Genomic DNA, 57,671 nt, shown 5'->3' with positions numbered 1-57,671 from the left:
CCACCTATGATTGTTCCAACCACAAAGAAAAACAATAGTCCATTGTAAACTTCCATAACTTAATATTTTAAAATTCGATTAGCAATGCCCGCAAAAATGAAGGTCATTACTATACCAAATATAATTACTACATAATTTTTAACTCCAAACTCTCCTTGCAGAATTGGAGCAATACCACCAACCCCAGTTCCAGTAAACGTTAACTGAGATAAATTAAAGAAATAGCCTGCCAGCTTTTCCTTCCTTACTTTCGTTTTATCTTTTTCATCTCTACTACCCATAAAGAGCCTCACTTTCTAAAGATTCATCGAATATTTCTGCAAAAATAGAAAGAATATTCGAGATTACCATCATTTTTTGGGAAAATTGTTTGTTATGTCCATAATTTAGATTACTTTTGCACCCAAAATAACAGTTATAGACTATGGATATTTCAGAACTCTATCAGATTTACCAAGCGCACCCAGTGATTACCACTGACAGCCGCGACTGCCCAGAGGGCAGCATCTTCCTGGCTTTGAAGGGCGCATCGTTTGATGGCAACAAGTTTGCCGACATGGCTTTGGAGAAAGGCTGTGCCTATGTGATTGTTGATGAAAAAGAGTATGCCAAGGAAGGCGACGAGCGCTACATCCTCGTAGAGGACTGCCTCACCACCTTCAAGGAATTAGCCCGTGAGCATCGCCGCCACTTCGATATTCCTGTAGTAGGAATCACTGGAACCAACGGCAAGACCACCACCAAGGAACTCGTCTCTGCTGTTCTCGGCGAGAAGTTCAACGTGATGTTCACCCAGGGTAACTTCAATAATGATGTAGGCGTACCAAAGACGCTCTTCCGTCTCTCTCCGGAAAACGAGATTGCCGTTGTAGAGATGGGCGCTTCCCATCCTGGTGACATCCGAAAACTCGTGGAATACGTGGAGCCAACCTGCGGTATGATTACCAACGTAGGCCGTGCCCACCTGCAGGGATTCGGCAGTTTCGAAGGCGTGAAGAAGACCAAGGGAGAACTCTATGATTACCTCGCAGCCAACGATGCCCTCGTCTTCATCAATGCAGACAACGAGCATCTGATGCAGATGGCCGAGCAGCGCAACATCAACCGCCTCATCACCTACGGCAAGGACGAAAACTGCGATGTATGGGGAGAAGTCATCTCCTGCGCTCCTTTCCTGAAGTTCCGCTGGCGCACCGAGAGTTTCGACTGGCATGAAGTCCAGACTCATCTCATCGGCTCTTACAATATCGACAACATGCTTGCCGCCATCACCATCGGTCTTCATTTCGATGTGAAGCCTCAGCAGATAGATCATGCCCTGGAGAACTACATCCCAAGCAACAACCGTTCGCAGTTGGAAGAGACGGCGCACAACAAGCTGGTGGTAGATGCCTACAATGCCAACCCATCGAGCATGGCAGCCGCCATCGAGAACTTCCGCGTAATGGATGTTCCTCATAAGATGGCAATTCTCGGACAGATGGGCGAGCTCGGCGAAGTGAGCCACGAGGAGCATCAGAAGGTAGTAGACCAGTTGCAGGCAGCCGGTCTGGAGAATGTATGGCTGGTAGGCGATGAATTCAAGGATATTCCATGCAGCTACCGCAAGTTCCAGAATGTAGAGGAAGTGAAGGACGCACTCAAGGCGAACCAGCCTCACGACCATTACATCCTCATCAAGGGCAGCAACAGCGTGAAGCTCTTCCAGCTTCCGGAGTTGTTATAAACGGTTATTATCGTACAACTAAAAGGTGTGTGGTTGTACGATTATAGGGTGTTGCCACTAGGCTCGGCAGATGTGCTGACTGCAGTCGGCAGACCTGCTGACTAGGCTCAGCAGAGCTGCTGAGCCTAGTGGGAATCTCTTAGAAACAGCCTCCTTGAACCTGATATTCCGACTTCTTGAACCTGAGCAAACGTATTCTTTCACTTACTCAGTCATATCCTTGTGCTTGCTCAGTCATATCTGTAGGCTTATTCAGATATATCAGTAGGGCCACTCTGCCGCATCATTTCGCTTACTCAGACGTATCTTTTACTCAACCAGCTCGCAGGCTCAACTCCAAAAACTTGTCACATAATTGATAAACGCCTTCATCTTGCGTGATAAAATCTCTGTCCAGTAAGGTCTTGACAGCTCCTTGCACGGTACTTGCACCAAGATGATACTTCTGCAAAAACTCTTGCGACATCAGGGAAGAAGGCTTACTTTCCTGAGCAATGGCTATGAGAAGCTGTTTCTGCTTGGCTGTAAGCTGAAACAGCAAGGCCTGATAGGCAAAACGCTGCTGGGAAAGGATGCTATCTATCGCCATCCTGACATCATCCTCCTGCAACAAAGACCTATCAGAAATTGAAGTATAGAGCATATTGAGTACATACTGAATATACCAGGTAATGCCATCGAAATGATGATATAAATAGGTAAAAGCCGCTGCACTTATCTCTTTATTGTTCCTGGCAAGATGGTGATTGGCAAATTCCAGGTAAGTCTGCTCATTGATTGCCTCCAACCCCATGATACTCGAACTATGATAGAACGGGCGTGACTGGGAAGTAAACATCAATGCCATCATGTGGCGCTTGGAGCCAGAAAAGACAAAATTTGCATTGTGGCAATTCTGTATTCGCTTACGCAAGGTTGCCTCAACGGTTTTCTCTGGATAGTTTGCAACTGTCTGAAACTCATCTATCGCCACCAGACAAGGTTTATCTGCCTGTTCGAGATAAGCGAAGATCTCATCTAGCGTAATATCCGGAGCCTGAATATCTCCCAAACCAACACTCCACTCCGGATTTCCATTGATGTCAAAAGAGATAGTTGACTTCAGAGACTGGAGCATATTCAGGAAAAATTCCCATACTTTCCTGCCCTTTGGCTTGAGTGCCGTCAGGATTCCCTTGCCCAGCGCATAGACGAATTCGTTCAAATTCTTCGTATCATAAATATCAATATAGATGCAATGATACTGCTCACGGATGTTCTCCTGCTGAAAACAATTATAAATCAGTCCCGACTTACCCAGACGTCTTGGCGCAATCAACGCGACATTGCACCGATTGGTCAAATGGCGGGTAAGAAGAGCAGTTTCCTCTACCCTATCACAGAAATATTCCGGCGAAAGATAGCCTTCAATAATAAAAGGATTTAACTGTACCATAAGCATTTACATCATTATGAATTTTACGTAACGAAGATTTCATAATGCAAAGATACGATGAATATTTGTAAACGGCAAACATTTATCGGAAAAAAGTATCAGACATTCAATAAAAAAGTATCTTAGGATGAAGCCTACTTGCTGCACATCCCCAGAAAATACTTATGAATCTCCAGACTTTCGTTCAGTTCAGGATGGAAGGCAGTAACCAGCTGGTTACCCTGGCGGGCTGCCACAATCTTGCCATCTACCTCAGCCAAAACCTCAGCATCTCCCCACACCTCTTTAATATAAGGAGCACGGATGAAAGTCATTGGGATATTGCCCTCGATGCCCTTCATCGGAGCCTCGATGTAGAAACTGCCCAACTGGCGACCGTAGGCATTTCTCAAAGCCGTGATGTCCATGGAAGCTATACGCTGACTAGGCTCGCCCTCAATCTTCTTGGCAAGAAGAATCAAACCGGCACAGGTACCATAAACTGGCAAGCCGGCAGCAATCGCCTCCTTCACAGGCTCCATCAATCCCAGTTCATTCAAGAGTTTCGCCTGAGTGGTACTCTCACCGCCCGGAATAATCAAGCCATCCTTAGGCTGGTCCCAATCCTTCAACTGGCGAACCTCGAAACTATCCACGCCCAACTGAGCCAACTTCTGTCTGTGCTCAGCAAAAGCGCCTTGTAAAGCTAATACTGCTATTCTCATAACATACTTATCTAATATAAAAGCCCCTTCTTTTGCAGGAAGGGCTTTTATCCGTTATCTCATTTATTATTATTTACCTCTTTCAGCCATGAGCAAAGCAATCTCCTGCTCATTGATACCTACCATTGCCTCGCCGAGGTCCTCGCTCAACTCAGCCAACATCTTAGGGTCGTTGTAGTTGGTAACAGCCTTCACGATAGCCTGTGCACGCTTAGCAGGGTTACCGCTCTTGAAGATACCAGAGCCTACGAATACACCCTCGGCACCGAGCTGCATCATCAGGGCAGCATCAGCTGGAGTAGCCACACCACCGGCAGCGAAGTTAACCACTGGCAACTTGCCGTTCTCGTGAACATACTTCACCAGGTCGTAAGGAGCCTGCAACTGCTTGGCTGCCTCGTAAAGTTCATCCTCGCTCATAGAAACCAGGCGGCGGATTTCGCTCTGCATCATACGCATGTGGGTAACAGCCTGAACCACATCACCTGTTCCTGGCTCACCCTTGGTACGGATCATCGTAGCACCCTCAGCAATACGGCGGAGTGCCTCGCCCAGGTTCTTGGCACCACAAACGAATGGCACGTCGAACTGAGTCTTGTCGATGTGATAAACATTATCAGCTGGAGAGAGCACCTCGCTCTCGTCGATATAGTCGATTTCGATAGCCTGAAGAATCTGAGCCTCAGCGAAGTGACCGATGCGGCACTTAGCCATTACAGGGATAGAAACAGCCTCCTGGATACCCTTGATCATCTTAGGGTCGCTCATACGTGAAACACCACCTGCTGCACGGATATCAGCTGGAATACGTTCCAGAGCCATTACTGCGCATGCACCTGCTGCCTCTGCGATTTTTGCCTGTTCTGGAGTTGTTACGTCCATAATCACACCACCCTTGAGCATCTGAGCCAAGTTGCGGTTCAATTCTTGTCTATTTTCTGCCATAATTCTTATATTTTTATTCAATTACGGCTGCAAAGGAAACATTTTTCGGTGAAACAGCAGAAAAAAGTTCCATTTTCTGCAAACATTGAGTCATTTTGTATAAAGAGAGATTCGCAAATATATAAGAGATATTCCTGAATATATAAAGAGGAGGAAAGATGTCAAAAATACTAACTCGCTCTAAATTGGACTTTGATTGAAAATCAAGAAGTTGGGCGTTTGCCTATATTATACAGGTAACAATATGGAAACGAGCGGACTTCTGCTCGTTTCTGTATTTTGCAATATGCAAAGAACGCCTTAATTCGGGGACAAAGATACGATATTTTTCTTAATATCCCATAATTTACAAGAAGAGAAATATGGAAATTAGGACTTTTTTACATAGAAATTTAACTTCATTTTTTCGTAAAAGCAACCAAACATAATCACTCAGTGATAGCTACATACATAATAGTTTTGCTTTTTCCACTACATATTCAAAATAGCATCAACAGAAAGGTGTTGTATATTGCTAATTGCTGTTGTGTTTTAATTTAATATCCCGTAAGGAAATTCGGTAGAATCAACATTAAAATAGTAAACGTTATTTGTGTCTAAATCAAAAGCAGTCATAACGACAGGTGATACATCTCGTGCATTAGTAGTTGTAAGACCTTCATTCGTCCATAAAAACTTTAAATAAGTAGGAATGGCTCCCCATAAAAAATCATGTGAACTGTTTGAAATATTATAAAAACAAACCTTATCTGAAAAGACTAAAGAAAGAAAAAAATTTGAGTTTTTCACAAACAGTTTGTAATTGCCAGTAGCTTTTAAATTAAAAGATTTATCATATAAATAAAATGATTTACTTTTATTATTTACTAAATAAAGCCTGTCATCTTCGTTATAAACAGAATAGTTCGGAATTGGGTGGCCTAATTGCAAACCTAAGTAACTATCCACGACCTTAACCCTAATAGTAACGCTAGTATTCTCCGTCTTATCCTTTACAACAAGATAAACAATCCCATTCTTTTTTGTCTTTATTTTTATTTTTCCAGCACCAATAGTGGCTTCCAAAACATTATCATCTGACACTTCGACTGAAAGATTGTTGCTTCCACCACTAAACATAATTTCCGATGGGTTTTCTAATAATGGCTTTTCGTAATACTCTTTTTCAAAACACAATGATGAAACATCAGTACCATTACTACAGCCATATACTATAGAAAACAATAAAAAAAGAAAAAAGGATTGAATTATTTTCATATTTGCCAATAGAATAAAGCATTTGATGTACATAACTTTGTACACCAAATGCAATTAAAACTAATTATTTCTTATGAATTTCTGTTATTTCCCAAAAATTTATATTATAAGTGCCTAATGTTGTCTCAAAATCAGTCGAAGCATCTGCATTTACCTTATAAAAGCCATTGTCAGTTCCATCCCATCCCATATTAGCATGAAAGTACAAATCGTTATTTCGTAAAATTTCTCTGCTTGTCTTAGTGCAAATTGCATATCCATCTATAACCCAAGCATGAGAACCTTTTTCAGCCTGTTCATTTGCAGTATGTGTTCCACCCATTATTGCAACGCAAGGCATCTGGCGGTTTGCATTTATCGTATTTAACAGTGGATCTGGGGCATATTTATTATAATAAGTGCCACAAGAAACATACTTCTTTAAATAATTCAATAAATTAGAAACTGAAGTTGTACTACTTTTTACACAAGGTATATTCGGATCATCATAAGGCCCATACTTAAAATCCTCATCAATATTTGGTGTTGTATTTGTTCCTTCATACATATGCTTAACTACTTTGGAAATCATCATAGCCTCCTCATAATCTCCGCCAAAATACGAATTATAGTTCAATTTCGGTTTTTTAGTAACAAATGCCCAGTCTATGACTGTTCCATCAATCGTCATGCTCGGAGCGATAGCTGCTAAAGTTTGAACTCCTGCTGTAATAGCACACCCCATAGGGTAATTTGTTTCCGTATGATACTTTGCATTATAAGATTTAGGCAACAACAAGTTATAAGGATTGTTTTGGCCCCACTCGGTCTTTAAAACAGCTCCACCATTTTGAGGCATTAACGATATAATCTGGCTCAAAGGTTTGTCATAAGCTGTAGAACGGGAAGTTGTTTCATGGCTTTTTACACCATTAACCTCAATCAAATCTTTTATTTCTTCATATGTTACTGTAGATTTACCCAAACAAGAAGCCACTTTCTTCAAGGTTTTCTCTCGTAACTCAACTTTGAGCCTTTCTATTTTATTTATCTCTGAAACAGTTGAAGCTTCTGCCAATTTTAACATCAAACATGCCCCAGTACTATCTTTTTTCTCAAAATTACCATTTTCTATATATGCCAAAACACCAGCACTTCGAGAGTCGGCAGAAACTAAAGCATACCCACTCTTTTCTCCAGACTGTAAACACACCTCATAAACAGGAATACTATCAGTCGTAGTCCCTCTTGTTGTCTTGCTTGATATAATTCCGCCAATGCGATATGAGCCCACAATAGACATTCTTGGATTGGCAGCACTTCTTGTTTTTGAGCCCAACGAAGAGGAAAAATCATTTACCATTGCCAGAATCTCATCCTCTGATAAATTTGTAGGATTATCATTTGCTATACTCATTGCCTCATCCATAGACAAATTAACATTCACGTTCTCAATAACAGGATTACTGTCATTAAGAATTTCATCTTGGCACGATGATACAATCACTGCCAATAATATTAAAACTAAATACTTTTTCATATTTATACTGTACTACTGGTTAAATGATGCAAATTTACGAAATTTATTTTAAATCGATATATAACGAATGTATTATTTATGCATTATTAACAATTTTTGTTGTTAAGGCGTTAAAATATATTGCATTTGGGCATTTTTTACTTTATTAATATATAAGAACTAACATCCTTTGCTTTTGGTTCATTACCAAATGAGTCTATCAAAATAATGCTGCTGTCATTCTTTACCTTACAAAATATATTGTCACCGCTTTGCGGATGTTCAAGCATCAGAATGCAGCCGTCAAGCACTTTGAAAAAAACATTCAATACTTTGCAATCATCCGAATCCGTTTGGAGATTTCTGCTTCAAACGATAGGTGCCATAAGCATTTAGCGTGAGTTTGTTTCTACATTAGTCGGTAACACACCAAAATATGCCCTTGTTATGGAATCCAAGTTAATACTGTTTTCTAAAACTGCCGTATATTCTTCGGCTTTAACAGAGTCAATACCTACATCGTTTTGTCCTGTGCCGCATAATATATAGGAAGCAACAAATGAGATAACCAAAACTGCTATAATTACCAATTTCTTCTTCATAACCATCATAAAAGAAAAAGTGTCCGCAATGTCAAGCAAGTGGCATCACGGACGCGAATGAACAGTTGAGAGTTAATGAAAAGTCAGTATTCTGCTATGTTGCTGATGCATGGACAAGTTCTTGCACTATCAAACACGATACGGAGACCGTTCGTCTTTACTTTATCGAAGCGAAGGATGCGCTTGTAGCCGATGACCGTTGTCTATTATCTCTTATTAATTTTCTTTTTAATTTCATTTGCCTCTTTAAATAGGCTATTAGCAATGCTATCTTTAATTGCTGCCATCTGTATCATTTCGATATGGTAGCGAATTGAGTCCTCGTAAGTATTTACATGAGCTCTCACATTCTCAATAACTTCTTTATTTGGGCATACAGAAAAGTTCTTTTCGATGTATCGAACATTGGGGTCATCGGATGGAAGCACCATCTTCAAAGCCCGATACTTCAAATCTGCCTCCTCCCAATCTTGATGCTCTCGCCATTGGGTGAGATTGCCCCAAATGGAGAGAACAAGAGATAGAGCCAAGCCACCAATGAAAAGAAGAACACACTTTGAAGTAGGCTCAAAGCGATGGGTTACAACTTTCTTTTGAGGTGAATTGTTCAACACTTCAAGTTTGTCCTGCAATGCCTTCGAGGAAATATCATTCCCTTGTCTCATCTGCTTGACTGCATCAACCAAGAACTTGCTTCGCTGCTCATTTTTGCCAAGTTCAACCTTAATAAGGTCTGCAAAAACGACAATGGCATCTCTTAATTTGGATATTTTACCTCTGACTTCCTCTTCTTTGATAAACATCGCATTGATTGACTTATCCAACTTGGTTATGTCATTACTTGCAGGAACGGTTTCCGCTCCTGCGTTCTTTGTGGAGACAGAAAGTTCATCAACTTTCTGCTCCAATCTTTCAACTGTGCCGTAGATGGCTTCCAATAGTTCTTCTTTCATGTTCGATTCTAATTTTAAGTTTGTAACTTGCATCAAAGGCTGAAGCCCTTTCTGCGTTTCCTTTTTTTCTTCTTGGCGGATTCTTCCTCTGGGAATGGCTCATAAGTTTGGGCATTAGACGGAGCGAACAAGCCGATGGAAGAAATACCACTCCAAGGGTCTTGGGTATGTTCTGCCGTTGGTTGAGTCTGTTCTACTTGGTGACAACTTGGTTGTCCTCCCTGCATAGATTCGGCTCTTGGCGATACACGATTATACTCTGTGCCAAGTCTTGCATCCAACTTGCCAAAGCTGCATTCTCTGCAAATCTGCGTACCCTTGAAACTATATCCGTCCTTGCAGAATCGGATGCCTTGCACCTTGGTTCGCTCCTTGTCCTTATAGACTAACTCCAAGAGAACACCTCACTTTGCAAGTTCATTCTTGAACTTCTGCCAACTATCAGCGCCTTTCAAGGCATCCTTGACGGCATTGTGAATCTCGTATTTGGCACGCTCAGCATTGCGTAACTTGCGAGTATTAGTATTGCTCTTGTCCGTTCCGTAGGTCAGTCCATACTTGGATTTTAGAGCCTTGGTCACTTGCTCATTATGCCTGTAATCATTCCTGTCTGATATGAGTTTGCCCTTGTTATTGATGCGGTTGTACACGATATGACAATGTGGATTGTCTGTGTTGTGATGCCTTACGATGATGAATTGGGTATCGGTGATGCCCATCATCTGCATATATTCAAGGGCTATCTTAGCCATGAACTCATCCGTCAAACGTGGCTTGTCATCGGGCTTGAAACTGAGTGCAATGTGTCCCACAGGCTTCTTAATCCTTGGATTTAGCTGTCTTTGCAGCTCAAAACTTTGTACTATCTCGGCATTCGTGCCGAGTAACACTCCATCGGATGCAAGGATTTTCGCCTCGTCCTTGCCTGTAACATAGCGGATGCAACCACCAAATGAGCTGCCCTTCTTTAGCTTGCCTATCATGTGGTATCCTCCTTTCTGCCCATACTGCTTGGCTTCGGTTTATAACTTGCTTGGCGATACTCGCCAAGGATTTCTTTCAATCTTCTCAACAAGTCCACCACATATACATGGGTTTCATGGAAACCTCTCTGATGCGACAGCTTGGTAAGTTGGTTGAGATTGTTCGCCATGCCAATGAGGTTCTTGGCGATGGCTACCGTCTCTGCGTTGTGTCCGCTGACCACCTCGCCGTTCAAGGCGGACTCACGGATGTACTCTGCCAACTTGCGGTTGGCTTTTCTCGCCCTCAGTCTCAAAGCCTCGTAGCTTGGCTTCGAGAACTTCACCGTGACAGACTTCGACAGCTTGTGAATCCTGCCTGTGGGCAGTCTTCCACCCTTTTTTCTGTCCTGTTTCTGTATGCTTGTCATTCGATATACTGTTTACTGTTGGTACACTCACTTTCTGCGACCGTCGGGAGCAAAATTCCTCCGCCCTCATGACGGAGCGAGGCGTTTTGGGGTTCCCAAAACATAACCTCGCTCCCTCTCAGAACACGTTAGTTGGAACTACAGCCTTTCAGCTATCCACGTCCAAGGTCGCAGACCTTAATTCTCACAATTTGCGCCAAGCCTCGAAGTCCTCTTCATAAAGGCTTAGGTGATGGCGCACGATGTTCTCGATGATGCCCGATACGCTCATGCGCCTTCCTCCGAGGATGCGGACGACACGGTCAAGACGGTCTCGTACATCGGAACTGACGAAGACTGGCTTGCGGTCGTCAATCCTTGGAGCCTGGAGGAAGGTCTGCTGATACTCCTCCAATGTCGCCTTGCGCTGCTTGCCGCTGATGCGTTTCTGCGGATTCGGTGGCGATTGAGCCTCGTTCGTTGTTGTTTCCTCTCTATAGGGAGTTGTTGCAGCAACTTTCTCTACAATTGCTCTCAACTCTGGGTTCTCTACATCATCATAGAGAGAATTACAACTACTTGGATTGGCTTTGTTGCCATACGTAGATGGTTTAACAAAATCCAAATACTCTTTTTCCATCAGCTCCTTTTGCCCAGGAGCCAAGACTGCATCTTTTGTTCTTGCCATAGCTTATGCTGTTTTATTTGTTAGTATAGTGGTCACGGTTTGCACCATTGACCGATTGTCGGGTGCAAAGTAAGTGTACTGAGTGCAGCCATGCAACTGATTGGGTGTAACGTGGCAATTTAGTTGTGGCTTACTTATTTGCATACCGAGATAGTTGTGAGAACTTCAACGTATTTCTCAACTCATCATTGTTCATGTATTCGTTGCAGTCGTGCAAGTTTTTCTTGTTGTTTTTGGCGTTATCCCGTATATCCAGCTTGGCGGAAAGATACTCTACCGCGAGTCCGACATTCAGAAGATTCTGATGGCTAACTATCGTGAGGCGTACAGAATGAAGGGCTTGTAGGAGAAATACATGTCCTTGATGAGTGGAGTGAAATGAACAAGGCGACAACGTATAACTTACCGAGCGTGGTTGTTATAGGTTGTCGCCTCATTTTATTGGCTATACCGAGTTGTTCGTGTTTGCCGGGTATCATTTGTGTTACCTGTATAAATCTAATACCATGCTAAAACACACTGCGGTGGTTCGCCCAAGTGGCTGGAGGCGCAAAGCCTCCAAGGAACGTTGCTTTATGGCAGGTCTATGCCATTGGATTTTTGTTCCTTTCCCGCTTGGCAATAAGCTTATCCATGTCATTTGAAATCTTCTGCTCCGTCACCTGCGCATAGACCTGTGTGCTTGTGATGTCTGCGTGTCCCATCATCCTGGCTATGCTGCCGATGGGAATGTCCTCGTTGAGCATCAAGACTCCGAATGTATGGCGGCTGGCGTGGAATCCCAACTTATTACTTATGCCAAGCACCATTCCAAGGGTATGCACATCAAGATAGATGTCTTTCTTCTCACCCAGTGGAAAAACAGGCTTGCTGTCGTCCGTGGTATTGTAGAGCGAAAGAATCTTCTCGGCTATCGGATGGAGTGGCACGAAGAACTCCACGCCTGTCTTCTCTCTTTCCTTGCGGATGAACTTCCTACCCTCGGAGTTCTCACTGATATGGTGAGGGTACAGTTTCTTTACATCTATATAGGATAAGGAGGTGAGCGAGGCAAAAATGAAACATCTGCGTGCAAGCTCCGTTCGCTCGTCAGCCATCGGGGTAGAGAGCATCTTGATGAAGTCTGCCTTGCTGATATGGGTCATCTTCGGGGCTGCCTTCTTCTCATACCCTATCTTGGCTATGGGATTGAAGCGGATAATGCTCCTGTCCACTGCCTTGTACATCAACATGTTCAGCCAGAGAAGGCAATGGTTCACGTAGCTGTCGATACGTCCCTGGTCTCGTTTCAGGAATAGCTTGTATTCCTCTCCGAAATTCTCGTCTATGTCCTCAAAGGCGATGTCGTCCTTCTCCAACGAATGGACAAAGGCTCTCAGGTTTTTCTGCCATGTTCGCTTGTGCAGAAAGGTTTGTCTGGCTTTTGAGGTTCGATACCATTCCACGATGGTATCACCAAAGTTCAGCAAGAACCTTCCTGTCGTGTCCTTGTCCTTCAACACAGCCTTCAGCATTTCCACAGTGATGATGCCATTGGCGGTAAGAAGTGAGTTGTATTTATCCTTGACCTCAGCAAGGAAACTTGCCAATCGTCCGTTGTCCCTTGCGTTCCGTACCTCTCCCTTCTTGGCGTTCCACTCCTGTGGGGTACAGGATATGCCTGTGGAAATGGCTGCACTTTTGCCGTCAACGGTGATGCGGCAAAGTATGTTGGCTGTTCCGTCTGCCTTCACCTTCTGTCTGTTGATGTAAGGCAAAATTGAAAATGTACTTCTGCTCATAGTTGTTGTCCTTATAATATAATAATGTAGTTGAAACTGTAAAAAGAAAAGTTGAAAGCCTTGTTCATAATGCGAGAATAAAGTCCTTCCCGGTTGCAGCGATGAACTTGTCCATGTCCTCAAACAGCTTCTTCTGGGTTACTCTCGCATACCGCTGCGTCATCTTCACATCCTTGTGACCGAGCATCTTGCAGATGGTCTCCATCGGCACACCAGCCTCCAGCGTAATGAGGCTGGCGAACGAGTGTCGTCCCGAATGGTAGGAATAGGTCTTGCTCGTTTCCGCCAACTTGCAGATGGTGATGAGATCGATACGAACACGATTCGTGCTCAGCAATGGAAAAAGGGTATCTCTTGCCCCGTCCTCGTATTTCGCCATCAGCTCCAACGCCTCGGGCAGGAGTTTCACCCTGGCAAGTGTTCCGGTCTTCTTGCGGTTATAGACGAGCCATTTGTCGCCATCCTCCAACACCTTGACATTGGCTTTCGTGATGGAAACGGTGTCTATGAAGGCTGTTCCTGCATAGCAGGCGAAAAGAAACAGGTCACGGCTAACGGATAGTCTCGGCTTGTCTTCGGGTAGTTCCGCATCACGGATTTTTATGAAATCAGACATGCTGAGAGCCTTGGGTGTCGTAACCCTTGGAGTGCCAACCCGATAATGGGCGAACAGCAGGTTCTTGCACAAGCCTCGCTCAAAGGCAATGCGGCACATCTTCTTGAAGAGCGACACATAGATGGTGATGGTTCCTGATGAAAAGCCTTTCTCGTCAAGCAAGTAATGGTGAAAGTCACTGATGAAAGGCTCGGTGAGCTGTCCGAAAGCCAAATCAGTCAACCTATACTTCTCCCCGATGAACTCAGCGAGATTCTTGCGAATCTTTCTGTAAGTCCAGACACTGCTCTTCGACATATCGATGCCCTCATGGGTGCTGAGTTCACTGATATGCTCGTCCACGAAGGAGAGAAGGGTGGTCTGTGTCTTGACGCTGCCCTGCAAAGCTTCCTTGACATCCTTAGCCTCGAAGTCCGTTCTCTTTTCCACAAGCACATCGAAAGCCTTTTGGATGGAAAGCAACAACTGCTCGATGTCCTTGTTGGTTTCCACGGCTTCCTTGCTCTTGCCCTCCAATCGGCTGGCACGAGGATTCCAAAGCGATGGAGTGCAAGACAACTTGCAGGAGAACTGCGCCATAGTCCTGTTCACCGTGATGCGTCCCATGATGGGAGCTTTTCCATTCTTGTCCATTCCGCTCTTTTTCAGGTAGAGCAACACCTTGAATTTTTCGATTTTCATAACGCTTACATTTTGAGTGTGCAAATATAATCATTTTGTAAGCGTTCCTTGATACGCAAAACATAGAGAATCAGCGCAATAAAATCCGTTGATGCACAAAGTTGCCTTTCCGCATTGTTACCTGCTTTGCATAGGTAACTGTGGCTCACGATTTAGTAACTGAACTACTTCAATATTCCTCACTCGCTTGCTTTATGGCGATTTGGCAACTTTGTGCAAATCTACTCATTCCCAACTGTTTACGTTCCAACCTCTCTTATTCTCCTTTGGCTGCTTTAGAGCTTTATGTTAAAAATACTAACTCATAGTTTTTTTCATCGAAACTCATAGCTTTTCGGCTAGAAACTATAAACTTTCAACTATAAACTAACTTATCCTTTCTGCCTGAAAGCAGAAGGCGTTACCCCTCTCATCTTCTTGAAGAACTTGGTGAGATGAGCCTGGGATGAGAAGCCGAAGGTATTGGCTATCTCCTGAACCGTATGCGTGGTGGTAGAAAGCTCGCGCTCTATCTCCTTCACGATGTATTCATCGATGATTGCCTTCGGCGTCTTGCCGGAGATGCGACGGGTAACCTGAGCCAGATAACGGCCACTCACATTCAACTGGTCGGCATAGAAATGAACATCGCTGTAAGTGCGGCAGAAGTTATTCACCTGCGAGATAAACTGGTTGTAAAGCTCGGAACTTCTGCCCTGCAGATTGCTCTGGCGCACGAGTTCTACATTGATGAAATCCTGCGCCATCGCCAACGCCTCCTCCATCTTCTTGCCCTGATTCAGATAGACAGCAAGGGCTGAAGAGAAACGGTTGATGAGACCATGCGAATTGGCATTGTCGAGGCGATAGATCCGGAGTCCCTGCTTCTCGGCAAGGCTCAGCAGTTTGGAATTCTGAAGAATGATGTCGCTCTCCTTCTTGCGTGCCACGACGACAGAACAGAGCGGCAGCAGACGGTATTTGATCTGGCTCACCACATCTTCCGTCATCAGCGCATCGCCCTGGCTCGACCAGATGGCAGGGGCATAGATGATATGGGCAGGACGGTACCTGGTCAACGCATCGATGACCACATTCAGCGTTTCCACCCTGCGTATCATACCAATCTTCACAATATCAGGCTGCATATCGTTCATGATAGCCTCAATCTGCCCCGAAACAATCTCGGCAGGAATATCGAAGAACTCCTGAATACCGAGCGTATTCTGCACAGTGATGCTGGTTATTGCCGAAACAGCATAACCGCCCAACTCGGAAATCGTCCTGATGTCCGCCTGCACACCAGAGCCTCCGGTGCTGTCTGAACCTGTAATCGTTAATATCATATCCTTAAACTTTGAACCCGATGATAAGTTTGAGGGCAAAGATACAAAAAAAGAGCGAATAATCCGCAGAATTTGCAGATAATTCGCTCATTTTTTTATTCTTCAGTGAGATCTTTACATTCCTTGAGTATCTCGGCAGGAACCTCTTTGCAACGCACGTAGCGGCAGATGTCGGTAACATCGTTCTTGGCGGTCCATATCATGGAACCCGATGCCAGGAGACGGGTTACGAGATAACTCTGGTTCCAGTCGCCCTTACCGTTATCATAGCTTCCGCTGATAATGTAGCCCTGGTATGGATCGTTCTTGATAGCGAACGAACCGGTGATATGGCGACCATACATACTATCAAACTTCTGATACATCTCGAAAGTCTGGTCCTTGCGGTTGAAAACGATGTAGCAGTATGTGCCCTCAGCAAGAGGTTCACCGTTCCACTCAGCCAACTCCCATGTGCCATGAAGATTGGCAGGTGTAACTTCCAGAGAAGGCTCCTCCGGTTCCTCATCATCGCTGCTGCAGGCTGCAAAGCCGCAGGCAAACAAAGCAATCACCAGGAGGGTGAAGAGTTTTTTCAAATATTTCATTGTCTTGGTATTTTTTTCTTTTTTACTTTTTTCCTTTTTTACCTTTTTACCTTTACAACGACCTGTATCGTTCTGTCAGACGGACGGGCATCCAAGCCCTCCAGAATAACAGGGAAGGTGAAGGATTCGGGCATCGTAGCCGGAATCTTATCGGCTATGATGGTGATGACGAGGTCAGCCTCATCACCCGGTTCTATCACCTCAGGCTCTGTCGTAAGACGGGCATAAGGAGGAAGAAGGAGGCTGGATATACGGAGCGGCTTGTCGCCGCTGTTTCCGCAAAGGATGCGTGCCTCAGGCTCTGTGCCCGGCTTTACCTCTGTGATACTTGCCTTCGCCTGTTTCAGTCTGAGTGCGCCCATCTTGTGCGGATAGCGTGCCCACTGGTCAGCACCCGGCAGCACCTTTCCCGTTAAGGCAAGCTTAACGGCAGGCTGTCCCTCTACCTCTTTCAGATAGAGATAAGCACCCGTATTGATGGTGCCCGGATAGCGGTTAGGCGTGAAGGTGAGCTGCACCTGACAGGTATCGCCAGGCTTCATCACATCGCCCTTGACATAAGAACTGGTACATCCACAGGTGGTTCTCACCTGTGTGATGTGCAGTATCTTCTTGCTCACATTCTTACCCACGAAGGTGAAGGTGCGAGGCGCATCGTCCTCGGTCATCGTACCCGCATCGATAAGCGGATGCTCAAACTTCAGCAGTTCCTTCTGCGCATTCACCGTAACAGGCAAAGCCAGGAAGAAAAGCGATAGGAAAGCAAATATCTTCATATTACATCCAATTACATCCAACCATTGTTACCGGCACTCTTTCTAACGGTCACAACTACAGTCTGGCTGGTACCATCGGCAGCTGTTACGGTGAGCGATGTGCTTCCGGCAGCGAGTCCCTTCACGATGAGCGTCTTGCCATCTACCGAAGCAGAAGCTACACTGCCATTCACTACAGAGCAAGAGAATTTCTCTGTCTGACCTGCGAAATATGCAGCGAGGTTGAGAGAAACAGTCTTCTCGATGCCCACATACACGTTAGGCAACTTCATATCAGAACTGAGTTCCTTGTTCTTGATTTTATTCAAGAGCTTAGCTGCATCAATCAGACCAGCACCCATCTTGCCGATGTACTTAGAGAGCTGTACGATCTCAGGCGAAGCACCTACGGTAGTATGGTTCATGTAGTAGGTCTTGGTTGCACCATTCTGATAATGACTATCCAGTTCCTTTACAGATTTCTTCATCAGGGCTACGAAGTCGGCAGCACGATAATGACGGTTCGTCTTGGCAGCATAAGCGAGACCCAAGGCAGCCACACCCGAAACGTGAGGACAAGCCATAGAGGTTCCCTCCATGTAGCCGTAAGCAGGCTGACCGTTCTTGATCATCGTAGAGAGCACAGCACCTTTCTGCTCGGTTGTCGTCTCTGCCCAGTATTCATCTTCCTGCTCGCCAATCTTGCTGTAATATTCCAAGTCGCCACCAGGAGCACTCAGGGTTACGAGCGAACCGAAATCGGTGTAGCAGGCTGGAGTAAAGTCGGCAGCTACTGAAGATACGCAGACGCACTTAGAGTAAGCACCTGGGAAAGCAGGATTGCCAGCATACTCGTTACCGGCTGCGAAGACTGGAATACCGCCGTCGATGACACCATTAGGCGAACCGGCATTGTTGATGAAGTAATCCAAAGCCTCCTTCTCCAAAGGATAAGTCTCTGCCCACTCCTTCTCGGTAGCAGGTCCAGGAGTATAACCATTGATGATACTAGACTCTGAAGAGTTGTAACCCCAACTGCACTGCAGGATGACTGCACCATTATCGGCAGCATATTTGATGGCTCTTGCCTCGCCTGCCAAGGTTACACTGTTCTGACCGGAGAATACCTGGCAAGACATAATCTTGACACCAGAGTTAGGAGTTCCGTCACCACCGGCTACACCACAAACACCTCTACGATTATTATTTACGGCTGCAATGGTACCAGCTACGTGAGTACCATGACCAGAATCGTTGGCATCAGTCCAGGTAATATCGCCGCTCTCGGTTACGAAGTTGTAGCCATGAAGGTCGCCCTCATAACCGTTTCCGTCGCCGTCAGTCTTGGCACCCTGAACACTTTCGCCCGGGTTGCACCACATATTGGCTGCCAAATCAGGGTGCGTATACATCACGCCCTCATCGAGAATAGCCACGATGATAGAAGGATCGCCTGTACAGGTCTTCCATGCCTCAAGTGCATTCACGTCACATCCAGCCTTAGCACCCACGTGATTATTGTTGAGGTTCTCAAAGTCATAGTTGCCCTCACCCAGGTTACGGTAGTGCCACTGGCTGGCAAAGCCTGGGTCGTTTGGCTCGCCCCCGGCTGCTGCGCGGGTAGACTTCTGCTGAAGTGCCTTATCGCTGAGATAGATACGCTTGCTGTCGGTATTGTAAGCACGCTTGATGCGACCGTTGGTCTGAACCTTTGAGATTTCACCCAACTGCTTCAGGCGCTCGGCAGCCGCCTTCAGGTCTGTACCCTTGTTAAACTTCACCGTATACCAGAGGTGGAGTCCCGCCTCGCGGGTTCTTGCCTCAGTATTTGCATCTACCGGGAACACACGCTCGAAGCTGTAGCTTCCCAGGATGTCGAGCACCTCGTCGGTAGAAGGAATACCCGAACGGGTAGCCTTTCCGGCGCGGGTCTTGCTCAGTTGTGCCTGGTCGAGGATATCGCTCATTTCCGGACTGAACTTAATCAGCAGTTCACCCGCCTCAGCATCTGCAGGGATGGTGATTTCTGAATTGTCGTCAGAAGAGCCGATGGTTGACAGGCTGTCAGAACAGCCCGTCAATGCCAATGCGACCATTGCTATATAGAAAAACTTTTTCTTCATTGTTTGCTTCTATATTGTTTTTATGTTTATCTTACTTTTTCTTAGTTCTCCTGTACTTTGCCATCAGCGCAGCTTCATTAATATCGCCTGCTGCCACGTATTTGCGGTAGTAGAGCGGATAAGCTACACCCGGAACCTCCCACTTGCTACCTGGGTCGCTGGTTCCGTAATAGTAGTCGTAGCTGTAGCTGTCTTCTGTCATATTAGAGAAACCAACGGCAGCGCCATCGCTATTCTTACCCTTAGGCTGCTGGTTGAAGATCATGATAGAAGGAGTCCATTCTACCAGATGTGGATGATAAAGAATCCACTTTGGCACCGCACCTGTCAGGAAGTTAAGGTTGAGTGACAACTGACGGCAGTTTGGCAATACACGTGGCACCTGGAGAGGATAAACATCCTCATAAACTACAGAACCATCCTTGTGCTTGCAAGTTACTGGATTATCCCAGCCAGAGAGCAACCATTTACAGGTATCACCTACCAGTTTGTCGAGATAATCAGCCTTATTGGTAGAGAAGTCAGACTTGCTGTATCGGGTAGCCTTGCCGGCAGCCTCCAGTGCCTCAGTCATCTCTTCATCGGTAGGAAGTTCACCCTCCAGGAAGCAGTAAGACAACTCCAGTGTATTCAACTTATCCCATGTCAGGAGCTTGAGAAGCGCCTGGCGGTCTGCGGTTCCGGCATTTACCTTACCATACAGTCCGATAGGATAGTTATTATAAACATAGACGCCTGATGCATTCATTTCGCCCAGCGAAGCGATGTTGGTGACAACATCCGTACGGCGCTGTGCGTAGAGAATGAGGTTACGCAACTTAGGGAAGTTCTTCTCGTTGACGATATTGGTGATATCCGACAACTTGTTGAAGTTGTTACTTACCAGGTTGAGCGTTTCAAGACTCTTGCCCAGCTTAACAAAGTTAGTAGGCAACTGAGTCAGACCGTAAGCCTGAACGGTAAGATTCTTCAGATACTTCAGCGAGCAGATTTCATCACCGAGGTTCACCTCACGAATCTGGTTGTTCTCGTTGGCAGCAACAGAGAATGACTCCAGGAACTTGAGGTTGCCCACTTCCTTAGGAAGAGTTTCGCCACTCTTGAGGTTGAACATGCTGAACTTGACAGAACGTACACGTCCTAAAGCCTCAGGATGAGCTTTCACGAAATCATCAGTAGCTTCCCAGAGCGTTACGCCGCTCCAGTTTCGCATGTTATCGCTGGAATCGAAGGTAGCAATGCTACCCAGTTTCTGGTTGATCATGATGACAGAGAGAGAGTCACCGGCACGGTTGTCCTCAATCTTAGGTGCTGCCTTCTGACGAACGGTCAGGATGACATCATCTATAGGTTTGCCATCTGCATCTACCAGCTGGTCTTCAGCCTTGACTGGCACGAGATGAACCTTAGCCACACGAACGGCAGGAACCACGTTCATCGCCCAGCGGAACTTGAACTTCACGCTGCGAGGACGCGCCTTTCTATCAAGTACGATTCCGAGATTGGTACCTGTCAGTTTATCCTCATCCTTACTATTCAGAAGCCAACCTTCACGCTCGCTCTCGTTTTCTGCCTTCTCGGCATCAGTCATATCACCCTCGAAAGAATACTCTATCTTACCGATTTTGCATTCTACATTGGCAGAAATCAAACTCTCGAAAGCACGCTTATCGTATGATTCTGAATTTTCGATTTCTACAGTTGGTTCCTTGATGTCAATCTGCTTACCATAACCAAACTGTTTTACGGAAACGGTGCGGCGCTGACCGTTATCGCCGATAAAGACGATATCGGTAGTACGGCGTCCGTTCATCAGAGTAGAGTCAACTACCACAGTTGCAGTAGTAGAACCCACGCCATTGGCAGGAGTGAGCATCAGCCAAGGCTCATCCACGTTAGCCACCCAATTCTGTGAGGCAGCAATGGCAAGCTGTTCGCTACCGCCCTCAGCTGCTATTTCAATCTGCTCCTTGTCGATGGCGAGTCCGCCTGGGATATCTACATCATCGCTATCGCTGCAGGATGCAGTCATCAGACCTGCACCCAGAACGAGGAGCCATGTAAGTTTCTTAATATATTTCATATTATCTTACTTTCTATTCGTTTAATTTTCGAGATCCAAAGCATCGCAACCGCGGATGTCCTGATTCTTGTCGTAGAACAGCTTATACATACCTGCCTTGATGTATGCGCAGACGCTGGTTACATCGATAGAGATGTTAGGGTTATCTGCGATATTCAGGATATAAAGGTGAGGGGTCAGTGTCTCTTCTACCTTACGGATATCGTTGGAACCAATCTGGAACTGGATCAGGCTCGGACAGGTTGTGATTCCTGTAGGCCATGTACGCAGGCAACGCTGGTCGTTATTCTCATCACGCTGGTGGTTGATGGCAAAGGCACGGAGCACGGCACTGTTCAATGGCTGGGTTGGCACCTCGGTGAAGCAGTTGTAGCTCAAGTCCATATTGGTAATGTATGGCAATGTAGTTGAGCGGAAGTCATCAGAGAGGGATGTCAACTTGTTGAATCGGAGGTCGATGACCTGCAGCAGATAAGCCTTCTTGCCCTTGATGGAACCCTTAGGGATAGTACGCATCTGGTTGCCGCTCAAATCGATGGTTGTGATTGGCGAACCGGCTGTAAACAGCTCTGAAGGGAACTTCTCTATTTTATTGTTTGACAGACTGACTGAAGCTGCATTAATACCCTTGTAGGTACCATGACTCTTATCTACACCTGTAATCTCGTTGTAAGAGAAGTCTACAGAACCCATCTCGCGAACAGAACTTGCATCGAAGATATTCGGAATCTTCTTCAGTTTGTTATGAGCGAAAGTCAGACTTTCTACATCATCTGTAAAGGCACAGAGATTAGCAGGAACCTCCTCAATCTGGTTGTTGTTCAGATAGAGTGAAGAAAGCGCTACCTCAGAACCGAACGGATGCAACTTCTTGATGTTGTTGTAAGCCAGGTCGAGCAGACCGAGGTTCACCATCTTGCTCAAGGCAGATGACTCAGGGAACTCCTCCAGGTTGTTGTAACTCATATAGAGAATCTGGAGAGTCTTACCGGTCTTCTCGTTAGCCAGACGGGTCCAGTCGTTTCTCAACTGGTTGGCAGAGATGCCCTTGCATCGTGCCAGGTTCATCGCCTGCAATTTAGGGAGATTATAGTAGAAGTCTGGAATGCGACTGATCTTCGGACAGTTGTAAAGCTCGATATCGGTCAGGTTTTCCATCTTGTCCCAATCCTCATCCTTAAACTCCTTCGCAAACTTACCATAAACAGGATCATCAGCATTGTAGAACCTCGCACAAACCTCATCGTATGTGATAGAAGAGTTACCGATATAGAACTGCTGCAACTTAGTCAGACGGTAGATGGCCTTAGATACACCTTTAATCTTGTTGGTCAATGTACCGATCTGTGCATCCTTCAGGTTGATGCGGCTGTCCTTCTTGATTCTGTTCTTCGGTGCCACCTTAGGATCTGAGTTGTAGCTTTTTACAATCATCTCCGACATGTTAGCACGTGGGTCATACTTCAGGAACTTGTTCTCATAGTCGTGACGCATGCTGCTCTTCTTTGCAGCAGTCAGACTGTTTGCATCATAATCATTGAAGATGTTGGCACCAATCTTCTCATCGTGAGAACCGAGGTTGAGCACCTGGAGTTCTGTCAGCTGTCCGATGGCATCAGGTACGATTCCCTTTGCACCGAAACCGGCGATGATAAGACCGATGACACGGCCGTTGCTGTTGAGGGTTACGCCCGGCTGGTCGCCCCACATATCGAGTTCCTTGTTGAAGTTCCAGTTAGCTCCCTTGAAGGTAGCATCGCCATAGAAGCTCCACTCCTTACCCTGGAGAGATTCCCAGATAGCCTTCAAAGCCTCATAGTCCTTGATATACTCCTTAGTCTTGGAAAGGAGGATAGGCACCTGCGCTTTATCATTGAGCTGATTGTCCTCTATAATGAAAGCCTCACCCTTTACAGGCTGGGTCTCATACTTGGTCTTCACCGCACCTGTCTTGCCGTAGGTAGTATAAGAGGTAACCTGATAAGTACCGGCAGGCAACCATACGGTAGTATCGCAGTAAGCAGTACCTGTGTCCATATACTTATCGTTCTCATTGTCAGGATTCTGATGCTCTACGCTAGACTCCTTATATTTCACCTTCAGTTCAGGGAAAGTATAGGTCTCACGGGTAAAGAGGTTGGTTACGCTGACGTCAACGAGACGAATGTTAGAGAAGAGATATTCTGTACCACCGGCACGAGTCTTCTCCCACTCCTTCACGAGATTGAACTTCACCTTACCACGCTCCACAGTCTCCACCATGAGGTTCTGTACTTCCAGACCGCCACCTACTACAGTGAATGTTTCGCCGGCAGAAGAAGCCAGCAACTCCTCGTCTACAGCATCATAGAGATAGAAACCGATGACGGTGTAAGTACCCGAAGCGAGTTGCAGTTTTTCACTTCTCAGACCATACTCTGCATTCTCTGAATTATAAGAATTGAGCACCAGTGTCTGAGAGACAGTTGTACCGTTGTGCTCCATGACCACCTTGATTTTCTTGGCATCATCCAATTTCTCAAGTTTGTCAAGGGCAGCAGCACGGGTAGCTCTTGAAGAAACCTTCTTGCTGAGCTTGAACTGCACATATCCGTATGTGCCGTCCCAGCCTCCGGTCTCATCATCCGAGCAACTTGTTGCTGCAAAGGTCAGGAGAGAGACCAAGAGCAACAAGAGAGCCTTTGAAAATATTTTCATTCTGTTCATTACTTTCTCTTGCTTCTAAATCCCATATTATTGATAAAGACTACTCGCTGGCATACTCCCTGCATGTTGTTGAAACCTGCAAAGATAGGATAAGCGAGCTTATCGGCATTCAAGCCAACATAGATACCCTTTTCGTCCTGTCCTACCTCGTAGTTTTTAACATCAACAGGGTTTCCTGTACCATCGTAAATGACTACGGTTGCTCCAGCTGTAGGATCCCATCCGTCAATCTGAGGATAAATGGCTACATAACCACCATAAACTGTTGATTCAAATACTTCTTTACCAGTATAACTGAAGAAGCCCTCAGCATATGACTTAAAGTCATCATTGGTTGTCAAGGCACAATCTACATTCATACCCATGCTGGTAACAATCGGAGCAGTAACCTCAGAATCGCCCTTATTTTCTTTCTTCTGTACAACATCCATCAGGAAGTAGCGGTCGTAATCGCTCTTCACTGTCATGAAGTCTTCCTCCAGCATTCCGTCGAGTCCATTCTCCAGACTCTCGAATACGCTCTGTGGCAATGCATAAACCAGGAACTCACGGCTTCCGCTGCTCAAGGCATCAATAGTAAGTTTAACGTCACCCTTCTCACCCTGCAACTTCACAGCGCCGGATGTTTCCTCGCGCAGACCATCTTCCTTTTTATCGAAGACTACCAGCTGATAAGCATCACCCAAGGTCTTGAGGGTGAAAGGAACGAAGTTGTAGAAGGTGAAAGCGTTGGTATCACCGCCATTCAGGCTAGAACCATTCTGAGTGAACACCTTACCATCAAGAGATACATTCCATACTGCCCACTGTGAAGAGGTTGGATAAGTAACATCCATGGTGCTGGTGGTCATACCATTATAGATAACAGGTATGGTTACAGCAGCCTTGCCATCCTCAGAAGTGAAGGTGATGGTGTAGTTGCCGTCCTTAGCGATGGCATACTTAGCACTTACGCCCTGATTCTCCTTGAAGGCAACACCGCCAACAACAGCCTCGTTAGGTGTACCTACCAGGAAACCGCCTTCCAAGTCTACCCAAGCTGGAGTATTGGTAACCGCAAAACGGTAGTTTGACTTTACGGTAAACTTGGTGTATACATTGTAACCTACAGTGATACCTGTCTCGGTGATATCATTGCCAGCCGCATCGAATACCTGCAACTTATAGCCGGCAGCCGAACGCGTAACCTCAGCGATGGCAACCTTCTGACCACCCATATTCAGGAAGAGCTGAGCCACGCTCATATCATCGCTGGCATCATCAGCAGTAATCTTAACCTTGATGGTCTGCTTGCCTGCAGTACCGTTGAGTACGAAGGCGTCTGCTTTCTCGCCCACCAGTTTACACCAGATTTTGTCTGAAGAAAGGCTCCAGCTCTCGTTAGCTTCGAAAGTAAACTCTTTCACTTCGCCAGCTTCACCGGAGATAGTCTGTACCTGTGGGAACACAGGAGTTACGGCATCGTCGTCATCGCTGGAACAAGCTGTGAACAGAGTCACTGATACCAGCGCCATCAATACGAGCCAATATTTTGAAATCAATGTTTTCATTTTCTTTTTATTCTACGATTAATATCCTTGTTCTTTCAATTTCTCTGCCTCTGCATCGCTGATCCATTCATACATGGTGATGAAGGTTCCTACGTTGCCGTAGGTTGAACCATCCTTGTTGTCAACACTCATGGTGACATACTGCAATACATAGTTCTGGCAGGTGTTATAATAAGAGGTATAGAGAGAAGGCTGGCTGATGCGCAACTTGCCGTCTCCATAGATGGTACCGAACGCCTCGCCGGTTTCACCAGCTATCTGATCGTCCATCTCTACCTTTGGCTCAAGAATGTTCTTGGTGCTGAACTTCAACTTCAGGTTGTAGCCCTTATAGTAAACATCCTTCAGCAGAACGGTATTCTCCTCGCCTTCCACTACCTCGGTCTTGATCAGACGGTTGTTTACGTTGTTCAGATACTTGCTGTAGAAGGTAGATGTTACCATGCACCAGCCAGAGAAGTTGTGGATATCGAAAGGACAAGACTTCTGCATTACCACGTGGGCATAGTCCTTATAGAGATCTGTCCAGTTATACTTCTCCGGAATCACCAGTTTCAGGGTGAAGCCGAGCGAGTCGGTCTTGCCGATGTTATCATAGATACCCTGAACCTTCACATTTCCTACCATCTCGCCCGCCTTGATTGTAACGGTGTTGTTGAGGATGCGGTAATGCTTACCCTCGATGGCATTGCTCTGCTTGTCTACTACCTCCACGCCGAAGGTGCGGTCGTAGTCAGCTTTTTCGGTTGCAGATACAGGCACATTGAAAACCTCATTGCTTTCCTGTACAGCATACTGATAGAGCGTATCAGAGAACATGATATGACTTGGACCAGCATAAGTGGTATAATCCTGTGAACAACTCACAAGAGCGATGAGTGCAGCTACGGCTGCCAAACATCCCATCATTATTTTCTTCATGATCGTCTCCTTATTTTATTTGTTACTTTCATTAGGCTGAATCTCAGAACCTGGTGCCTCAAGCTCATGCTGAGGAATTGGCCAGACAAAGAGAGGGTCATCCTTTTCAACCTTCAGACTGCTCTGCACGAAGTTGGCAGCAGGCTGGTCGGCAGCCTTACGCTCAAATCCCTTGTGCCAGCGTTTGAGGTCGTTCAGACGGAAGCCTTCCATATAGAGTTCCTTCACGCGCTCTGCCTCGATTATCTTCATGGCGTTGCTCTCGCTCATCGAGGTGTTACCACCATAAGATGAGTAGCGGGCTATACGCAAGGTAGAGATGTCCTTACCTGCCTTGCCATATTCCTCCTTCATTGCGTAAGCCTCAGCACGTATCAGATACTGCTCTGACAGACGGAATACCATTGGCTGGTGAACATGCAGGATATTGTTGCTCCGGAATTCTGCATCGCCGAAATACTTGCTCAGCAAAGGCCATTGCAAACCGTGCTCATAACCTGTTACACGGGTTGTGAAGATGGCTGCAGCACGGAGGTCATTGGCGTCGAATGAGTTGATGACCCATGTCTCTGGCACATAGTCTGGACGATAAGTTACATAGTTGTAGTTATCGAAGATGGTACCCAGTGCACCGCCATAGCTGTTCACGGTAAAACCTACCTTCCAGATAGCCTCACGCGAATCACCATAGGTCCAGATATACTTGTAATCGTTCACCTGGTTTGAATAGGTGTTGGAAGAAGCCTTCTCCAATGTATAATACTTACTGCCGATTACCTTAGATGCATACTTGATGGCATCATCGTACTTGTGCATATATAAGGATATGCGCGCACGTAAGGCATGACAGGTATACTCGTTGAAGTAAATCTCATTGTAGAGACTTCCTGTGAAGTCTTCGTCTACCTTCAGATACTCAGCAGCCTTGTCAAGGTCTCTCAATACGAAATCGTATGATTCCTTCAGACTGGCTCTCTTCTGTGGCTCATTGCCGTAATAGTGCTCTGTAAGTACAACGCCGAGTTCCTTCTCTGCCTGCTCATCGCTATCGTAAGCCTTGCAGAAACACTTGATCAACTCTGAGTAAGCCAGGGCACGGGCGAAATAAGCCTCGCCCTGATACTGCTCCAGCTTGTCGAGTTCCTTATCACTGTTGGTGTTTGCCTTTACCTTATCTACATTATCGAGCAGGAAGTTGGCATTGTTGATAACACCATAAAGCGCACCATATACCGACTCGATGTCGGTGTTGGTAGCCTTGATATCTTTCCAACGGTAGATATCGCCATAGGCATTAGAGTAGCCCTTCACGCAGTACACGAAGTCTGCCTGCAGATCTGGCAGGATAGTCAGATTGCCCGAATAGAGGGCGCTGCTCTTGAAACTGTCGTAGATACCGTACACCAGCTTGTCCATGTCGTCCACCGTGTTGATAGCCTGGTCCATGCGGATAGAATCCTCAGGATACTTATCAAGACAGGAAGACATCGAGAGGGCTAGGATTCCCGACAGGATGTATGTCTTTATATTTTTGATATTCATTTTTTTCTCCTTTCTTGGTTAGAATTGCAATTCAACACCCAGAGTAAACTGGCGTGATGCCGGATACTGTGCCTGGTAAATATTGGATGAAACCTCAGGATCCAAACCGTTGAAACCGGTTACGGTGAAGAGGTTCTGTGCCTGACCATAGATTCTGACCATAGAGAAGAAGTTGGTCTTGCGCAACAGACTCTGTGGCAATGAATAGGACAGACTGAGATTCTTCAGACGGAGGAACGATGCATTCTCCAAGAAGCGATCGTCGAGCTGGGTTACCTCGCCCCAACGTGGGATATCGGTAATATCGCCTGGCTGCTTCCAACGGTCGTACAACAGACGGTTTGACTGGTTGTAAGCAGTACCGAAGGTTACACCGCTCTCCTCGAAGTAACGGTCGTTGTTAATCACGTAGCGTGTACCAATCCAGCTGAACTGGGCAGAAAGCTGCAAGCCCTTCCAACGGAAGCTTGTACCGAAACCGCCCATCCAAGGTGCATCATAGGTCTTGCCTGTCATCACCTTGTCGCTCTCACGGAACTCGTTGGTCACGTTGCCGTTCTTGTCATACCAGAGCTGCTCACCATTCGCTGGGTTCACACCGGCATAACGGTTCAGGAAGAATTCGCTTACTGAGTGACCTACCACATACTTCAAACCGGTGGTTGAGTTTACATACTCGGTTACACCGTTATAGAGTTCCTTCAATCGGTTCTGGTTGTAAGATACGTTGGCACTTACATTCCAGGTGAAGTCGCGTGTGCGGATTACATCACCGTCAGCACTCAGCTCGATACCCTTGTTAGCCATCACACCTACGTTCTTCCAGCGATAGCCCTCGCCGGTTACGGTATAAGACTCAGGAACGCGCATCAGCATATTAGAGGTACGCTTGTAGTAAGCTTCGAAGCTGAAGTTGATTCTGTCGAGGAAGCCCAAACGGAGGGCGAAGTTGTTTGCCCATGTTGACTCCCAACCCAATTCCTCGTTACCACTCTGTGATGGATAGAAACCGGCAGTATCATCGTAGTTGGCACCACCCGATACCAGAGCCAGGTGATAATAGTTAGGAATCTCAGAGTTACCCGATGTACCGGTACTTACGGCAATCTGGGCTGTGCTGAGCCACTTCATATCCTTCAGCCAGTCGGTCGACTTCACGTTGTACATGAAACCGAGCGACCAGAATGTACCCCAGCGATGATCCTTACCGAAACGTGAAGAAGCATCAGTACGCAGAGAGAAATCGGCATAGTAGAGCTCCTTATAGTTATACTCGCCACGCATGAAGAATGACAGGTAAGAATAATCAGAAGATGAATCTGCCCAGCGGCTGGCACGTGTACCTGATGATACGTTGGTCAGGAGATCGCTGGTCTGACCCTTGGAATATACCTGGAAACCATCTGAGTGGAAATTGACAGCCTCCTGACCCAGCATCACGTTGAACGAATGGATATCGTTCAGAGTGAAACGGTAGTTAGCCGTAGTAGTCTCTGTCAGGTTGATGGCATCGCTGCTCTGGCGTGCCGCAGTACCCTGTCCGTGATTTGAAGAGAGACTTGGGAACGACTGGAGGAATGCTGTAGAATGGGTGAAATCGACACCAAACTGAGTACGGATAGTCAGATTCTCTATCGGATAGATTTCAGCATACATGGTAGAGAGCACCTTATATTTCTTGTTCTTGATAGGATTCAAGCCCATGTAAACGATAGGGTTCTCGCTGGTTCCAGCCCAGTTGCCTGCTGAAAGTGAAGCCAGACTGCCATCCTTTGCGTATGGATTCCAGTAAGGCAGCATGAATCGGCATGCTGAGATAGGAGTAACGGTAGTATAGCTACCGTCGTCAGCCTGCTGAGCCTCCTCATAGGCAGCCATGGTGTTGGTACCTACCTTCAACCACTTGCCTGCCTTTACATCAGCATTGGTGCGGATGTTGTAACGGCGGAAGGTTGAATTCTGTGCGATACCGTCCTGATCGTAGAAACCACCAGAAACATAGTAGTTCAAGCGGTCGGTAGCACGATTGATAGAGAGTTCGTAGCTCTGCAGCGGAGCGCGGTCGTTGAACACCTCGTCCAGCCAGTTTACGTTTACTCTTGAAAGGAGATTGTAATCCTTACCTGTATCCAGACCTACTTCTTTCTCAAACTGGATACGCTCGTCGGTATTCATCATCTTCCAGTTGGTCTGTGCCAACTCAGAGAAACCATACTGTGCACGGAGCGTAATCTTCGCCTTGTCCATTGACAAGCCTCGCTTGGAAGTGATGACAACCACACCATTGGCAGCACGTGCACCATAGATAGAGGTAGAAGAGGCATCTTTCAATACAGAGATACTTTCGATGTCGTTAGGACTCAAAGTATTGAAATCAGAACTTGAGATTGGCACGCCGTCGAGGATAAAGAGTGGCGACTTTCCGGAGTTGATAGAGTTGGTACCACGGATTTGGAAGGTAGCCGCCTTGCTAGGTTCACCCGAAGAAGAGATGACCTGCAAACCAGTACTCTGTCCCTGCAAAGCTTGGTCGAAGCTTGCCGCCGGCACATTTTCTATCTTTTCAGACTTTACGGCAGACACGGAACCCGCAATGGTTCCCTTCTTTCTCACGCCATACGCCACCACAACCACTTCATCCATCATCTTGGAATCCGAAGCAAGGGTGATGTTGAGCGTATTTGTCTGCGCTTTCACAACGTGCTTCTGCGTAACGCAACCCACATAAGAGTAGACAAGCGTAGCCTTCGAAGCACCCTTAATTTCGATGGTATAGTTACCGTCAATATCGGTCACTACGCCATTTGATGTTCCCTCTTGCATAATGGTCACACCAATCATCGGTTCGTTGTCTTCAGCAGACACGACTGTACCCTTGACGCTGAAACTCTGCGCCAAGACTGATTGGATAGACAACAATACAAGTGAGACAAGTAAAAGAGTTAATCTTCTCATCCTTGTTTGTTTCAAGTTTATTAATTAATAATTATAATTTTTTTCTCATTTTTTTCTCGTTTGGTAAAAGCCGAAAGCACTCAGGGTGACACTTCGCCCCTCCATTTATACATTCTTTCACTAATATGCACGCATGGAAATACCTATTTAACTTAAATTGGTGCAAAATTACGAATATTTTCTTATTTGCCCAAGATTATCGCTTAAAATTTAAATGTTTGATATGAAATATCTATGTTTTTTAGCATATTTGCTCATAAATTTAGTTAATTGTCGATTTTTTGTCACATCCGATTACAGTTTGCAAAAACAAGTTCAATACACACTTTTTTTGTTTCTATGCACTCGTTTTCATAAAGCTGAAATTACGTCCCGACGTATCTGATACTACGTCGGGACGTATCTTTTGCTGCGTCGGGACGTAGCAAATGCTACATCGAGACGCATTTTTTACTGCATCGGAACGTATTTTATCAGCTGTCGCAAGTAGCTCAGTCAGCTGACACAGATATCTCGACAAGCCGAAGGATACGTCTCCATTAGCCTACGGAGTCGTATCCGTAACCCAATGCTGTCATATTCTTAACCCCACACAGCCATATCCATAGGCAAACGGAAGCACATCATTTATTTACCTCTTCACCTTCATATATTCCGTAGGAGTCATGCCATACTCCTTGGAGAAGCATTTGGAGAAATAACTGCTGTTGGAAAAACCAACGGTATACATCACCTCGGAAACACTGAACTTGCCCTGGCTCAGGAGCTCGGCAGCACGGCTCATACGCATCTCACGGATATACTCTACAGGCGTACGGCCCGTTATCGCCTTCGTCTTGCGATACAGCTGTTTGCCACCTATGCCTATCACATCCTGCAACATCGAAACATTGAAGTCGGAATCAATCATGTGCTTCTCTATCGCCTCATCGATTTCTTCGAGCAGACGCTTGTCTGCCCCATCCAACTCGCTGATATCTACAATCTTCTTTTCCTCTTCAGAAGATTCTGAGCGTGCAGGAACTGGTTCTGAAGATGATGACTCTGGCTCAGATACAGGCGAAGCGGATAACCCAGTAGAAACAGAAGATGACACCTCAGGTATCTTCACATTCAGGTAGCGGACCATCAGAGCTGTCACCTCATCAAATGAATGATGAGCTACGGCAGCCTTCAAATCTTCCGTCAGACGGTTGAAGAAGTCCATACGCATCTGTACCTGCTCCAACACCTCAGCCTTCTGCTTCTGGGCATCAGCCAGTTCCTTGCGCAGAAAATACCAGCTTACCAGCCATGCCACAAACACGATGAGTGCCGTGATATAGAAGAGCTTGCACCACCATGAGAGATACCAAGGCGGCAGGACGGAGATGTCGAGCGAATAAACCTCGGCAGCTATCTTGCCTTCACCATCCACGGCATGAACCGTAAGATGATAATCGCCATACGACAAACCATTGTAGGTGATATCGATGTTGCTCGAGTTCAGATAATGCCAGTCGTGGTCGCTGCCTTCGAGTTTGTAAGCATAAACGGCTGAAGGATGATCAGCAAAAGGAAGGTCGGTGAGCTGCAAGGTGAAGTTGTTCTCATCACTCTTCAGTTTCAGGATTTCTCCACGCTCCTCACGAGCCTGTCCGTTTACGATGATTCCAGCCAGCATCAGGCGGGTAAACTGCTTAGGCTTCTGTGCTACATCGGAACTGATTGCCACATAGCCGTCATTGCCGCCCATCATTACCTCATGAGTCTGTCTGCTGTAACAGATGTTGAGCGGCGCAACAGAAGGAATCATGAAACGCTGGCTCTCGCCCTGTGGATTGATTACGCAGCATTCATTGCCCGATACCACCCATATCTTGCCTTCCACATCGCACATGGTACTTACCTTGCCACCAATCTGCCATGTCTTGGAAGAAAAGCTGTTACCCAGCACAGAACCGGCTGCATAATAACAGGTTACCGAACTGTTATCACCCATCCAGATATTGCCCTTGCTGTCTGCCATCAGATAGTTGACAACATCTGAGTTAGCTACCTGCACCACCTTCATATCGTTCGGATTGATGCAGTCGAGACGGGTATAGGTAGAAACCCAAATCCTACCCTTTCCATCCATCACCATCTGACCTACATGCAGACCAGAGAGCGCATTCTTTCCCTTGTCAGAGAAATGCCAGTCGGCTATGGTCTTTCCGCTCAGAAGAGCCGCCTTATCCATCACGAAGACACCGCCCTGATAAGAACCCATCCATATCCTGCCCTTCTTGTCCTGGAGAATATCGTAAGCCCAGGCAGTAGAATACTTGCCACTCTTATCGTAGACGATGAAGTTGCGCATCTGACGGGAACTGCGGTCATAGAAGTTGATGCCATGGTCGGTACAGATCCATACATCGCCGTCATGGTCTTCATAAATCTTGCGTACACGGTTATGACTCAGCGGGAAGGCAGAGCTGTTCTGCTTGTACCATGCCACATTCTGATAGCCTTCAGCATTCCGGGTGAAATGAATCAGACCGTTGGTACCGCCCATCCACCATTCGCCGTTACGGGTCTGGAGCATGGCATGGAGACAGTTGCCCTCACCCGACATCGTAATCTTATCGAGCGATACATAGCGGTAATAGGTATGGGTAGTGAGACGGGAGAGTCCATTGTCAGTACCCACCCATACATTCTGCCATTTATCTACAAAGCAAGCCCAGACGATGTTGTTAGGAATAGAAGCATCATCGCGGGACTCGTGGATATAATGGGTGATGGCATTGGAGAGTGCCATCTGATAGAGTCCGTTATCTGTTCCGATATAGAGATTGCCGGCAGCATCTGTAGAAAGACATTTGATGGAATTGCCGTTCAGAGCTGGAATCTGTGAGAAGTTCCTGAGTTGCAGATCGGCACAATAGAGAGCGCCCTCGGTACCAATCCAGTAGCATCGGCGCTTGGCATCATAGGCGAGCGCATTGACCAGCGGCTGTTCTCCGGCACGGAGCGGAATCAGTCTGCTGCCGAGACGCAGACCAGCAAGCGAACCTACGAGCAAGCCTCGCGGAGTAGAGAGCAAGGCATAGACATCGCCACCGAAGTCAGTCTTACCACCCTTGATATCGAGCACACGGAGTTCCTTCAGCTGCTTGCGCTTCGCCTCATCGGCAAAAGCCTTCATTGCTGGTGTTTCGGCATATTGATAAGATTGCGTATCGAATTTCAGGATGCCGTTGCCAGTAGCCAGATAGAGCATTCTGCCCTCGAAACCGAGCGCATTGACACGCGTATTGCAGAATGTATGTTCCTGAAAATGGCGGTAGCCATGATAACCATCATAGCTGTAAAGACCGTTGTCGGTTCCGAGCCATATCATTCCATCACTGTCCTGGGTAATGGCACAAACGGACTGAGCACCTTCAAGGGAGGTGTTGACGAAACGCTGCGCATGGATGGCGAGCGAAACAAAGAGCATAGCAATTGCCATGCTGATGCGGTTTATAGGTTCTTTTGACTTTTTCATGTGTGCAAATTTACACAATATTCATGATAACGCCAAAAAATATCGGAGAAAATTCAAAAAAAAAGAATCCCCTGAGAAAAATAGCCGCTGCTATTCCCAGAGGATCCGATATAAACTATATACTTTATAACCAACTGAAATCTGTCTCAGTCTTCTTATATTGCCTGGAGCGTAATCGACTTTTCGATATTTCGCTTGCTGTCTTTTACCTTCAGGATGATGTCGCCCTTCTGCTTGCTGCTCTGTACGATGACTACGAGTTTGCCGGAGAAGAGTTTCATCTGTGGCTGGGTGAACGGTTCGAGCGATGTGGCATCGCCGTTGCAGGCTGCCTTGAAAGTGCCGGCACCACTCACCTCGAAGGTCAGTTCGTCATCGGCAAGCGGACATTCATTGCCGTCCTTATCCTGCAGACTCACGGTGATGAAGGCAAGATCGTTGCCATCGGCATTCAAAAGCACATTGTGCTCATCGGTACAGCCTTCTACCATGCAGGCAACAGGCTCATGATCAGGTGTTTCTACGCTGAACTTCATCTGTGCAGGCTCGCCGGCAGTACGCTTCACGTCCTCACCAACCTTTTCGCCATACTGGTTGTAAGTAACCACGCGAATCTCACCCGGTTCATACTTCACATTGTTCCAGCGCAGACGGTAGCGGTCCAGACGGCTTGACTTGTCCTTGCGCACTCTGCCCTGACTATTGCCGTTGACGAAAAGCTCGCCTTCCACACCATCGGTATAGCAATATACAGGGGTAACCTGTCCTTCTCTACCCTTCCAGTTCCAGTGAGGAAGAAGATGGGTAGTATGCTGCTGCTCGTTCCAGCGGGCACGATACATATAGTAGCGGTCCTTTGGAAGTCCGGCAAGGTCGCAGATGCCGAAGTAACTGCTGCGACTTGGCCAGTAGGTATCGTAAGGAGTCGGCTCGCCCAGATAGTCGTAACCGGTCCATACAAACTCACCGATTACCCAACTGTAGTCATCCTGCATCTTCCAGTCATCATCAGGAAGATTGCTCCAGGAACAGTATTCGGTATCATAGCTTGAGCACTGACCATCAGGATAGGTAGCCTTATCACTTACCACTACCGGGAACTTGTATACGCCACGGGAACTGACCGTAGAGGCGGTTTCAGAACCGAGGAGGAATCCCTGAGGCAACTGCTCGATATTCTTATAATATTTATGTACGCGATAGTTGAAGCCCGGTACATCCATGGTCTGGGCAAAGCCGCTCTTCAAGGCATCTTCTGCCTTATCCATACCCTGGGTTACAGGGCGGGATGGGTCGTACTGATGACAGATATCCTGCAGACGCTTAGCAATCTGCACACCCTCCTTGCTCCACTGTTCAGGAATCTCGTTACCGATGCTCCACATCACGATGCTAGGATGGTTGCGGTGGTGCTTTACCAGATTGGTGATATCCTTATCGCTCCACTCCTTGAAGAACTTGGCATAGCCGTTCTTGCATTTAGGATAAATCCACATATCGAAACTCTCTGCCATCACCATCATACCGAGGGAATCGCAGATTTCCATCTGCATGGTAGAAGGCATGTTGTGGGCAGTACGGATGGCGTCGCAACCCATCTGCTTCATCATCTTGATCTGACGGATAAGAGCTGCCTTGTTCTCTGCTGCACCCAATGGACCGAGGTCGTGGTGCAGACAGACGCCCTTCAGCTTTCGGGTAACGCCATTGAGCTGGAAACCATAATCCTTGGATACGGCAATGGTACGGATACCGGTCTTCAGGGTCTGCACATCAGCCACCTTCTTTCCTTCATATCGGGTAAGTTTTACCTGATAGAGGTAAGGAGATTCCGGAGACCAGAGATGAGGATTCGCTACCTTCAGAGTAGTCTTGATTTCAGGATTGGCACCTGTGACTGTCTGCTCGGCAACCTTCTCGCCAGCCTTATCCAACAGGGCTATGACGGTCTTGCCCGACTTACCAGTCTTTCCTTCCAGCAGTGCATTTACTTCTACTTCAGCTTCCTGCTTATCAGCCTTCAGGGTACGGACGAAGGTATCCCAGGTAGAGAAGTTCTCGTTGCCATAGAGTTCTACGGAAACCGGACGGTAAAGGCCGCCTCCCGGATACCAACGACTGCTCTCCTCTACATTATTAAGATGTACCTCGATGAGATTACTCTTACCAAACTTGATGAAAGGTGTGATGTCGATGCGGAAGGCATTGTAGCCGTAAGCCCACTTGCCTGCCTCCTTGCCATTGACGCTGACAACAGGCTGGCTCATGGCACCGTCGAAGACGAGTACGGCACGCTTATAGCCCTTAGGAGCCGTCCAGTTCATCTTATACATACCCTCACCTATCCAAGGCAGCGCACCAGAACGTCCCGACTTCTCGGTCTTTTCGGTTTCGCCATTCTGCTCGATGGCCACCATCTGCAGGTCCCATTTCTTATCGAAAGGTCCCGAGATAGCCCAATCGTGCGGAACAGCTACCTGCTGCCACGCCTTGCCATCACGGGAGAAGTCCCATGAAGGCAGGTTGATAACCTTTCTGCTCTGCGCCTGGCACAGCGTTGTGAGTGCCAGGGCAAGAGTCATGAAAGTAATGCTTCTCTTGATCATATTGCTATTTAATATTCTTATTTATATGCATCAAATACGGCAGTTGGTTTGCCGCTGTTGTCGAAGGCTCCCTTGGTATATGCATCCCAACCCAGAGTGATATAGTTGGCTGGTTTCCAGTTGTTGTAAACTTCCGGTTCCCAATAGAAGATACCCTCGCAGGTAGAAATCTTCTTACAGCCATCCACCATCTTCTTCATCAATGGCGCAGCCTGCTCAGAACCCCACCACATACCGATTTCAGAGATGATGACGTCCTTGCCATACTTGGAAGAAAGAGTCTGGATGTTAGAGAGACAACTCTCTGCATAACTCTGCCAGTTATCATCTTCCGGATAAAGAGACAGTCCGATGACATCCCACTTTCCACCATTGTCCTTCAGCTTATCGTAGAGCCAGGTAAGTCCACCGAGGTCCTGACCCTTATCTACATGCACGATGACTTTTGCCTTAGGATAAACTTCCTTTACAGCATCATAACCGGCGTTGATATAAGCAGCAAAATTGGCTGCATTCTTAGATACCTGACCGGTTACAGCCTCATCGCTATTCCAGAGCATTCCGTCGCGGGTTTCATTACCCACCTGCACCCACTCTACGTTGGTTACACCTCTATCCTTCAAGGCTGTCAATACATCCTTGGTATGATCAGCCACAGCCTGTTTCATCTGTTCGGCAGTATAGCCCTGCCATGCAGCAGGAACTTTCTGGTTGCCCGGGTCAGCCCAGGTATCAGAATAGTGGAAGTCAATCATCAGACGGAAGCCGAGCTGCTGAGCACGCCAAGCCTTGGCGATGACATCATCCTTGCCACACCAGCCACCTTCCGGATTTACCCAGACACGCAGACGGATGGAATTGGTTCCCTCTTCGCGAAGGAGCTTCATGCATTCTGTTGCCTTGCCATTCTGATTATAGAATTTCACACCATCCTTCTCCATCTCTGTGAGCCAACTTACATCGGCGCCCTTGGCGAAGCCACTCATATCGTATGTCTTCTCCTTTTCGGGAGTGGTATTATCATCATTGCTGCAACTTGTTCCTGTAATAGAAAACAAGAGTGCTGAAGCCAGCAATATGGCTTTTCCTAAAATATTCTTCATTGCTATTTTTCTTATTAATTATTCATATTTCCATGTCATGGTGTTGAGGTCAGCGGTAACGGTAACTTCACCACCAGTTACATCATCCTTGAACCAAATGTCCCAACAGTCACTAGCTGTTGACAATTTAAAAAGATCGCTTGGATCAGAACCATACCAAGTCTGCTTGTCGTCCTTGTTTTCACCTACGAAGATAAACCGGAAATTCTCCCAAGCTGTTGGCTTGTACTTGCAGGTATAAACGCCATCACTCACCTTGTTCATCACGGCAAGAAGGGTGTTACCATCCTTAGAGAACATACAGAGGGTATTGCTAACCTCTGGCTCTGGAGTTGTCTGGTCGCCCTCAACGATGGTGTATTCCAGCTGGCTGTGCTCACCAACTTTCACGGTTACGGTATAAGTACCAGCCTTGGCAATATTTACACTTCCAGCTGTTGCAGCATCTGTCATTTTGCCATCAGCCAAAGTATAGTTCATGGTCTTCACCACAGCTGCAGCATCTTCTGTACCTGTATCCTTGCTGTACTCTGCACCTGTTGCTACGATGCTAATTGGAGTATTATCGGCTGCGGTTGTAATCACCTTGGTCCAAGCATAGTTAGGAGCATCATAGGTCATATCTTCACCATTCAACTGCATCGACTTGATGTAAGTTGGCTTAAGTTCCTTAGCTTTTGTATCAAGAACTGTATAATAAATACCTGTCTGACCTGGGAACCAGATGTTCCATGCAGACTCAGTATTATCCATTTCGTACACATGGTTATCCTGTCCTACATTACCCCAAATGGTACCATCATTTTCCTTACCCCAGATATGGAACCAAGAAGAGGCATTCATATAGCCAGAATAAACTCCATCAGAATTAGGAGAATAGAGTTTGGTCAGAACTTGATCCTTTTTCTCATTCAGGATATTGATGTAGCTCATATCAATGAGGTATGGAGTAACCTTTACCTGGCAGACATTGCTGTAAGCGGCATCAAGATTGGCACCCATCTGACTCTTGATACGGAAATAAAGAGGTGAACTCACATCAGGAGACAAGCCGAGATCCTTGGCTGCAGCATTGAGATCAGCACCGGTGAAAGCCTTGGAAAGGTCGGTTACGGTGTATTCCTTTACTGATGCGAAATCTTCTGAGGCGGATGCCTGCAGATAAGTCTTCAACACTCCGCTGCCCGCAGGCTTGGTTTCATCGTTCGAAAACAAGGTAGGATTCTGCCAAGCCAACGAGAGGACAACGTCCTTACTGTTATCTACAGACAGCTTCACATCGGATGCCGATGCCATCAGATCGGATGCCTTGAAGCCATCCAGATATATCTTGTCGCCACTCTCGTCGCAACTCACCAGGGCGGTGAGTGCGCAGAGAAGCATCATCAAGTTTCTAAATATCTTTTTCATTCTTTTATCCTATTAATAGTTGTCGTTATGAAGATTTGGATTTGCGGTAAGCTCGGTGTTAGGGATTGGATAGATGTTGTACTTGCTATCCACTGCCTGTCCGTCGTGGACACCACCCTTCCACTGCCAGATGTACTTATTAGTAGTAAACTGACCATAGCGAATCAGGTCGGTACGGCGATAACCTTCATGATAGAGTTCACGGGCACGCTCATCGAGGATGAACTGGAGGAAGGCATCGTCATCAGCAAAGTTGCTTGCCCATACATCAGAAGCATGAGAGCGCTCACGAAGCTGGTTGATCCAATAGATAGCACCCTGCTTGCGAGAAGCAATCACGGTTGGATCTGTAGCATCACTACCACCACCCCAGTTATCCCAGTCATTATGCAGACGAACCACGCACTCGGCATACATCAGATAAACATCTGCCAAACGGAAGAGAGGGAAATCGGTTTCTACACCTGCATCAGCAGTATTAGATGCTGTAGTACCATCATCCTTCAGATTACTCCATTTCTCTGAGAGATAACCGGTGGTTTCATCGGTCATGTTGGTTACATCCTTGCTCTGACCATTGGTGAAGAACTTGCAGCGCTTGTCGCCACCTCCATCAATATCGGTCTGGGTAAACTTATCCACGAACTCAGGACGGAGACGGAACTCGCTCCAGCCACTGGTAGCACCGAAATCGGCAACATTCTGGTTGGCATTCGACATACTCAACTGTCCACACACCAAGTAAGTGGAAGAACCCCAGCTTACTGTATGCTCTGCACTTACTGGCAAGGCGAAGATAATTTCGTTGGTACGCTTGTCGTTATCAGCATTGAAGAGCTTGCTGTAATCAGACTCCAAAGAGTAGCCCATATCCATCACCTTCTTACAAGCCTCCATGCACTCGGCATACTTGGCAACGCCGGTATAAACCTCGCTGTTCAGATAAAGCTTGGCAAGCAAGGTATAGGCAGCACCCTGAGAAGCCTGACCGTAAGGACAGGTGGATGCAGGAAGCATATCACCTACACAATCCTTCAACTCGCTCTCGATATAATCGAATGTCTGCTGAGGAGTATAACGAGGAGGAATGTAGCTGCCCACAGGGTCGTTCTCTGTCACCATCGGAATGTTGCGATAGAAATCGAGGGCATGGTAATAGAACAGAGCGCGCATGAAGCGGACTTCTGCCTTATACTCCTTCATCTTCTCTGCATCAGCACCCGAGAAATTGGCATTATTGGCATTGCGCAGGAACTCGTTGCAAAGGGCGATGTTGTAGTAGATACGATAATACATATCTGATACCCACGCATCGTTGGCATCCCATGAAAGATAGGTCAGGCCGGTGGTCTGCTCACCTGTCAGCCAGGTAGAGGCAAATTCATCGGTACCACACTCCTGCATATTGATAAACATACGCATGTAATCGAAACCACTGCCGGCGTTCAATACGGATTCCATATCCTTATTATCGCCGCCCTTGCCCTGACCGCTAGTCACCATGGCAGCGTAAATCTTACCCAGCACAGCCTCATAATTGGCAAGCGAGGTATAAACATCCTTAGAGGTTGTCTCTGTATGAGGATATTGGTCAAGATCGGAAACACAGCTGGTAGTGCCTGTCAGCACCGCTGTTCCCATCATCATACTATATAATATATTCTTAAGTTTCATTGTTATCTGTTTTGATTGTTAGAACTGAAGTCCGAGGCTTACTGAGTAAGTGCGAGGACGTGGATAGAATGAGTTGTCCATTCCGTTTGGCACCTCAGGATCTGTACCTGAGTAACCGGTGATGGTGAATACATTCTGTACCATCGCAGATACGGTGAGCGAAGCCCACTTGTTGATCTTACCTACATTGTAACTCAAACTCAGGTTGTCGAGTTTCAGGAACGAAGCATTCTCTACGTAGTAATCAGAGAGATACTGACGGGTCTTGAAACCTGTCTTCAGGAAGCTGGTATTGAGGTTGTTGAGTTGTGAGTTGTTGTAGCTTACGGTCTCAAAAGCACCTGTACTCATACCCATGCCGTTGTATACATAGTTGTCGATGTTGGCACGGAAACTCATACCGAGTGTCAGCTGCTTGTATCTCAAAGATGTACTCAAGCCCATGATGTACTTAGGGGCTGGAGAATGATAGCGGTAGAGATCTGACTCATTGATTTCGCCATCATTGTTCAAATCGGCATAAGCACCCTCGATAGGCTTGCCTGTCTTTGAGTCGTAGAGCTGATGATACACATAGAACATGTATGGCTCATATCCCTCAGAGAGTACCTGGAACTGGTAAGCATCGATAGATGGACCTACCTTCACGTTGGTCTGGCTTCCACCCTTTATCAATGAAAGGTTCTTCACCTTCATGTTCTGCCAGGTAAAGTTATAGCTCAGGTTCCACTCCCAGTCCTTGGTCTGGATAGGGGTTGCATTCAGAGAAACCTCAATACCCTTGCTGTCCACATTACCTACGTTGGTAAGGATAGTCTTTGAGAAGTTGGTACCTGCTGCTGTTGGTACTGATGCCAACAGGTCCTTGGTCTTACGGGTATAGAAATCGATGGCACCACCGATACGGCCATCCAGGAATCCGAAATCGAGACCGAAGTTCCAGGAGGTTGTAGTCTCCCACTTCAAGTCTGATACGTATGCCTCAGGACGGTAAGTATTGATATACTGTCCGTTGATGAATGCTTCGGCACCTGTCACGCTGTAGGTATAAACCGGCAGATAGTTGTAGTTGCCGATACCTTCCTGCTGACCGGTAACACCATAGCTGGCACGGAGTTTCAAGTTAGAAAGTACCTTCTGGTTCTTCAACCAAGGCTCTTCTGTCAAAGTCCAGCCCAAAGCAACAGATGGGAAAGTACCCCAACGGGTATCCTTAGAGAAACGGGAAGATGCGTCTCGACGAACGGTAGCCGTCAGGAGATACTTTCCATCGAATGAATAGTTGATACGTCCGTAATATGACAACATTACATGACGGTAATCTGAAGCCTTTACGGTTGACAGGTTTGTGCCTGCCGCACTTTTGGTATAATAAAGAGGTGTAGTACTCTTCCAGTACTGGTAGTCGTAACCGGCTGTCAGATCTACATTACTCTTGATATCTTCGAAATACTTTGCATAGTTGGCATAGAGGGTAAGCAAGCGGTTCTCGTTCTTCTGAGGACCATACTTGTAATCGCTACCGCCCAAAGACTCATCCTTGTTGTAGCTCTGTGCTGCGTAGACAGGAACATAAACGGTTCCGTCGCCCTTGGCATAGTCAGCACCCACGGTAGCATGGAGCTTGAGGTCTGGCAGGAAGTGAACCTTGTAATCTACATCCATAGAACCGATGAAGCGGCTTACCTTACTCTTTGAATCATACAGATCAACCAGACCGCGAGGGTTTCTTACACCGGCATTCACTGGATAGCCATCAGCATCGAGTGCCTCATTATAGCCACCATATTTGTCGTTGCCGGAATAAACCGGGATGGTTGGGTTGAATGTGGCAGCTGCCCATACAGCGCCACCATTATTGAATGAGTTGTTATTAAGCGTTCCCTTGGCGTTGATGGTCAACTTCAGGTGATCCTGGAAGAAGCTAGGAGTCAATACAACGTTACCTGTCCAGCGCTCTACATTGTCCTTGCGAACCAGACCGCTCTGGTTGTAATAGCCTACAGACACTCGGAATGGCAACCACTTGTCGATGCTGCCGCTCACGCTGAGGTTATTATCTGTACCGAAGGCTGTGCGGTAAACCTCATCGTTCCAATCGGTATTGGCTGTACCGAGCAATGACTTTTGGTTATCTGTACCAAACTGGTTGATGACATTCACGAATTCATCACGGCTCAGCATATCTACCATCTGCGCACGGGTCTGCAAACTGTTGGTGGTATTGAAGTTCACCTTTACAGCACCCTGCTGTCCCTTCTTGGTGGTAATGATGATGACACCGTTAGATGCACGGGAACCATAGATGGCTGTAGAAGAAGCATCCTTCAATACAGTCATGCTCTCGATATCAGAAGGGTTGATCATGCTGAGGAAGTTGCTGCTGTTACCCGAAATACCCCCCTGCTCCAATGGCACACCATCGAGCACGATAAGAGGGTCGTTACTGGCATTAAGAGATGCACCACCACGCACACGGATGGTACTGCCGGCAGAGGCAGAACCACTGTTGGACATAATCTGTACACCCGAAACCTTACCGTTGATCAACTGTTCTGGAGAAGAAACGAGACCTTTATTAAAGTCCTTCGATTTCACGGTAGCTACGGAACCTGTCAGGTCACTCTTTCTTGCCGTACCATATCCGATGACCACGACATCAGCCAGCGCCTTGCTGTCGGATTCGAGTTTCACCTTCATATTGTCTGAGATAGAAAGTACCTTATCAATATAACCGATATAAGATACCTTGATCTTCTTGGCTGAAGAAGATACCTGAAGACTGAAGTTACCGTCAAAATCAGTAACTGTACCGCCCTTTTCGCCTTCCACCATGACAGTGGCGCCAATCAGAGCCTCACCATTCTGCGCATCAGTCACCTCACCTTTGATGGTTCTTGTCTGCGCCATGAGTTGCAGACATCCGATGACGAACAATGCCACGAGAAGCAAACTTCTCTTTGCTAAATTCTGGATTGCTTTCATTGTTTTACTTTTAGGTTGCGTTTACGTTTAAATGAGTTTGCGTTTAAAATTGTTTTCAGTTGCAAAAGTAGAGAAAAAAGAAGAAAACAGCAGATAGATTTAAGACAAAAATAAAGAAAAAACGGACAAAAGCAAATCTTTATCTAGCTTTTGTCCGTTTTTTCATTAAAGAGGCAGGAATCTTTATCGGATTCTCACCTGATAATTACCTTCTTCACGCTTACATGTCCATCAAGGCTCACCTTCCTGACGATATTGATTCCCTTCTGAGGTGCAGAAAGACGGGAACCAGCCAAATCATAATACTCGATGCGAGAGGAGCCGGTTTCTGCTAACATGTCGGTATGGGAAATACCGGTTGTAGCACCTGTCATTTCCTTTCCTTCTGCATCGTAGGTCTTAGCTGTGCTGTAATTCTTGATGGCATGATCGAATTCAGACACATCCACCATAGGAATTGCAGAGGTATAAGCCTTCCAGATTTCTACCTTACCTGCGCCAGAATACTTCTCGCAGATGGCAGGAACATCTACCGTCTTGTCGAGATAATGCTGGGTGTAAGAGGATGTGGTTTGAGTAGGAACCCAATCTGTCTTGGTTACAGGAAAAGACTTGCTAATCTTAGCGCCATCAATATTGGCATAACCTTCCATCAAGTTGTTACAGCCCTTGTAGATACAATCATAGCCTTCAGCCTTAGAGATATTCAAGCTACCACCTCTATCTGAGCGGATAGGCGACTTCGTATCTTCGAAATAGCAACCTTCTTCGTATGCCACAGCTCCTGTACGGATATCCCAACCATCCTCGCAACCACGCATATAGTTATTATAATAATGTACATGACCACCACGCTGGAGAGGAAGACGGGAGCCTTCTATCTGATCAAAGAAATTATGATGGAAAGAGATGGTGCGACAGTTCTCATAAACATCTGAATCACCCTTACCCCACAAGCAGCTCTTGTCATGGTCGTGGAAATAGTTATAGCTGAATGTCATCCACTGCACATTGTTCTTGCAGTCGAGCAAACCATCATAGCGGTCTTTATTGGCTGCACCACCATTGAAGAATTCACAATGGTCTATCCAGATATGTCCACCCCAGTCGGTCTTGGCACTCACCTTATCTGCCTGGATTCCGATGCAGTCAGGGTCGCCCACTTCTACCTGTGCTCCATTACGCCAAGCCACAATCTTATTCTCACCTGTTCTGAGCACAGGAACGCCCTTCATGGTGAAACGGCAGTTACGGATAATAATGTTATCAACCGACTGCATCACGAAGGTGATATGAGAAAAGAGAGGAGCCTCACCTGTTGTTGGGTTCACCACGCCAATCAAAGTCTTGTTAGGAGCAACCATAATGCGCTCGCCATAGACAGACTCTACGCCAGACTTACCACTCTGGTCGTCAAGCAAACGACCGGTACTCAGATCATCCACATAGCACTTGATGCCTGTAGTAATATCATGATCTACGATAACAATGTATGGGTCTGCTGCCTGGAGATAGGCCTGCAATTGAGAGAAGTTGTCAGCCTTCACCACCTTACCACCGGCACCACCGGTAGTTCCTCCGACACGATACCAGTTGGTACCAGGAGTACCTTCATAGGCAGCGAAGCCATCCAAAGAGAAGTCACGACCATCCTGGGTCTGTGCATTTGCCATCATAGAGAAGCTACAAAGCAAAGCAGAAGCCAAGAGAGTTTTACGACAAACAGCCTTAAGCTGTGCAGAAAAAGTAGAGTTTGTTTGTTTCATTTTAGATAAGATTAGTTTTTGTTTCTAAAAAAGGGCTGTCCTCTTCAAGAAAAGACAGCCCTTGAAATTATTGTATACATCCTTCCCTCATCGGGCAAAACACATTCATTATTCTGTTACAGGTACAAGTTTGATGAGATATAAAGACTTAGAACCAGAACCAGCCTTGGCTATAGAATGATCACCTACCTCAAGAGTTACAGTAACAACGCCCTTGGTTGTATCACCAGTAACATCAGCACCATCAATCTTTAATTTTGCCTTTGTATCACCAGTATAACAAGTCATCTGCATTTTTGCTGTTGTCTTAAAAGATACTGTACCTGCAGAAGATTCTAATTTGAGGTAATCATTATAAGTATTTCCATCTACAGTTACCCCAGTTGTACTATTTTTAAAGTTTCCCGCTACAGTAAAGCTACTATTAGAAGCCTTACCTCCAGCAAATGAGCAAGTTACTGTACCCTCGATAGGAGTTACTGTGCTGCCACCTTCTGAACCACCAGTAGAGCCGCCAGTGCTACCACCTTCGCCAGAACCACCAGTCTCACCACCAGTGCTTCCACCTTCAGTAGAACCACCTTCGCCTGTTGCATTGCTCTCACCGAACACTTTAACAACACCAGAAGTATAAGCGTCAAGAATGCTTGCCAAAGCAGGCCATGGCTGCTGGTGACCATTTGTTACGACTGTTTCATCAGGAATAGCGAAATCAATATCGCCATGATTCAAACGACCTGCACCATAGAAGCCTTCTACGATAGAAGGAACATCTTCTGCCTTATCTGCAGCGTATGCATACATGAGGCTTGAGTTGGTATCGAAATTGTTGTAAGAAGTACCACCTACCAAAGTCTTTACGCTTGCAGGAACCTGCTCACTTGGATCAGAAACCTCGTAAGCATCAAAGCTTGTATTGTTTTCTGCGTATGGGATATAGCTGAAGTTATCAGGCTTGTTGGTAAATACATTGCCGTATGCCTTAATCAAACCACCTTTCTCACCAGAGAAAGTACCATCACCCTTGGCATCAGTACCCTGCAAAGAGCTCATGATAGGACGCTTAACAGCATCAAAGTAGTTTGACTCCATGAATATACTTGAACCACTGGTTGCACCAATACCATAAACATCACAATGCTGATAGTAGTTGTTGTACATGTGAACACTCATGGTACGAACGCGAGCCATACGAGAGTCTGAATGGTCGAACCAGTTGTGATGATAAGTAATCCAGTTTTCACCAGTTTCACTCTTCATACCACACATAGAAGCCTTACCATTATCCCAGAAGCGGTTGTAAGCTACAGTAACATACTTAGAATCGCCCTTGATGTCTACAGTACCGTCACCCTTAGCCTGGTCGGCAGCACTACCCTTCTTGCCATAGAAGAGATCCATATTGTGAATCCATACATGAGAGTTTTTAGTATCAAGAGACATGGCATCATCCAGGCAACGCATGATAGCAAAGTTACGGAACTCTACACTCTCAGCCTCTCTAAGCAAGAAGCCGAAGCCATATACGGTAGCATCATCACCGACACCTTCGAATGTCATATTCATCATAGCTCCCTTAATCTGCAATCCTTCAGCAGAACTTGAAATGTGATCCAAATCAGAAAGATTTACCTTACCGATGATACGGAAGGCGATTGGGGTTTTATCCTTACCTTTTGAATAAGCATCAATAATAGACTGAAGACCTGTAATCGTCTCAAGCTTACCCGTATTAACTGTTGTAGAAACAGTCTTGGCCGTCTTGGCTGTAATATACAGAACCTTAGCACCAGCCTTCAAAGTACCATCATTATTATAAGCACCTACACCAGCATACTTGAAATGAGCAAAGCCCTCACGGTTGTAGCTCTTTACTACCAAGTTAGAAGCTGTATTGGCACCAGTAATCTCTTTACCGTCAGCATTTACAGGAACAACCTTTACAGAATAAGTACCTTCCTTCAAACCGAGAACATCGGCACGATAGTAAGAAGCATACTGACGAATCAACTGAGCATCAATCTTCTTGTCATCTACATATACATTATAAGAAGAAGCGCCCTCGAATGGAGCCCACTTCAAGTAGGCAGACTCCTGCCAGCCCTTTGCCTCAGTAATCTGAATCACACCTGCAGGATTTTCAATATCACCACTTTCGCCCTGCTCTACTTTCTTTGCGAAACTGATTTTCTGAACAGAAGCATCATACTCATCATTCTCTGAACCTGATTTAGGTGCAATGATTGCCTTGTCACCTTCGAACTTCACACTTGTCAAGTCTGCAGTATTATAATACTTCACATCACCCGACTTGGTGGTAACATACATCTGGTTCACCTTGCTGTTACGAGCCACGGCATGGGTAATCTTAAATGTCCCTGTCTGAGCCACAGCTGCACTCAAGCTCATCAGGAGGAGTGCCAAAGTAAATACCATTTTCTTCATTGTTCAATCCTCCTTATTTTATTTGATGATTACTTTCTTACCATTAATAATATAAACACCCTTAGATAAACCCTTAGGGGATTTACCTACACACTGGCCCTGAAGGTTATAAACCTTACCTTGCAATGCCTGCTTAATGCCTTCTACCTGACTGATGCCGGTAGTTTGATAAGTGAAAGAAAGGGTTACGAGCGACATATCTGCCTGATCAGATGTATTATCTGAATACTGAAGAACGACATTGTCGCCATCGAAGGTAATCTCTGTGACAGTCTTGTCTATGACTTGACCATCAATCTTAACCGTCTGTTTGCTGCCGGCAAATACTGCCGTAGACAACATTCCAGCCAAGAATAACAAATAAGCTTTTTTCATTTTAATGAATGTTTGTTAGATTTATTTTTTGGTTTGTTTTTGAATTTTACAATGCAAAAGTAGTGAAAAAATAGCTATTATAAAACATCCTGGCGCATTTTTCATACGCAAACGTTTTCATAAGTGTAAAATGGAGTATTATAAAAAAGGCATAAAAAAAGACTGAATCCTGTTACGAAGATTCAGTCTCATAAAGAAGTGGTACCACCAGGAATCGAACCGGGGACACAAGGATTTTCAGTCCTTTGCTCTACCAACTGAGCTATGGCACCAACTTTTACAAATCGCGATTTATCATTTGCGGGTGCAAAGGTAATACTTTTTTCTGGTTCCTGCAAATTTTTCGGGAAATTTCTTTCAAAAAAAGATAAAAAAGTCTATTTTTGTTGGTGTTGTCCATTATTTAATGTACCTTTGCAGCAGATATCGGGATTTAGCGCAGTTGGTAGCGCACGTCGTTCGGGACGATGAGGTCGCTGGTTCGAGTCCAGTAATCCCGACCAAACAATCATATAGACTTAAAATCCGTAAGCCTATGAAGTTTATAAAGGATTTTTTTTATATCAATTACCATGAACGGCGAGCATTACTCGTAATCCTGACCCTGCTCGTTGTCAGTACCACAATGATTTTCATTGTAGGTTCTAAAGAAACTATGCCCTCAGAAAAGCAACAAGCCCATAACGATAGTATCATCAGGCATGCCACACGGCAACAGCCAGGCTATTATGACGAAGGACTTCAGTCGAGCGAAGTATTCGCCTTTGACCCCAATACGGCAAGCCAATCTGATTTCCAACGGCTGGGACTGGAATCATGGCAAGCCAGAAACATCATCAAATATCGAAATAAAGGAGGTATCTTCAGGACACCTAGAGACTTTGCACGGGTTTACGGACTAACCAAGAAGCAATTCGAAAAACTGCTACCCTTTATCAGAATTGGTAAAGACTACCAGCCGGCTGCCAACTTTTACCCAAGAGAAAGATACAACTACGGCTATCAAGAGACAGCTATAAGAACTAGAGATGAAAGGAAGAAAGATACTACCCAATACAATTATCCACGGAAACTGAAAGAAGGTCAGTATATCAACATCAATTCTGCTGATACGACCGAACTGCAGAAAATTCCCGGCATAGGCTCTTACTATGCCAGAAGCATCATCCGTTACAGAGAGCGGTTAGGCGGTTTCGTTTCCATGAGCCAGATACAAGAAGTGGAAGGCGTGCCCGAGACAGCCCTCCACTATATGAATATTGATGCAAAACATATCCGGAAAATGAATGTCAACCAGCTCAGTTTAGCCGAACTGCGCAAACATCCTTACCTGGACTTTTACCAGGCAAAGGAAATCGTAAACTACCGCAGAACCCATGGTCCGCTGAAAAGTGCTGAAGAGCTGCGTCTCCTCAAAGACTTTCCACCTGCCGAAATAGAAAGAATCAAGCCGTATCTTGCCTACTAGGGGCAAGATAGCCTGTCTGCAAGTTTGCCGGTTTTGCTAAATGACACCAAACTGGTGCAGGAAGATAAGGAAAATACAGATTGGACAGATAAAACGGATGGTGAACAGGAAAACAGGGAAGAGAGTTCCCTTCAGGATTCCCCAGTTGGTAAACTCATCACGCACAATCTTCTTTGGCACATACCATCCCAGGAACAGACAGGTGATGAATGAACTCAACGGCATGAGCAGCTGGGCAGTAAAGTTGTCACAATTGCTCAGGAAATCCTTGCCGAAGAAACCCAAATCAGGTACGGCACCCTGAGAGAGCGAACAGAATACAGCTATGATGCTGCAAACGATGGTCTCGAACCAGGCTCCCTTGGCACGGCTTATCTTACCCTCCTCATAAATAAAGGCGGTACCTATCTCGTGCATCGAGATGGTAGAAGTCAGGGCTGCCAATACAAGCAAAGCATAGAACAACACCGAAATCACATAACCGACAACCGGCATGTTACCGAAAGCCTGCTGAAATACGTTTGGCAAGGTAATGAAGATGAGCGAAGGACCGCTGTCTGGCTGCACACCTACCGAGAAGGCTGCAGGGAAGATCATCAAACCTGCCAATACGGCGATTACCGTATCAATGGTCACAATCTGAGTAGCCGACTTCAAGAGATTGGTCTGTCTGTTAAAGTAAGAGGCATAAGTACACAGACATGCCGTACCCATACTCAAAGAGAAGAACGCCTGTCCCAGCGCTTCGAGCAACACGTTTTCATCTACCTTAGAGAAATCCGGCTTCAGCAGGAACTCCACTCCCTTCATCGCTCCAGGCAGAGAGCAGGAAGCTATCACAATCACAATCAACAGGAAGAAGAGCATAGGCATCAGAATCTTGGATGCTTTCTCTATACCATTGCGCACACCGCGTACTACCACCATGTGGGTAAGCAGGATAAAGCCTACAGCCCATAAGGTAGGACGGATAGGATCGGCTGAAAAGGTCTGGAAATAGGTCTTCACATACGCTGCGTCGCCATGAACACCGCCCATGATACTGGCATAGAGATACTGCAGGCACCAGCCAGCCACTACGGCATAGAAACCCAGGATAATCATAGAAGTGATGATACCCATCAAGCCCAAAGCACCCCAAGCCTTATGCTTACCCAGATTGGTATAAGCACGGGCTGCATTAGAAGCGGAATGACGACCGATGATGAATTCGCTCATCATGCCAGGCAATCCGAGTAGGATGATACATACCAAATAGATGAGAATGAAGGCGGCGCCACCATTCTGACCTGCCATATAAGGGAAACGCCACACATTACCCAAACCGACTGCCGAGCCGGCTGTGGCAAGAATAACGCCCAACTTACTACCAAAATTTCCTCTTGTTTCCATTATCTAAATCTTTAATGTGTAGTGTTTGTTGTTTTCCGACGAAACGGCAGATGCTACACCTTATTATATATAGTTATATCCGATTACAAATGCTTTATCCGAAGACACCAAACTGGTTCAGGAATACCAGGAAGATGAGGACAGGACAAACGAACTTAATCAGGAAAAGATAAATACCGAAGAGACGGCCCTTCAAGGTTCCCCAGTTAGTAAACTCATCCTGTACGATCTGCTTAGGTACATACCAGCCCAGGAACAGGCAGGTAAGGAATCCTCCCAGAGGAAGGAATATCTGACCCGTAACGAAGTCGAACCAATCGAACAGCGCCTTTCCGAAGAACGAAAGCTTATCTGTTGCACCCAAAGAGAGCGAACAGAAGGCTCCGATGATGGCACAGGAAACCGTAACGATGGTAGCACCCTTCTTGCGGTCTATCTTCAGCTCCTCGTAGAAGAAAGAGGTATTCACCTCATGAAGTGACATCAGCGAGGTCAAGGCAGCTACCGACAGCAATACGTAGAAAAGCAGCGAGATGATCCATCCCAATACAGGTAACGATGCAAACGCCTGATTAAAGACATTCGGCAAAGTGATAAAGATGAGCGAAGGACCACTATCCGGTGATACTCCTACAGAGAAGGCTGCAGGGAAAATCATCAGACCAGCCAATACTGCTACCAGCAAATCGATGATGGAAATCTGCAAAGCACTCTTGAAGAGATTGGTCTGACGGCTGAAGTAAGAGGCATAGGTACAGATACAGCCCATACCGATACTCATAGAATAGAACGACTGACCCAAGGCATTCAGGAACACGTTTCTGTCTACCTTTCCGAAATCAGGCTTCAACAGGAACTCCACGCCCTTACCTGCATCCGGCAACAGACAAGCTGCTACCACAATGATCAAAAGCAGGATGAACAGGAGAGGCATCATCACCTTAGAAGCCTTCTCTATACCGCCGCGCACACCATGAATAATCACGAAATGACAAATCAGGAATATCGCTACCGTCCACATAACCGGACGCACAGGATCAGAAGAAAACTCCTTGAAGTAATTCGCCACAAAGGTAGGGTCACCATGCAGTTCGCCCATGATGCTGGCATAGACATACTGCAGACACCAGCCCGAAACCACCGCATAATAGCCCGTAATCAGGAAACCGGTAAGCACCTCAAGATAGCCTACCCACTTCCAAGCCGTACCATTAGAGAGTTTGGTATAGGCACGTGCGGTATTTGAGGCACCATGACGGCCGATGATAAACTCAGAAATCATACATGGAATGCCCAACAGGAGCACACTTCCGATGTATACCAGAATAAAGGCTGCGCCACCTTCCTGACCAGCCATATAAGGGAAGCGCCATACGTTACCCAAACCTACGGCGCCACCTGCTGTAGCAAGAATCAATCCAATCTTGCTACCAAAACTTCCTCTATTTGAATCTGTCATTTCTATCTTTCTATTACTAATTTCTTATTTTTTAATTTTTCTTCGTGCAAAATTATAAAATAATTCTGAAATATATGAATTATTTGAAAGCAAAAACACAAATTTAGTAATATTTATGCTATTTCGTCCGTTTTAGAACGCAGAAATGACCTTTTCTATACATTTTCTAGCGATATTCAGCCGGCAAGGTATCACGCCACTTCGAGAAAGGATTGCCCAAGAGATGCGAATTGTAGAATCTCTTGTCGCCTGTTACCTCCATGCCGATGAAATCAGGTTTCTCATAGGCTTCGGTCTCGCTAGCCAACTCCACCTCTGCCATAACCAGACCTTCATTATCGCCATAGAACTCATCTACCTCGAAGGTATGACTGCCACTTTTCACCAGATAGCGACGCTTATCGATGACGCCACCCTGACAAAATTGCAGAAGATGCTGCGCCTCGTCCATCGTTATCTCCTTTTCAAACTCATAGCGGGTCATGCCGCCATTTACCGACTTGCCCTTAATGGTAAGGTAAGCCTTCTCATCCCGTGTGCGAACCCGCACCGTAGCCCCCTCGGCAGGAATATATCCCTGCTGGATATGACTAGAAGAAAAGGCGGCGCTTTTATAAGCGTCGCCCTTCTTAACGAGGAATTTTCTTTCTATCTCTAATCCACTCATAGTCTTATGCTAATGATGCTGCATAGATGGCAAAAAGAATACCAAGGACAATCAATCCTATAAATATCCACTTGATTACTTTCTCGCCTTTTGCAGCCTGTTTCTTCTGATAAGCCTCATGTTTGGCTCTTCTTAAGTCTTTATTTCCACTCATAGTCGTATATTTTTTAGATTATTATTGTTGTTCGTCATCATTCGTAGGGAACTCCATCAGGTATGCCTTGATGAAATCATCTATCTTGCCGTCCATCACGCCATCTACATCCGATGTCTGATAGTTGGTACGGTGGTCTTTCACACGACGGTCGTCGAAGACATAACTTCTAATCTGGCTTCCCCACTCTATCTTCTTCTTACCTGCCTCTATCTTAGCCTTAGCCTCCAGACGCTTCTTCATGGCGCGGTCGTAGAGTTGGCTCTTCAAGAGCAACAATGCCTTGGCACGGTTCTTTGGCTGGTCACGGGTCTCGGTGTTCTCGATGAGGATTTCTTCTTCCTCACCGGTATCAGGGTCGGTATACCAATAACGCAGACGGACACCCGACTCCACCTTATTCACATTCTGACCACCGGCACCACTCGAACGGAAGGTATCCCAGGAGAGCTTGGCTGGGTCAACATATACCTCGATGGTATCATCTACCAGCGGAGTTACGAAGACACTGGCGAAACTGGTCATTCGCTTGCCCTGGGCATTGAAAGGAGAAACACGCACCAGTCGGTGCACACCATTCTCGCTCTTCAGATAGCCATAAGCGTACTCACCGCCCTCAATGGTCATGGTGACGCTCTTGATACCAGCCTCATCACCTTCCTGCATATCGGTGATGGTTACCTTGTAGCCATGCGCCTCAGCCCAGCGCATATACATACGCATCAGCATCTGTGCCCAGTCCTGGCTTTCCGTACCACCGGCACCGGAATTAATCTTGAGCACGCAGTCCATCGGGTCTTCCTTCTGGCGAAGCATGTTCTTCAACTCCAGGTCTTCGATGGCTTTGATGGCCTTGGCATAATCGGCATCCACCTCTTCCTCGGTCACCATTTCATCTTTATAGAAATCGAAGGCAAGCTGCAGTTCATCGGCATAAAGACGTACGGTCTTATAACCGTCGAGCCATTTCTGGATGCCCTTCACCTTCTTCATCTGCTCCTGTGCATACTTCGGGTCTTCCCAGAAGTCAGGAGCCTGAGTGCGGAGCTGCTCCTCTTCGAATTCTACTTTCTTCTGGTCTATATTGAGATAGCGATGCAGAGCGTCAGCTCTGTCCATCACATCCTTCAATTGGTCAGCTGTAATCATTAACTCTTAACTATAAACTTTTAACTTTAAACTTTAGATTACTCCTCATACATCTTGTCAATCTCCGCCTTGTAGTTCTTGTTGATGATAGGGCGGCGAATCTTCAAGGTATTGGTCAACTCACCCGACTCCATAGAGAAGTGGTGAGCCAGGAGGGTAATGCGCTTAATCTGCTCATAATAAGCCAGATGCTGCTGGAGAATCTGGATACGGTCCATCAGCATCTTCTGCACCTTCTCGTTAGCACACAAATCTTCACGGCAGTTGAAGGCGATATGATGCTCACGTGCCCAGTCCTCCACGAGACGGAACTCTGGAACGACGAGGGCTGATACGAACTTGCGCTGGTCGGCAATCACAGCCACCTGATCGATAAACTTATCTACCAGGAGCAACGATTCTACCTGCTGCGGAGCGATATATTTACCATTCGATGTCTTGAACAGGTCCTTGATACGCTCGGTGAGATAAAGCTCGCCATCCTTCATATAGCCGGCATCACCGGTATGGAAGAATCCATCCTTGTCGAATGCCTTCGCATTGGTGGTATCACGATGATAATATCCCGGAGTGATGGTAGGACCTTTGAGGAGCACCTCATTATCCTCACCTATCTTTACCTGAATGCAGGAGATAGGGCGACCCACCGAACCCAGACTGCGTTTCTTGTCAGAATGATCGCAAGATACGGTGGCAAGACTCTCGGTCAGACCGTAACCCACCACCATATTGATACCGATGGCATGTACAAACTCCTCTACTTCCGGACTTACATAAGCACCCGCTGTAGGGAAGATATTCGGTTTTTCCAAGCCCAACTGCTTGCGAACCATGCTCAAAACGGTCTTGTTGATAATCTGATATTCCAACTCCAAGGTCAGAGGAGGGCGCTTGCAGTTTGCCAGATATTCTATATTCCGCTTCTTTCCTACTGCCAAGGCATGGTAGAAGAGTTTCTTCTGGATAGGACCGGCATCATCCATCTTTGCCTTTACGGCGATATAAACCTTCTCCCAGAAACGTGGCACACTACACATACAGGTAGGATGCATCTCTCTCATACTCTCCTGAATTTCATGAGGATAAGTATTGATGATGAGTTCGGCACCTTCGCTCAAGCAGAGGTAAGACCAGGCACGTTCAAAGATATGGGTGAATGGAAGGAAATCGATGACGCGGTCCTTGTCTGTAACAGGCACACACTCGTCGTTTGCCTTCAAAGCAGCATAATACTGACCATAGGTCAACATCACGCCCTTGCTATCTCCAGTTGTTCCACTGGTATAGAGGATATTAACCAAGTCATCCATACTTGCCTGCTTGTAGAGTTCCTCTACCTCCGTCTGACGAGGAAGATTCTCACCCAGCTTCAGGAAGTCCTTGAAATAGAGGGCTGCAGGATCGTGTGTACTGATGCGCACGCTGGAATCGAAGATGATGATACGTTCCAGAGATGGACAGAGGGCAAAGATACGGTGAGCCTTGTCATACTGCTCCTGTTCGCCAACAAAGAGGAAGCGAATCTGCGCATCATTAATCATATATTGAATCTGCTGCTCGCTGCTGTTGGCATAGAAAGGCACAGAGGTAACTCTGATACCGTACGCACCGAAGTCGGTGTACAGATAATGCACACAGTTCTGCGAGAAGACAGCGATTTTGTCAAGAGGTTTAGCCCCAAGATTCAGGAGGGCATTGCTCACTTGTTTCACTCTTAAGGAAAAGAGGTTGAATGAAACCGATTGCCACTGGTCGCTGCCAAACTTTCTGAAAGTTAAAGCAGTTTTCTCTCCCCATTTCTTGGCGAGATCATGTACCAGTACCGAAAGATGACTATTAATCTGCATAAGCTTATATTTATATTCTGATGCAAAGATAATAGAATTTGTCAAGAACACAAAATAAAAAGATATTTTTTCCACTTTATCTGCTCTTTTTTTCGTATCTTTGCCCCCAAAACAATAAAAAGAGAGATTATGATGACACAAGAAGAATATGTAAGCGATGCCGTGGATTTGCTGAAAAAGCTCATCTCCACCCCATCTGTAAGCAGAAACGAGAAGGAGGCTGCCGACATCATGGAGCAGACCATCCGCAAATATGGTTTCGAACCTCATCGTGAGGCGAACAACATCTGGATTATCGACCCTCATTACGATGAGAGCCGACCTACCCTGCTGCTCAACGCTCACATCGATACCGTGAAGCCTGTGGCTTCATGGACACGCAACCCGTTTTCACCGGATGTTGAAGAGGGTGTACTTTACGGTTTGGGCAGCAACGATTGCGGCGGCGGACTCTGTTCGCTCCTCCAGCTATTCAGAATGCTGACCGCAAAGCCTCAGCAGTATAATCTTATCTATCTGGCATCCGCCGAAGAAGAGGTGTCGGGAAAGGATGGCATTACCCGTGCCCTGCCTTTGCTTCCGCATATCGACCTTGCCATCGTAGGTGAACCTACCGGCATGAACCCGGCTGTTGCCGAAAAGGGACTGATGGTGCTGGATGTGATTGCTCACGGAAAGAGCGGTCATGCAGCCCGCAACGAGGGAGTAAACGCTATCTACGAGGCATTGGATGATATGCGATGGATTCGTAACTATAAGTTTGAGAAGGTAAGCGAGTTCCTGGGCCCTACCAAGATGACGCTTACCGTAGTGAATGCCGGAACCCAGCACAATGTGATTCCGGATAAGTGTACG

Annotated in this window: 40 protein-coding genes, 2 tRNA genes and 2 pseudogenes (1 of these 44 cut by a window edge); 5 read left to right on the top strand and 39 right to left on the bottom strand. The window is 46.3% G+C overall.

Features of this window, described 5'->3' with window-relative positions:
• Positions 1–59 precede the first annotated feature (59 nt).
• Positions 60–281 carry a hypothetical protein gene (locus tag ONT19_RS13435; RefSeq protein WP_089544490.1) on the bottom strand — a complete coding sequence of 74 codons (222 nt, stop codon included), beginning with the start codon at positions 279–281 and terminating at the stop codon, positions 60–62.
• 143 nt (positions 282–424) lie between these two features.
• Here ONT19_RS13435 and ONT19_RS13430 point away from each other — a divergent pair, with 143 nt between their 5' ends.
• Complete coding sequence (locus tag ONT19_RS13430) at positions 425–1,726, top strand: UDP-N-acetylmuramoyl-tripeptide--D-alanyl-D-alanine ligase (RefSeq protein WP_153084727.1); 1,302 nt, start codon at positions 425–427, stop codon at positions 1,724–1,726.
• Positions 1,727–2,039: 313 nt separating this feature from the next.
• On the opposite strand, the gene ONT19_RS13425 is transcribed toward ONT19_RS13430, so the two are convergent.
• The 10 genes and pseudogenes from ONT19_RS13425 to ONT19_RS13380 form a co-directional block, all read right to left on the bottom strand.
• Positions 2,040–3,161, bottom strand: a complete 1,122-nt coding sequence (locus ONT19_RS13425; RefSeq protein WP_264953101.1) for an AAA family ATPase — start codon at positions 3,159–3,161, stop codon at positions 2,040–2,042.
• A gap of 134 nt (positions 3,162–3,295) precedes the next feature.
• Entirely contained in the window at positions 3,296–3,865 is a 570-nt protein-coding gene (pdxT, locus tag ONT19_RS13420; protein ID WP_117694675.1) for a pyridoxal 5'-phosphate synthase glutaminase subunit PdxT, read from the bottom strand.
• Between the two features lie 69 nt (positions 3,866–3,934).
• On the bottom strand, positions 3,935–4,810 hold the full coding sequence (pdxS, locus tag ONT19_RS13415; RefSeq protein WP_006847583.1) for a pyridoxal 5'-phosphate synthase lyase subunit PdxS: 876 nt from the start codon (positions 4,808–4,810) through the stop codon (positions 3,935–3,937).
• Between the two features lie 531 nt (positions 4,811–5,341).
• Positions 5,342–6,067, bottom strand: a complete 726-nt coding sequence (locus ONT19_RS13410) for a hypothetical protein (RefSeq protein ID WP_153086580.1) — start codon at positions 6,065–6,067, stop codon at positions 5,342–5,344.
• 64 nt (positions 6,068–6,131) lie between these two features.
• Positions 6,132–7,586: a C10 family peptidase gene (locus tag ONT19_RS13405; RefSeq protein ID WP_117588146.1), complete on the bottom strand. Its 1,455-nt coding sequence runs from the start codon at positions 7,584–7,586 to the stop codon at positions 6,132–6,134.
• Between the two features lie 371 nt (positions 7,587–7,957).
• Positions 7,958–8,167: a hypothetical protein gene (locus ONT19_RS13400; protein ID WP_228112422.1), complete on the bottom strand. Its 210-nt coding sequence runs from the start codon at positions 8,165–8,167 to the stop codon at positions 7,958–7,960.
• A 206-nt stretch (positions 8,168–8,373) separates the two neighbouring features.
• Positions 8,374–9,120: a hypothetical protein gene (locus tag ONT19_RS13395; protein WP_264964889.1), complete on the bottom strand. Its 747-nt coding sequence runs from the start codon at positions 9,118–9,120 to the stop codon at positions 8,374–8,376.
• A 32-nt stretch (positions 9,121–9,152) separates the two neighbouring features.
• A pseudogene (locus ONT19_RS13390) lies at positions 9,153–10,103 on the bottom strand (relaxase/mobilization nuclease domain-containing protein).
• Complete coding sequence (locus ONT19_RS13385; RefSeq protein WP_264964888.1) at positions 10,100–10,513, bottom strand: MobC family plasmid mobilization relaxosome protein; 414 nt, start codon at positions 10,511–10,513, stop codon at positions 10,100–10,102. Before ONT19_RS13385 ends, ONT19_RS13390 begins: the two are co-directional and overlap by 4 nt.
• 184 nt (positions 10,514–10,697) lie before the next feature.
• A complete protein-coding gene (locus ONT19_RS13380; protein WP_264952177.1) occupies positions 10,698–11,180 on the bottom strand; it encodes a DUF3408 domain-containing protein in 483 nt (160 codons plus the stop codon).
• A gap of 235 nt (positions 11,181–11,415) precedes the next feature.
• Between ONT19_RS13380 and ONT19_RS13375 the strand changes: the two are divergent.
• Positions 11,416–11,526 (top strand): annotated as a pseudogene (locus ONT19_RS13375) (helix-turn-helix domain-containing protein); the annotation flags it as partial.
• Between the two features lie 238 nt (positions 11,527–11,764).
• Here ONT19_RS13375 and ONT19_RS13370 read toward each other — a convergent pair.
• The 22 genes from ONT19_RS13370 to ONT19_RS13265 all read right to left on the bottom strand — a co-directional run bounded on the left by ONT19_RS13370 (position 11,765) and on the right by ONT19_RS13265 (position 48,952).
• Positions 11,765–12,961, bottom strand: coding sequence for a site-specific integrase (locus ONT19_RS13370; protein ID WP_264952176.1), 1,197 nt, complete (start codon positions 12,959–12,961; stop codon positions 11,765–11,767).
• A gap of 64 nt (positions 12,962–13,025) precedes the next feature.
• The gene (locus ONT19_RS13365) at positions 13,026–14,258 is read right to left on the bottom strand and encodes a phage integrase SAM-like domain-containing protein (RefSeq protein WP_264964887.1); all 1,233 of its coding nucleotides are present in this window, start codon (positions 14,256–14,258) and stop codon (positions 13,026–13,028) included.
• A 371-nt stretch (positions 14,259–14,629) separates the two neighbouring features.
• Positions 14,630–15,583, bottom strand: coding sequence for a hydroxymethylpyrimidine/phosphomethylpyrimidine kinase (locus ONT19_RS13360; RefSeq protein ID WP_264952174.1), 954 nt, complete (start codon positions 15,581–15,583; stop codon positions 14,630–14,632).
• 95 nt (positions 15,584–15,678) lie between these two features.
• Complete coding sequence (locus tag ONT19_RS13355; RefSeq protein WP_264953065.1) at positions 15,679–16,161, bottom strand: lipocalin family protein; 483 nt, start codon at positions 16,159–16,161, stop codon at positions 15,679–15,681.
• A 47-nt stretch (positions 16,162–16,208) separates the two neighbouring features.
• Complete coding sequence (locus ONT19_RS13350) at positions 16,209–16,946, bottom strand: DUF1573 domain-containing protein (RefSeq protein ID WP_264952173.1); 738 nt, start codon at positions 16,944–16,946, stop codon at positions 16,209–16,211.
• 11 nt (positions 16,947–16,957) lie between these two features.
• On the bottom strand, positions 16,958–19,048 hold the full coding sequence (locus tag ONT19_RS13345; protein WP_264952172.1) for a subtilase family N-terminal domain-containing protein: 2,091 nt from the start codon (positions 19,046–19,048) through the stop codon (positions 16,958–16,960).
• A gap of 31 nt (positions 19,049–19,079) precedes the next feature.
• The gene (locus ONT19_RS13340; protein WP_264952171.1) at positions 19,080–21,131 is read right to left on the bottom strand and encodes a BACON domain-containing protein; all 2,052 of its coding nucleotides are present in this window, start codon (positions 21,129–21,131) and stop codon (positions 19,080–19,082) included.
• Positions 21,132–21,152: 21 nt separating this feature from the next.
• On the bottom strand, positions 21,153–23,837 hold the full coding sequence (locus ONT19_RS13335; RefSeq protein ID WP_264952170.1) for a DUF4458 domain-containing protein: 2,685 nt from the start codon (positions 23,835–23,837) through the stop codon (positions 21,153–21,155).
• A complete protein-coding gene (locus ONT19_RS13330; RefSeq protein WP_264952169.1) occupies positions 23,837–25,387 on the bottom strand; it encodes a DUF5003 domain-containing protein in 1,551 nt (516 codons plus the stop codon). Before ONT19_RS13330 ends, ONT19_RS13335 begins: the two co-directional genes overlap by 1 nt.
• Positions 25,388–25,405: 18 nt before the next feature.
• Positions 25,406–26,308: a DUF4984 domain-containing protein gene (locus ONT19_RS13325; protein ID WP_119227497.1), complete on the bottom strand. Its 903-nt coding sequence runs from the start codon at positions 26,306–26,308 to the stop codon at positions 25,406–25,408.
• Between the two features lie 15 nt (positions 26,309–26,323).
• Positions 26,324–27,850, bottom strand: a complete 1,527-nt coding sequence (locus ONT19_RS13320; protein WP_119227496.1) for a RagB/SusD family nutrient uptake outer membrane protein — start codon at positions 27,848–27,850, stop codon at positions 26,324–26,326.
• A gap of 18 nt (positions 27,851–27,868) precedes the next feature.
• On the bottom strand, positions 27,869–30,805 hold the full coding sequence (locus ONT19_RS13315; protein WP_264952168.1) for a SusC/RagA family TonB-linked outer membrane protein: 2,937 nt from the start codon (positions 30,803–30,805) through the stop codon (positions 27,869–27,871).
• Between the two features lie 631 nt (positions 30,806–31,436).
• On the bottom strand, positions 31,437–34,316 hold the full coding sequence (locus tag ONT19_RS13310; protein WP_264952167.1) for a two-component regulator propeller domain-containing protein: 2,880 nt from the start codon (positions 34,314–34,316) through the stop codon (positions 31,437–31,439).
• A 155-nt stretch (positions 34,317–34,471) separates the two neighbouring features.
• Positions 34,472–36,922, bottom strand: coding sequence for a glycoside hydrolase family 2 TIM barrel-domain containing protein (locus ONT19_RS13305; protein ID WP_264952166.1), 2,451 nt, complete (start codon positions 36,920–36,922; stop codon positions 34,472–34,474).
• 17 nt (positions 36,923–36,939) lie between these two features.
• Complete coding sequence (locus tag ONT19_RS13300) at positions 36,940–38,025, bottom strand: glycoside hydrolase family 53 protein (protein WP_264949232.1); 1,086 nt, start codon at positions 38,023–38,025, stop codon at positions 36,940–36,942.
• 18 nt (positions 38,026–38,043) lie between these two features.
• Positions 38,044–39,435, bottom strand: a complete 1,392-nt coding sequence (locus ONT19_RS13295) for a DUF5114 domain-containing protein (protein ID WP_264952165.1) — start codon at positions 39,433–39,435, stop codon at positions 38,044–38,046.
• Positions 39,436–39,447: 12 nt separating this feature from the next.
• On the bottom strand, positions 39,448–41,109 hold the full coding sequence (locus ONT19_RS13290) for a RagB/SusD family nutrient uptake outer membrane protein (RefSeq protein ID WP_264952164.1): 1,662 nt from the start codon (positions 41,107–41,109) through the stop codon (positions 39,448–39,450).
• An 18-nt stretch (positions 41,110–41,127) separates the two neighbouring features.
• The gene (locus ONT19_RS13285) at positions 41,128–44,094 is read right to left on the bottom strand and encodes a SusC/RagA family TonB-linked outer membrane protein (RefSeq protein ID WP_264952163.1); all 2,967 of its coding nucleotides are present in this window, start codon (positions 44,092–44,094) and stop codon (positions 41,128–41,130) included.
• A gap of 194 nt (positions 44,095–44,288) precedes the next feature.
• Positions 44,289–45,860: a pectate lyase family protein gene (locus ONT19_RS13280; protein ID WP_233339070.1), complete on the bottom strand. Its 1,572-nt coding sequence runs from the start codon at positions 45,858–45,860 to the stop codon at positions 44,289–44,291.
• 108 nt (positions 45,861–45,968) lie between these two features.
• Positions 45,969–48,305, bottom strand: a complete 2,337-nt coding sequence (locus ONT19_RS13275; protein ID WP_233339071.1) for a pectate lyase — start codon at positions 48,303–48,305, stop codon at positions 45,969–45,971.
• An 18-nt stretch (positions 48,306–48,323) separates the two neighbouring features.
• A complete protein-coding gene (locus ONT19_RS13270; RefSeq protein ID WP_233339072.1) occupies positions 48,324–48,680 on the bottom strand; it encodes a subtilase in 357 nt (118 codons plus the stop codon).
• Positions 48,681–48,879: 199 nt separating this feature from the next.
• Positions 48,880–48,952, bottom strand: a tRNA-Phe gene (locus ONT19_RS13265).
• Between the two features lie 155 nt (positions 48,953–49,107).
• On the opposite strand from ONT19_RS13265, the gene ONT19_RS13260 reads away from it, so the two are divergent.
• Together ONT19_RS13260 and ONT19_RS13255 are read left to right on the top strand one after the other, a co-directional pair.
• Positions 49,108–49,183, top strand: a tRNA-Pro gene (locus ONT19_RS13260).
• Between the two features lie 122 nt (positions 49,184–49,305).
• Entirely contained in the window at positions 49,306–50,148 is an 843-nt protein-coding gene (locus tag ONT19_RS13255) for a helix-hairpin-helix domain-containing protein (RefSeq protein WP_259301761.1), read from the top strand.
• A 36-nt stretch (positions 50,149–50,184) separates the two neighbouring features.
• On the opposite strand, the gene ONT19_RS13250 is transcribed toward ONT19_RS13255, so the two are convergent.
• From ONT19_RS13250 to ONT19_RS13225, 6 genes are all read right to left on the bottom strand, one after another.
• Positions 50,185–51,540 (bottom strand): sodium-dependent transporter, encoded by a 1,356-nt coding sequence (locus ONT19_RS13250; RefSeq protein ID WP_264952162.1) that lies wholly within the window; start codon positions 51,538–51,540, stop codon positions 50,185–50,187.
• A 94-nt stretch (positions 51,541–51,634) separates the two neighbouring features.
• Entirely contained in the window at positions 51,635–52,999 is a 1,365-nt protein-coding gene (locus tag ONT19_RS13245) for a sodium-dependent transporter (protein ID WP_117692993.1), read from the bottom strand.
• Between the two features lie 166 nt (positions 53,000–53,165).
• A complete protein-coding gene (locus tag ONT19_RS13240; protein WP_264952161.1) occupies positions 53,166–53,666 on the bottom strand; it encodes a CYTH domain-containing protein in 501 nt (166 codons plus the stop codon).
• Positions 53,667–53,670: 4 nt separating this feature from the next.
• Positions 53,671–53,820 carry a hypothetical protein gene (locus ONT19_RS13235; RefSeq protein WP_264952160.1) on the bottom strand — a complete coding sequence of 50 codons (150 nt, stop codon included), beginning with the start codon at positions 53,818–53,820 and terminating at the stop codon, positions 53,671–53,673.
• A gap of 21 nt (positions 53,821–53,841) precedes the next feature.
• The gene (gene prfB, locus ONT19_RS13230) at positions 53,842–54,969 is read right to left on the bottom strand and encodes a peptide chain release factor 2 (protein WP_117586931.1); all 1,128 of its coding nucleotides are present in this window, start codon (positions 54,967–54,969) and stop codon (positions 53,842–53,844) included.
• Positions 54,970–55,007: 38 nt separating this feature from the next.
• The gene (locus ONT19_RS13225) at positions 55,008–56,816 is read right to left on the bottom strand and encodes an AMP-dependent synthetase/ligase (protein WP_264952159.1); all 1,809 of its coding nucleotides are present in this window, start codon (positions 56,814–56,816) and stop codon (positions 55,008–55,010) included.
• Between the two features lie 129 nt (positions 56,817–56,945).
• Between ONT19_RS13225 and ONT19_RS13220 the strand changes: the two genes are divergently transcribed.
• On the top strand, positions 56,946–57,671 hold the 5' portion of the coding sequence (locus ONT19_RS13220) for a M20 family metallo-hydrolase (RefSeq protein ID WP_264952158.1). 339 nt of this gene lie beyond the right edge of the window; only the first 726 of its 1,065 coding nucleotides appear in the window; the start codon lies at positions 56,946–56,948; the stop codon falls past the right edge of the window.

This window comes from Segatella copri (genome assembly GCF_026015625.1).
GTDB classification, from domain to species: Bacteria; Bacteroidota; Bacteroidia; order Bacteroidales; family Bacteroidaceae; genus Prevotella; species Prevotella copri_H.
The sequence above is the reverse complement of the archived record's forward strand: the minus strand, read 5'-3'. Positions and strand labels throughout refer to the sequence as shown.

What these genes read in the sequence shown, in the direction of transcription:
- ONT19_RS13435 (WP_089544490.1), bottom strand. Translation starts at nt 281, where the DNA reads ATGGGTAGTAGAGATGAAAAAGATAAAACGAAAGTAAGGAAGGAAAAG.
- ONT19_RS13430 (WP_153084727.1), top strand. Translation starts at nt 425, where the DNA reads ATGGATATTTCAGAACTCTATCAGATTTACCAAGCGCACCCAGTGATT.
- ONT19_RS13425 (WP_264953101.1), bottom strand. Translation starts at nt 3,161, where the DNA reads ATGGTACAGTTAAATCCTTTTATTATTGAAGGCTATCTTTCGCCGGAA.
- pdxT (WP_117694675.1), bottom strand. Translation starts at nt 3,865, where the DNA reads ATGAGAATAGCAGTATTAGCTTTACAAGGCGCTTTTGCTGAGCACAGA.
- pdxS (WP_006847583.1), bottom strand. Translation starts at nt 4,810, where the DNA reads ATGGCAGAAAATAGACAAGAATTGAACCGCAACTTGGCTCAGATGCTC.
- ONT19_RS13410 (WP_153086580.1), bottom strand. Translation starts at nt 6,067, where the DNA reads ATGAAAATAATTCAATCCTTTTTTCTTTTTTTATTGTTTTCTATAGTA.
- ONT19_RS13405 (WP_117588146.1), bottom strand. Translation starts at nt 7,586, where the DNA reads ATGAAAAAGTATTTAGTTTTAATATTATTGGCAGTGATTGTATCATCG.
- ONT19_RS13400 (WP_228112422.1), bottom strand. Translation starts at nt 8,167, where the DNA reads ATGAAGAAGAAATTGGTAATTATAGCAGTTTTGGTTATCTCATTTGTT.
- ONT19_RS13395 (WP_264964889.1), bottom strand. Translation starts at nt 9,120, where the DNA reads ATGAAAGAAGAACTATTGGAAGCCATCTACGGCACAGTTGAAAGATTG.
- ONT19_RS13385 (WP_264964888.1), bottom strand. Translation starts at nt 10,513, where the DNA reads ATGACAAGCATACAGAAACAGGACAGAAAAAAGGGTGGAAGACTGCCC.
- ONT19_RS13380 (WP_264952177.1), bottom strand. Translation starts at nt 11,180, where the DNA reads ATGGCAAGAACAAAAGATGCAGTCTTGGCTCCTGGGCAAAAGGAGCTG.
- ONT19_RS13370 (WP_264952176.1), bottom strand. Translation starts at nt 12,961, where the DNA reads ATGAGCAGAAGTACATTTTCAATTTTGCCTTACATCAACAGACAGAAG.
- ONT19_RS13365 (WP_264964887.1), bottom strand. Translation starts at nt 14,258, where the DNA reads ATGAAAATCGAAAAATTCAAGGTGTTGCTCTACCTGAAAAAGAGCGGA.
- ONT19_RS13360 (WP_264952174.1), bottom strand. Translation starts at nt 15,583, where the DNA reads ATGATATTAACGATTACAGGTTCAGACAGCACCGGAGGCTCTGGTGTG.
- ONT19_RS13350 (WP_264952173.1), bottom strand. Translation starts at nt 16,946, where the DNA reads ATGAAGATATTTGCTTTCCTATCGCTTTTCTTCCTGGCTTTGCCTGTT.
- ONT19_RS13345 (WP_264952172.1), bottom strand. Translation starts at nt 19,048, where the DNA reads ATGAAGAAAAAGTTTTTCTATATAGCAATGGTCGCATTGGCATTGACG.
- ONT19_RS13340 (WP_264952171.1), bottom strand. Translation starts at nt 21,131, where the DNA reads ATGAAATATATTAAGAAACTTACATGGCTCCTCGTTCTGGGTGCAGGT.
- ONT19_RS13335 (WP_264952170.1), bottom strand. Translation starts at nt 23,837, where the DNA reads ATGAACAGAATGAAAATATTTTCAAAGGCTCTCTTGTTGCTCTTGGTC.
- ONT19_RS13330 (WP_264952169.1), bottom strand. Translation starts at nt 25,387, where the DNA reads ATGAAAACATTGATTTCAAAATATTGGCTCGTATTGATGGCGCTGGTA.
- ONT19_RS13325 (WP_119227497.1), bottom strand. Translation starts at nt 26,308, where the DNA reads ATGAAGAAAATAATGATGGGATGTTTGGCAGCCGTAGCTGCACTCATC.
- ONT19_RS13320 (WP_119227496.1), bottom strand. Translation starts at nt 27,850, where the DNA reads ATGAATATCAAAAATATAAAGACATACATCCTGTCGGGAATCCTAGCC.
- ONT19_RS13315 (WP_264952168.1), bottom strand. Translation starts at nt 30,805, where the DNA reads ATGAGAAGATTAACTCTTTTACTTGTCTCACTTGTATTGTTGTCTATC.
- ONT19_RS13310 (WP_264952167.1), bottom strand. Translation starts at nt 34,316, where the DNA reads ATGAAAAAGTCAAAAGAACCTATAAACCGCATCAGCATGGCAATTGCT.
- ONT19_RS13305 (WP_264952166.1), bottom strand. Translation starts at nt 36,922, where the DNA reads ATGATCAAGAGAAGCATTACTTTCATGACTCTTGCCCTGGCACTCACA.
- ONT19_RS13300 (WP_264949232.1), bottom strand. Translation starts at nt 38,025, where the DNA reads ATGAAGAATATTTTAGGAAAAGCCATATTGCTGGCTTCAGCACTCTTG.
- ONT19_RS13295 (WP_264952165.1), bottom strand. Translation starts at nt 39,435, where the DNA reads ATGAAAAAGATATTTAGAAACTTGATGATGCTTCTCTGCGCACTCACC.
- ONT19_RS13290 (WP_264952164.1), bottom strand. Translation starts at nt 41,109, where the DNA reads ATGAAACTTAAGAATATATTATATAGTATGATGATGGGAACAGCGGTG.
- ONT19_RS13285 (WP_264952163.1), bottom strand. Translation starts at nt 44,094, where the DNA reads ATGAAAGCAATCCAGAATTTAGCAAAGAGAAGTTTGCTTCTCGTGGCA.
- ONT19_RS13280 (WP_233339070.1), bottom strand. Translation starts at nt 45,860, where the DNA reads ATGAAACAAACAAACTCTACTTTTTCTGCACAGCTTAAGGCTGTTTGT.
- ONT19_RS13275 (WP_233339071.1), bottom strand. Translation starts at nt 48,305, where the DNA reads ATGAAGAAAATGGTATTTACTTTGGCACTCCTCCTGATGAGCTTGAGT.
- ONT19_RS13270 (WP_233339072.1), bottom strand. Translation starts at nt 48,680, where the DNA reads ATGAAAAAAGCTTATTTGTTATTCTTGGCTGGAATGTTGTCTACGGCA.
- ONT19_RS13255 (WP_259301761.1), top strand. Translation starts at nt 49,306, where the DNA reads ATGATTTTCATTGTAGGTTCTAAAGAAACTATGCCCTCAGAAAAGCAA.
- ONT19_RS13250 (WP_264952162.1), bottom strand. Translation starts at nt 51,540, where the DNA reads ATGGAAACAAGAGGAAATTTTGGTAGTAAGTTGGGCGTTATTCTTGCC.
- ONT19_RS13245 (WP_117692993.1), bottom strand. Translation starts at nt 52,999, where the DNA reads ATGACAGATTCAAATAGAGGAAGTTTTGGTAGCAAGATTGGATTGATT.
- ONT19_RS13240 (WP_264952161.1), bottom strand. Translation starts at nt 53,666, where the DNA reads ATGAGTGGATTAGAGATAGAAAGAAAATTCCTCGTTAAGAAGGGCGAC.
- ONT19_RS13235 (WP_264952160.1), bottom strand. Translation starts at nt 53,820, where the DNA reads ATGAGTGGAAATAAAGACTTAAGAAGAGCCAAACATGAGGCTTATCAG.
- prfB (WP_117586931.1), bottom strand. Translation starts at nt 54,969, where the DNA reads ATGATTACAGCTGACCAATTGAAGGATGTGATGGACAGAGCTGACGCT.
- ONT19_RS13225 (WP_264952159.1), bottom strand. Translation starts at nt 56,816, where the DNA reads ATGCAGATTAATAGTCATCTTTCGGTACTGGTACATGATCTCGCCAAG.